We start from the raw sequence: 43,492 nt of genomic DNA, 5'->3' as shown, positions 1-43,492 counted from the left end.
CGTCTTCGACGTGGCGGTGGACCTGCGCAAGTCTTCGCCGACCTTCGGCAAATGGGAAGGGGTCGAGCTGAGCGAAGAGAACCAGCGCCAGCTGTGGATCCCGCCGGGCTTTGCGCACGGCTTCCTGGTGACAAGCGAAAGCGCCGACTTCCTGTACAAGACCACCGACTACTATGCCCCGGAGCATGAGCGCAGCCTGCTGTGGAACGACCCGGCGGTGGGGGTGGAGTGGCCGCTGGCGGGCGAACCGCTGCTGTCGGCCAAGGATGTGGCGGGGAAGAGGCTGGCTGAGTGCGAGAGCTTCGCCTGATCTCGCTTGCCCAGCCGCCGCAGCCTGACAACTATTTCTTTGTTGGTGTCATGAAGCCCGCGCGATAATGCGCGCCTGTCATTCCGCCCGTGGAGTTCTGCATGTCCCGTTCGCTCATTTACCTCGTTGCCGGCGCCCGCCCCAATTTCATGAAGATCGCGCCCATCGTGCGTGCCCTGCAGGCCCGGGCCGACCGCTTCGAGTTCCGGATCATCCACACCGGCCAGCACTACGACCGGGAAATGAGTGACGTGTTCTTCGACGAGCTGGGCATTCCCAAGCCCGATTACCACCTCGAGGCCGGCGGCGGCAGCCACGCCACCCAGACCGCCAAGATCATGGTGGCCTTCGAGGAGATCTGCCAGAAGGCCCGCCCGGACTGCGTGCTGGTGGTGGGGGATGTGAATTCCACCCTGGCCTGCTCCATCGATGCCAAGAAGCTCGACATCCCGGTCGCCCACGTGGAGGCCGGCCTGCGCAGTGGCGACATGCGCATGCCCGAGGAGATCAACCGCCTGGTCACCGACAGCATCTCCGACTGGTTCTTCTGCACCGAGCCGGCGGGCGTGGACAACCTGCTGAAGGAAGGCAAGCGCCAGGACGCCGTATTCCATGTGGGCCACGTGATGGTGGATAACCTGCTCTACCAGCGTGACAAGCTCGATGCGTCCGACAAGGCGGGTATGGAAACCGAGGCCCTGAAAGCGAAGTACCCGAAATACGGCGTGGTCACCCTGCACCGCCCCTCCAACGTGGACGACGAGGCCAACCTGCGTGGCATCGCCGGCGCGCTGAAGCAGATCGCCGTGGACCTGCCGCTGATCTTCCCGGTGCACCCGCGCACCCGCGGCAACCTGGAAAAATTCGGCCTCGACCTGGGGCCCAACGTGGTGCTGACCAAGCCCCAGTCCTACATGGAGTTCCTCAACCTGTGGAAGGATGCGGCCCTGATCATGACCGACAGCGGTGGCCTGCAGGAAGAAACCACCGCTCTTGGCATTCCCTGCCTGACGCTGCGTGAGAACACCGAGCGTCCGGTGACGCTCGACGAAGGCAGCAACGTGCTGGTGGGCACCGACCCGGCCCGCATCCTGGAAGAGGCCGCCAAGGTGCTGGCTGGCCAGGGCAAGCAGGGGCGTCGGCCGGTGCTGTGGGACGGCAAGGCCGCCGAGCGCATCGTGGCCGACCTGGACCGGCTGTTGCCGGCCTGAGTGGCCAGCGGAGCAGCATGACAAAGCCGCCCTCGGGCGGCTTTGTCATGTGTAGCCGGATGCGAGGATCAGGCCTTCATGAGGCCTTCTCTTCGCTGTTGCCTCCCAGCGGGGTGAACAAGGCATCCACGAACTCCTTCGCCCGGAACACCTGGAGATCGTCGATCTGTTCGCCCACGCCGATGAAGCGCAGGGGCTTGGGACACTGGCGGGCGATGGCGGCGACAACGCCTCCCTTGGCGGTGCCGTCCAGCTTGGTGACGACCAGGCCGGTCACGCCGATGGCCGCGTCGAAAGCCTTGACCTGCTGCAGGGCGTTCTGGCCGATGTTGGCGTCCAGCACCAGCAGCACCTCGTGGGGGCCGGAGGGCTCCGCCTTCTGGATCACCCGGCGGACCTTGGCGATTTCTTCCATCAGGTGCAGCTGGGTCGGCAGGCGGCCGGCCGTGTCAGCCAGCACGATGTCGATGTTGCGGGCGCGGGCGGCGCTGATCGCGTCGAACACCACTGCGGCCGGATCACCGGACTCCTGGGCGATCACCGCCACGCCGTTGCGCTCGCCCCAGGTCATCAGCTGTTCGCGGGCGGCGGCACGGAAGGTGTCGCCGGCTGCCAGCAGCACGCTCTTGCCTTCGTTCTGGAAGTGCTTGGCCAGCTTGCCGATGGAGGTTGTCTTGCCGGAGCCGTTGATGCCCGCGATCATGATGATGTAGGGCTTGTGGCTGCTGATCGCCAGCGGCTGCTCAAGGGGCGAGAGGATGTCCAGCAGGCCTTCGGCCAGGGCGCCCTGGAGCTGGTCGGCGGTCTCCAGCTTGTCGCGCTTCCAGCGCAGGCGCAGCTCTTTGAGCAGGTGCTGGGTGGCCTCGACGCCGCAGTCGGCCATCAGCAGGGTGGTCTCCAGCTCTTCAAGGAGTTCCTCGTCGATCTTGCGGCGGGAGAACAGGCTGGTCAGGCCGCCGAGGCCGCCGCCGATCTGTTCGCGGGTGCGGGACAGGCCGGCCCGCAGGCGGTCCATCCAGGAGCGTTTCTTCTCGGGTTCGGGGGCTGCTGCTGCAGCCACCGGGGCACTTGCAGCCGGCGCAGGGGCTGCCGTCACGGCTGCCGCAGCGGGCGGGGGCGCCTCGGCGGCCTTGGCCTCGGGCTCGGGCGTTTCGCCGGGCTTGAGGACTTTCTTCAGGAAACCAAACATGGGGTGGCGAGTCTGAGAGTGGGTCTATCGGGACGGGCCGGGAGCGCAATCGCCCGCCTTGCCCGGTTGGCCGGGTCGCCGGAATGCCGCTATGATGCCGCGCCACATGCCGGCCGGTGGCCACCATCCCTGAATTTTACCAGATGCTTCAACAGCCTATGATGAATCGCAGTGTGCGTATTGCCAGCTCGGTGCTGGCCCTTAGTGCGGCCCTGGTCACCCCGGTCTGGGCCAACCCCTTCGAGACGACGCTTCCCAATGGCATGAAGCTGATCGTCAAGGAGGATCGCCGGGCCCCTTCGGTGGTGCATATGGTCTGGTACAAGGTGGGCGCGATGGACGAGGTGGATGGCACCTCGGGCGTTGCCCATCTGCTGGAACACATGATGTTCAAGGGCACCCGGGCGGTCGGCCCGGGCGAGTTCAACAAGCGGGTGGCGGCTGCGGGCGGGCGGGACAACGCCTTCACCAGCCACGATTACACGGCCTACTTCCAGCAGGTGCCCAAGGAGGCGCTGGGCAAGATGATGGCCCTGGAAGCCGATCGCATGGCCAATCTTCGGGTGACGGAGGAGGGCTTCAAGAAGGAGATCGAGGTAGTCAAGGAGGAGCGCCGCCTGCGTACCGACGACAAGCCCCGTTCCCTGGTGGTCGAGCAATTGATGGCCACGGCCTTCCAGGCGCATCCCTACCGCCGGCCCATCATCGGCTGGATGAGCGACCTGGACAACATGACCGCACAGGATGCCCGTGACTGGTACCAGCGCTGGTATGTGCCCAACAACGCCACTCTGGTGGTGGTGGGTGACGTGGATCACCAGGCGGTGTTCAAGGAAGCCACCGCCACCTACGGCAAGGTCAAGGCCCGTGCGTTGCCGGTGCGCAAGGCTCTCGTCGAGCCGGAGCAGACCGGTCCCCGGCGCAGCGTGGTCAAGGCGCCCGCCGAGCTGCCCTACGTGGCATTGGCTTGGCGCGTGCCGACCCTGCGTGACGTGAAGGCCGATGGCGATTTCTACGCCCTGCAGGTGCTGGCTGCCGTGCTCGACGGCTACGACGGGGCCCGCCTGGCGAAGAACATCGTGCGTGGCAGCCGGGTGGCGGTCACGGCCGGTGCCGGCTACGACGGCACGGCGCGTGGTGAATCCCTGTTCTACCTCGACGGCGCGCCGGCGCCCGGCCAGACCCCGGTCCAGGTCGAGGAAGCGCTCAAGGCGGAGATCACCCGCATCCAGAACGAGGGCGTGTCCGAGGACGAGCTGCGGCGGGTCAAGGCCCAGGCGGTGGCGGGGCAGGTCTATAAGCGTGATTCCCTGATGGGCCAGGCGATGGAGATCGGCATGGACGAGATGGTCGGCCACTCCTGGAAGGACGATGCCTTGATGCTCGACCGCATCCGCGCCGTCACCGCCGCCGAGGTGCAGGCCGTGGCACGCAAGTACTTCCGCGACGAGACCCTCACCGTCGCCCAGCTCGACCCCTTGCCGGTGGATCCCCAGGCTCGCGCCAAGGCTGCTGCGCCCCACCGTCACTGAACGTTCTCCGAATCCGAGGTTGATCGATGAGCTTTGAATACAAGCGTTACGGGGCGGCCCTGCTGCTGACCCTGGCGACCCTGACCGCCCAGGCCGGTCTTTCCATCCAGAACTGGACCACCCCCAATGGCAGCCGGGTGTTCTTTGTCGAGAGCCGGGCCTTGCCGATTGTCGATGTGCAGGTGGACTTCCGCGCCGGTGGTACCGAGGCGCCGGCCGGCAAGGCCGGGCTGGCCGGGCTGACCCGTTCCCTGCTGGATGCGGGGGCGGGCGACCTGGACGAGGACGCCATTGCCAACCGGAGCGCCGACCTGGGCGCGCAGATCGGTGGCGGGGTGGACATGGATCGTGCCTCCGTGTCCCTGCGCACCCTCAGCAGCCAGGCCGAGCGGGACGGGGCGGTGGGCCTGTTGGCCACCCTGATCCTGCAGCCGAAGTTCCCGGCGGCCGCGGTCGAGCGCGAGAAGTCCCGCAGCATCGCCGGCCTGAAGGAGTCCGATACCCAGCCTGATGCGATCCTGTCCCGCCGTTTTGCGGCCGCGGTGTTTCCCGATCAGGCCTATGGCCGCCTGCCCACGGTGGACAGCGTGGGCAGCCTGACCCGTGACGATCTGGTGGATTTCCATCGCCGCACCTACACCGCCAACCGGGCGGTGGTGAGCATCGTCGGGGATGTTTCCCGCGCCGAGGCCGAGGCCATCGCCCTGCGCCTGACCGCCGGCATGCCGGCTGGCGAGCCGATTCCTGCCGTGGTGGCCGGCAAGCAGCCCGAACGCCAGACGATCCGCGTGGCGCACCCCTCGGCCCAGGCCCACGTGGCCATCGGTCAGCCCGGCATCAAGCGCGGTGATCCGGACTTCTTCCCGCTGATGGTCGGCAACTACATCCTTGGCGGTGGTGGCTTCGTCTCGCGCCTGACCTCCGAGGTGCGCGAGAAGCGCGGCTATGCCTACAGCGTGTACAGCTACTTCTCGCCCCAGCGGGAGCCGGGCCCCTTCCAGATCGGTCTGCAGACCAAGGGCAGCCAGGCGGACGATGCCCTCAAGGTGGTGGCCGAGACCCTCGATGCCTTCCTCGCCAAGGGGCCGACCGAGGCAGAGCTGAAGGCCGCCAAGGAGAACCTGATCAATGGCTTTGCCCTGCGCCTCGATTCCAACCGCAAGATGCTCGAGCAGGTTGCCGTGATCGGTGGTTTCGGCCTGCCGCTGGATTATCTGGACACCTATCGTGACAGGGTCAAGGCGGTTACCGCCGAGCAGATCCGCGAGGCCTTCCGTCGCCACGTGTCGCCGGAGCGCATGGTGACGGTGGTCGTCGGCGGCGATGGCGACAAGGGCGCCGCGGCCAAGGGCGGGGCTGCACGTTGAGCCGCATCCGCATCATCGGGGGCGCGTGGCGCTCCCGCCTCATCGACGTGAGCACCGTCAAGGGCTTGCGGCCTACGCCGGACCGGGTGCGCGAAACCCTGTTCAACTGGCTTGGGCAGGATATGGACGGCCTGCGCTGCCTGGATCTCTTTGCCGGCAGTGGCGCGCTGGGTTTCGAGGCGGCCTCGCGAGGGGCGGCTTCGGTGACGATGATCGAGCAGGATCCGGTGGCCTGGGCCGCCTTGCAGGCCAATGCAAAGACCCTTCAGGCGTCGTGTGTACAGCTTGTGAGGGGCGATGCGCTAAAATTCGCGAGTTCCGCTGTTCAGCCTTTCGATGTGGTCTTTCTGGACCCGCCCTACCGGGCTGGCTGGATCGAGCGGATAGTGCCGCTGCTGCCGAAGCTCCTCACCGAAGAGGGGCGGGTCTACGTGGAAGCGGAATACAAAATCGAAAACATCGACCGATTGACGCGAATCAAGCACGGTACGGCCGGGCAGGTGTATTACCACCTCTTTGCCGCCAGCGCCTGAATCCCGCACGGTTGCTCCGAGAGGGAAGGGCTGGAACATGAGGGATGGTGTCGCGGTATACCCGGGGACTTTCGACCCCTTCACCCGTGGTCACGAAGATCTCGTGCGACGGGCCGCCAGGCTTTTCGAGCGGGTGATCGTGGGCGTCGCGGTGAGCGGCGGCAAGGGGCCCATCTTTTCGGTTGAAGAGCGGGTCGAGATTGCGCAGGAGGTGCTGGCGCCTTATCCGAACGTGGAGGTCCAGGGTTTTTCCTGCCTGCTGATGGATTTCCTGCACAAGAACGATGCGCGGGTGATTCTGCGCGGCCTGCGCGCTGTCTCCGACTTCGAGTACGAATTCCAGATGGCGGGCATGAACCGCAAGCTCTATCCTGACGTGGAAACCGTGTTCCTGACCCCCGCCGACGAGTACATGTTCATCTCCGCGACCATGGTGCGCGAGATAGCGCGGCTGGGGGGTGATGTGAGCAAGTTCGTGCAGCCGGGCGTGTATGACCGGCTGTGCCTGAAGATCAACAAACAGCAACAAGTAACGAGGAAGTAAAGCAAATGGCTTTGATGATTACCGACGAGTGCATCAACTGTGACGTCTGCGAGCCGGAATGCCCGAATGGTGCCATTTCCCAGGGCGAAGAGATCTACATCATCGATCCGAACAAGTGCACCGAGTGCGTCGGCCACTTCGATGAGCCCCAGTGCCAGCAGGTCTGTCCGGTGGATTGCATTCCCTTCAATCCGGAGCACCCGGAGAGCAAGGATGACCTGATGGAGAAATTCCTGAAGCTGACCTCCGACAAGTAAGTCGCAGTCGCTCGGCAAACGGGGCCGGATGCACCGCAGGGTGCGTCCGGCCCCGTTTGCATTGGCTGTCTCAGGCGGCGAGGGCGGCCGGGGTGTCGGTGGTAGAGAAGGTGCTGCCCAGGGATTTGTCGATGCGTCCGGCCAGTTGGTTGAGCTGGGACAGTTGCCGGACCAGCAGGTCTTCTGCCTGCTGCAGCTCGCGCACCCGGTCTTCCAGGGTGTCGGTGGCCTGGTGGATGCGCTTGACGCTCTCCAGGCGCCGCTTGAGCTGCAACTGGTATTCCCGCACCTGGGTCTCGAGGGGGGCCATCACCGCGCGCAGCCATTGCTCCGCATCCCGGTTGGCGATCTCGAAAGTGCGGCGCGCCTGCACGGCCACGGTCTCGAAGAACTTCTGGGTCAGGGTGTGCTTCTCGGTGGTGACGATGGTCAGCACCGTGTTGAACTGGTTGTTGAAGGCTTCTTCCAGACGCTCGATCTCCTTCTCGTAGCGGAGCGTAGAAAAGGCCGTGGGAGCCGCCAGCTTGAGGCCGTGCTCGACGGTGAAGCGCTTGTACATCGCGTCGAGCATCCGGGAGATCTCGCTGATCTCGTCGGTGGATTTCTTCAGGTTGCCGCGCAGGTGGGCAAAGAAGCCCTTCATCGCGCCCCGCAGGCCGCGGGAGAAGGCCGCGTCCAGCATGGCCTCGCGGGTGCGCCGGGTTTCGTCGCGCAGGGCGTCGAGGCCCAGGTGGCCGAAGAGGTTGTTGGACAGGCTCGAGAAGACGCTGCGCACCGCGTAGTACTTCTGCAGGCCCTGTTCAAACTCGTCTTTCTCCGAGCGCACCTTGCGCATCATGTATTCGATGACGTTCTGGTTCTTGCCGCGCAGGTCGGTGAGCTCCTGAAGCTGTTCGCGCAGGCCGCTGAGGCGGGCATTGAGCAGCTCGCGGCTGCGTCCGACGATGTCGGCCACGTCACCCTGGGTGTTGTCCCGCACGATGTCGCGCTTGGTGGGCAGCAGCTCGGTGGACAGGGCTTGTTCGAGCTGGACGATGCGGCTGCGTTCGAGCAGCGCGTCATCGTCGTTGACCTTGGCCACCAAGCCTTTCTGCGCGGAGACCGGGTAAACCTGGGAGGGGTCGATGTCGAGGGTGGCGGCCACGCTGGCCACCTGGCCGGAGATCTCCCGCTCGATCTCGGCCTCGCTGCGCAGGCCGTCCCACAGGCCGTCGATCTTGTTCAGCGCGACGATGCGGCCCCGCTGCCGGCGGCCGGCATTGACGTGTTCGCGCCAGACGGCCAGGTCGCTCTGGGTCACGCCGGTGTCGGCGGCCAGGATGAACAGCACCGCGTGGGCGTTGGGCAGCAGGTTGAGGGTCAGTTCGGGTTCTGCACCGATGGCATTTAGACCCGGCGTGTCGAGGATGACCAGGCCCTGTTCGAGCAGCGGGTGCGGGAACTGGATGATCGCGTGGCGCCAGCGGGGGATCTCCAGCCTGCCTTCGGCGTCGGGGCGGATGCCGCGGTCGCCGCTTTCGTCAATGGGAAAGCCCAGCTCTTCGGCCTCCTGCTGGGTGACCAGGCGGGTTTCGCCGACCTGGGCGAGCGCCGCCTGGAGGCTCTCCGCCGAGCGGGTATCGAGGGGGCGGACCTGCCACTCCTCGGGGTAGCGCTTGAGTTCGGTGATGCTCGCGTTGGTCTTGCGGCTTTCGATGGGAAGCAGGCGGATCTCGGGGCTGTCGCCTTCCTTCCACTGCAGCTCGGTCGGGCACATGGTGGTGCGGCCCGCGCTCGAGGGTAGGATGCGGTTGCCGTAGCCGGCAAAGAAGACCGCGTTGATCAGCTCGGACTTGCCCCGCGAGAACTCGGCCACGAAGGCCACCACGAGCTTGTCCTCGCGCAGGCGGTCGAGCAGGTATTGCAGGCGCAGGTCGGATTGGGCGTCACCGATCTCGTTCTGTTGCAGCCATTTGCGAAGGTCGCCGATCCCGGCGGCAACGTCTCCTCGCCACTGGGTGTAGGCAGAGAAGTGATCAGCAAGCATGTGAGCGTCTTTCACGGGCGTGTTTCCTGGACATGGCGCCGCTTCGCCGGCGGCTTGTCGATATTGTTAGCATAAACGGGATTGCGTCTGACCGAAACACTCTCAGCGTTGGCAGCGCGGGCAATAGAAGGTGGCACGCTGCCCCATGATGCGCTTCCGGATCGGGGTCGTGCAGCGGCGGCAGTCCTCGCCGTCCCGGCCATACACGAAGTACTGTTGCTGGAAATAACCCGGTGAGCCGTTGCTGCCGACGAAATCCCGCAGGGAGCTGCCGCCCGCTGCGAGTGCGTCGCGCAGGGTCTCGCGGATGCACTCGACCAGCCTGGCGCAGCGGCGGAGACCCAGTTCGCCCACCGGCGTGACCGGATCGATGCCGGCCCGGAACAGGCTCTCCGACGCATAGATGTTGCCGATGCCCACCACCCGGGTGGCATCCATCAGGAACAGCTTCACCGGCGTCGCACGCCCCCGGCTGGCCTGGTGCAGCCAGGCCCCGTCGAAGGCGTCGTCGAGGGGCTCGATGCCGAGATGGGCGAGGAGGGGATGCTCCCCGTCCCCGGCCTGCCACAGGACCAGGCCGAAGCGCCGGGGGTCGCGCAGGCGCAGGACGCGCGTGCCGAAGGCGAGGTCCACGTGATCGTGCTTGCCGGGGGCTTCGTCTCCGGGAACGATGCGCAGACTGCCCGACATGCCCAGGTGGACCAGCAGGCGGCCGGTGGGGAAGCGCAGCAGCAGGTACTTGGCACGGCGCTCCACGCCGAGCAGGGGCTGGCCCTTCAGCAGCAGGTCGAGATCGGTTGGAATGGGGTGGCGCAGGCGTGGCTGGCGGATGCTGGCGCCATCGCAGCGCTGCCCCTCGAGCTCGGGGGCGATACCCCGGCGGGTTGTTTCAACTTCAGGTAATTCGGGCATCTCGGGGGCCTGGGGGCTGGCTTGCTGGGCTGTGGGAAAGCGCCTAACATCGGCGAACCCTATTGTAGCGGCGCGATCCAACAGCGGGACCGGGCGTCGCATGCCTTTGGGAGTGCGGGGCGACGGGACCTCGTGCGTTTTTGTTGAGAATTTCATGAAGCCCACCATCCGAGCCGCTTTCCCCCCCCGTCTTCTGGCCGTACTGCTGTCCGTCGGCTTGCTGACCGGCACTGCCCGGGCCCAGCAGCCACCCGTTGAAGAGGATGCATCATCCGCCGGACCGGCTGCAGTCTATCCCGACAATGAGCTGACACCGCAGATCATCTATCAGGTGCTGCTGGCGGAAATCGCTTTAGTCCGCTCCGAGCCGACCCTGGCCGCACGCTCCTATCTTGATCTCGCCCAGCGGACCCGGGACGCGCGGATTGCCCGGCGGGCCGCCGAGATCGCGCTCCTCGCCCGCCAGGCTGAGCTGGCCGGCGAGGCGGCGCGGCTGTGGTTGGATCTCGAGCCGGAATCCATCCCGGCGCAGCAACTGGTTTCCGGAAACCTGGTCAATCAGGCCCGTTTCGACGAGCTCGAAACCCGGCTGGCCGCCACCCTTGCCCGCCAGGGCGACAATATCGGCTCCACCTTGCTGAGTCTCAATCAGGGGCTGGCCAGGATTCCGGACAAGGACTTGATCCGGCGTCTTGTCACACAGGTGACCGAACCCTACCTGCAGCACCCCGAGGCGCACTTTGCGCGGGCCAATGCGGCTTTCGTCGCGGGGGATTCCGCCGCCGCTGCCGTGGCCCTTGACGAGGCCCTGCGCCTGCGTCCCGACTGGGAGCAGGCCGTCATCCTGAAGGCCCGGTTTCAGCAGGAGGCCGCGTCGGGCACCGGCATCCAGACCTTGCAGGATTATCTGGCCGCCCATCCCGGCGCCAGGGATGTGCGCTCCGTGCTGGCGCGCCTGCTGGTGGGGGCCCGGCAATTCGGCCCGGCGAGGCAGCATTTCGAGGCGCTCCTCAAGGACGCCCCGGACGACAAGGATCTGCTGCATGCCGCCGGCTTGCTGGCGCTCCAGGCCGGTGACGGGGTGGTCGCGGAAGCCCACTTCCGGCGCCTGCTGGCGCTGGGCTTCCCGGAGGCTGACACGCTGCGCATGTATCTTGGCCAGATCGCCGAGGATGCCCGTCGACCGGATGACGCCATCGGCTGGTACAAGGAGGTTGCCCCGGGGGCCCGCTATCCGGTGGCGCAGAGCAAGGTTGCGCAGATCCTTGCCTCGCGGGGGCGGCTTGCCGAGGCGCGTCAGCTGCTGCAGGAGCGGGCCCGCGATGCCGCGTCCTCCGAGCGGAGCCAGTACGTGCTGGCCGAGGCGCAGCTGCTGCGTGATGCCGGCCGCAATGAAGAAGCGTTCGACGTGCTGGATGCGGCCCTGCTTGCGAACCCGGACAGTCCCGATTACCTGTATGAGTCCGCCCTGATGGCCGAGCGCCTGGGGCGCCCGGAGGTCATGGAGGGGCGCCTGCGCAAGCTGATCGCGCTGAAGCCAGATCATGCCCACGCCTACAACGCGCTGGGTTATTCCCTGGTTGAGCGCAACCAGCGCCTCGATGAGGCAGAGGCGCTGATCCGCAAGGCGCTCGAGTTCGCCCCGAACGACCCCTTCATCGTCGACAGCCTGGGCTGGGTGCTCTACCGCAAGGGTGATCTCGACGGTGCCCTGGAGCGCCTGCGGGCGGCCTATGAGACGCGCCCCGACCCGGAGATCGCGGCCCATCTGGGTGAGGTGTTGTGGATGCTCGGACGGCGCGACGAGGCGGCCCGCACCTGGAAGGATGCCGCCCGGGAACATCCGGACAATGCCGTCCTGGGTGACGTGATCAAGAAGTTCAAGCCTTGAAGGCCTCTCTGCTGGTGTTGGCCGTCGCTCTGACAGGCTGCGCTGTGCAGCCCGCCGGCGGGTTGTCCGTCCCCTTGCGTGCCGCGGCCGAACTGAGCTCCTTCCAGCTGGAGGGGCGCCTGCAGGTCCGTGACGGTGAGCGCCAGGCGGTGGCTGGCCTGAGCTGGCAGCACGGCCCAACAGGCGATGAATGGCTGCTGACGGGCCCTCTCGGCCAGGGATTGGCGCGGATCGACGCGCAGCCGGGCCGGGCCCGCATGACCCTGGCCGACGGCCGCCGCCTGGAGGCGCCGACCGCCGCCGAGCTGGCCGAGAGTGCACTTGGCGTGGCTGCCCCCCTTGCCGAACTGCCCCTGTGGGCCACTGCGCGGGTCCGGTCCGGTGCCGAGCTGCGCGAGGTGGACGCCGTCGGACGTCCCCGCCGCGTGGTGGATGGCGGCTGGACCATTGAATATATCGAGTACGTGGGGGAGGCCGCCGAGGACCTGCCCCGCAAGATCGACGTGCATCGCGGCGATACTCGTCTGCGCCTGATCGTCGACGCCTGGAACCCCTGATCCCATGCATCCCACCGATACCTTCCTGCCGGAGCGGGCCTGCCTGCCTGCGCCTGCCAAGATCAACCTCTTCCTCCACATCGTGGGGCGCCGCCCGGATGGCTACCATCTACTGCAAACTGCGTTCCGCCTGATCGACTGGGGGGATGAGATCACCCTTGAGCGCCGCTCCGACGGCGTCATCCGGCGCATCGGCGACGTACCCGGGGTGCCGCCCGAGTCGGACCTGGTGGTACGTGCCGCGCGGGCCCTGCAGGCGGCCAGCGGCGCCACCTGGGGGGCTGACATCGGTGTCCTGAAGCGCATCCCCATGGGCGGCGGGCTGGGAGGCGGGAGCTCCGATGCGGCCACTGTGCTGATCGGGCTAAACCGCATGTGGGCTTGCGGCCTGTCCCGTTCCCAGCTGCAGGAGATCGGGCTCGGGCTGGGGGCGGACGTACCCTTTTTCATCTTCGGTGAGACCGCTTTTGCCGAGGGGGTGGGGGAAGCCCTGCAGCCTCTGAGCGTGCCGCCGGCCTGGTATGTGATGGTGGCGCCGGATGCCTTTGTGCCGACCGCTGAAATTTTTTCCGATCAGGAGTTGACACGCGATAGTGAAATCCTAATAATGCGGGCCTTCGCGATGCACACAACGCGGAACGACATGCAGGCGGTAGTCTGCAGACGGTTTCCAAAAGTGGCTGAGTCGCTGGTCTGGTTGTCGCAATACGGGGCAGCAAGAATGAGTGGTTCAGGGGCTTGCGTGTTTGCACCCTTCGATTCGAAGGAGCAGGCAGAGCAGGTTGCAGCAGCCGCCCCGCAGGGCATGAAAGTCTGGGTAGCCGAAGGGCTCGACAGACACCCCCTGCAGGAATGGGTTGTGTAAGTTGCGAAACGATTTCTTGGGGAGTCGCCAAGTTGGTCAAGGCACCGGATTTTGATTCCGGCATTCGAAGGTTCGAATCCTTCTTCCCCAGCCAAATTCAGCGGGCAGGCCTAAAACCTGCCCGTTTTGTTTTAAGCTGTACTTCATCGCAGTAACGAGAGGTGATCATGGCTTCGGGCAGCCTGATGGTTTTCACCGGCAACGCCAATCCCAAACTGGCCGCGGATGTTGTTCGCCGCCTTGGGAAATCCCTGGGTTCCGCCACTGTCGGGCGGTTCTCGGACGGCGAAGTCAATGTCGAACTTCTCGAGAACGTACGTGGCAAGGACGTCTTCGTCCTGCAGCCTACCTGCGTTCCCACCAACGATAACATCATGGAATTGCTGATCATGGTGGATGCGCTGAAGCGGGCTTCCGCTGGCCGCATCACCGCAGCGATTCCCTACTTCGGTTACGCCCGTCAGGACCGCCGTCCCCGTTCGGCACGCGTGCCCATCACCGCCAAGGTGGTGGCCAACATGCTGCAGGCCGCCGGTGTCCAGCGTGTCCTCACCGTTGATCTGCACGCTGACCAGATCCAGGGTTTCTTCGACATCCCGGTGGATAACATCTACGCCGCCCCGGTGTTGCTGGCCGATCTGGAAAAGCAGAAGTACGAAGACCTGATGGTCGTCTCCCCCGACGTGGGCGGCGTGGTCCGGGCCCGTGCCTTTGCCAAGCGCCTCGAATGCGATCTGGCCATCATCGACAAGCGTCGCCCCAAGGCCAACGTCTCCGAGGTGATGAACATCATCGGTGAAGTGCAGGGCCGTACCTGCGTGATCATGGACGACATCGTCGATACCGCGGGCACCCTGTGCAAGGCCGCCCAGGCGCTCAAGGAGAACGGGGCCAAGCGTGTGATGGCCTACTGTACCCATGCGGTGCTGTCCGGTCCGGCGATCAGCCGTGTCAATGAGTCCGACCTGGACGAGCTGGTTGTCACCGACACCATCCCGCTGTCCGACGAAGCCAAGGCCTGCAAGCGGATCCGTTCCGTTTCCATCGCCGAGCTGCTGGCCGACACGATCCTGCGGATCAGCAACGAAGAGTCGGTCAGCTCGCTGTTCTGCGAGTAAGCCTTACGATTTTCGAGCCGGAAGCCTCCTGGGTTTCCGGCTTTTTTCAGCCCTTCTGGTCGCGGAGGGGCTTTTTACTGGAGCTGTAGAAATGACCATTCAATTCAACGCCAAGACGCGCGAAAAGCAGGGATCGAGTGCGAGCCGCCGCCTGCGTCGTGCCGGCAACGTTCCCGCCATCGTGTACGGCACCAGCGCCCCCGTGCAGATCGAAGTTGACCACAACGAGATCTTCCACGCCCTGCGCAACGAAGCCTTCCACTCGTCCGTGCTGAGCATGATCCTCGACGGCACCGCCCAGTCCGTGATCCTCAAGGACACCCAGTGGCACCCGTACAAGCAGCAAGTGCTGCACCTGGACTTCCAGCGCGTGGATGCCACTCACAAGATCCACGTGAAGGTGCCCCTGCACTTCGTGAACGCCGACATCGCCCCGGGCGTCAAGCTCGAAGGCGGCATGGTTTCCCACCCGCTGACCGAACTCGACCTGGAATGCCTGCCCGGCGACCTGCCCGAGTTCATCGAAGTGGACCTGAAGGACCTGAAGAGCGGCTCCTCCATCCACGTGTCCGCGCTGACCCTGCCGAAGGGTGTCAAGGCCCTGACCCACGGTGAAGACCCGGTTGTGGCCACCATCCTGGCTGTTCGCGGTAGCGACGACGCCGAAGAAACCCCGGCGGCCTGATCGCCCTCCGGTTTGTTGGAGCGCTGACGCATGAGCCAGCCTGCACCCAAGCTCATCGTCGGCCTCGGCAACCCGGGCGACGAATACTCCGAAACCCGGCACAACGCCGGGTTTTGGTTTTGTGAGCGCCTCGCCCGTGACCTGGGCACCTCCTTCAGCAAGGAAGCCCGCTTCCACGGTCTCGCGGCCAATGCCCGCAACGAAGGTGTCTGGCTGCTGATGCCGCAGACCTTCATGAACCGTTCCGGCCAGTCTGTGGCGGCACTGGCGCGTTTCTATCGCATCACTCCGGCCGAGATCCTCGTTGTTCACGACGAGCTCGACATCCCCCCCGGCCAGCTCCGTCTCAAGTTCGGTGGCGGCATGGGCGGCCATAACGGCCTCAAGGACATCACCGCACACCTCGGTACCCAGGACTACTGGCGCCTGCGCATCGGCATCGGCCATCCGGGCGATCGCAACGAGGTGGTCAATTTCGTGCTCAAGCCACCGCGGCGCGAAGAAGCGGCCCTCATCGACGAATCCATCGACCGCGCCCTGCTGGGTTGGCCCCTGATCGCCAAGGCCGACTGGAACGCAGCCACCCAGCGCCTCAACGCCCGTCCTGCTGCGCCCAAGTCCGGCGCCTGATTTCCTCCCGGGAAACTTAAAGCCCTCCTGCCTGTTGCCGTTGACGATGTACAACGACAAACAGGCCGGATCGCGGGGCGGACGGCCGCCTAAAGGATTGGATAATGCGCAAGCTTGCGGATACGCCCATATGGCTTCGTCTCACCGGCGCCATATGGTTGATGCTCGTCATCGCCTGGGGAGGCATGATCGCCTGGGAGACCCGGGTCAATCGTGATACGGCCATTGCCCAGGCCCAGGATTTTGCCCATAGCGTCCACGAAATGACCATGGCTGGCCTCACCGGCATGATGATCACCGGCACGGTGGGGCAGCGTGAAGTGTTCCTCGACCAGATCAAGCAGTTGTCCATCATTCAGGACCTGGTGGTGATTCGTGGTGAAGGCGTCAGCAAACAGTTCGGACCGGGCAACCGGCCTCAGCCGCCCCTGGATGAAGACGAGAAGGCTGCTCTGGGCAGCGGCAAGGAAGTCATCCGGGTCGAAAGGGATCCGAAGCACGGTGAGTACCTGCGGGTGGTCAAGCCGGCACTGGCCGCCGAGAACTATCTCGGCAAGAACTGCATGGGCTGCCACCAAGTGGCGGCCGGCACTCCGCTGGGGCTGGTCAGCATGAAGGTCTCTCTCGACAAGGTGAATGCAGCCGTTGATTCGTTCATGTGGAAGAGCATCTTTGCCGCCCTGATTGTTTCTTTGCCCCTGATCCTGTTTGTCGTGATGTTCATCCGCCGCTTCGTGGTGTCGCCGCTGGAGGCCATGAACGCCAGCCTGGAGGAGATCGCCAAGGGCGAGGGCGACCTGACCCGCCGCCTGGCTGTGGCAGGCCGCGACGAGATCGGGCGTACCGCCAGCACCTTCAACGAGATGCTTGGCACCATCGCCCAGCTGGTGCGCCATGTCTCCGAGTCGGCAGCGCGGGTCACCGGATCGGCCCACCAGTTGTCGGCCAGCGCCGGGCGGGTGGCCGAGGGCTCCCACAACCAGAACGCCCAGTCGGTCAACGCGGCGGCTTCGGTCGAGCAGATGGCAGCCAACATCGCCAGCGTGGCCACCAGCGCGGAGCGCGTGCATCAGCGCTCGCAGGAGAGCCTGCGGCGTGCTCATGAAGGTAGCAAGACGCTGGAGTCCCTGGTGGCCGAAGTCAGCCATGCCGAAGATGCGGTCCGGCAGATGGCGGATTCGGTGGAGCAGTTCGTTCAATCCACCACCTCGATCACCGCCATGACCCAGGAAGTGCGTGACATCGCCGAGCAGACCAATCTGCTGGCCCTCAATGCCGCGATCGAGGCGGCGCGGGCGGGTGAGCAGGGGCGCGGCTTCGCCGTGGTGGCCGACGAGGTGCGCAAGCTGGCCGAGAAGTCGGCCCGCTCCGCCGGCGAGATCGACGCGGTGACGTCGACCCTCAGCAAGCAGTCGGTGGCGGTTCGCGAGTCCATCCACCGTGGCCTGGATCACCTGGCTTCCAGCCGTAGCGCGGTGGGTGTCGTATCCGGCACCATCGCGGCGGCCAACGAATCTGTGGTGGAGGTCGGGCAGGGGCTCGACGAGATCGCCGAGGCCACCGAGCAGCAGCGTGCGGCGAGCGCGGCCCTGGCCAACAGCATCGAGAACATCGCCGCGATGGCGAGGGAAAACAACGAATCGGTCGAGGCCACCGCCAACGCAGCCCGCGACATGGAAGAGCTGGCGGGCCAGCTGCAGCAGACTGTGTCCCGTTTCAGGGTCTGAGGCGGCAATAGGCGGCTTCAGAGGGGGGTGTAGAACGCTGTGTCTGTGCCTTTGCTGCGAGGCTTTCCGTTGTTTTGAGTTGAATTGGCCGGGATTTCGCCCCGGCGGGCGACTCACTTCTTTGCTTCGCCAAAGAAGTAAGCAAGAAAGGCGACCCGCCTCCCCGGTCGTTCGCGTTGCGAACGACTCCCCTGCGCTGCTCACGCCAGGCGGCCGGCGCGGAACTCGCCCTTCGGGCTCAAACAGCCGCGCCGGACTACCCCGCCTGCCGTTCCGCTGCTCGGCGGGTCGGAACGGGCTTTTCGCAAACACCGCGCGTTTGCTGAAGCAGGGCGCGATGATCAACGCACAAGCAAAACCCCAGCGTCTCGCCTCCACCGGTTTTTCCGTAGAGGCTCGGTGCTTGCTGAAAGCCCGTTCTGACCCGCCGAGCAGCGCAGCAGCGGGCGGGGCCTTCCGGCGCGGCTGTCTGAGGAGGCGCAGCCGACGAGTTCCGCGCCGGCCGCCCGATGCGAGCAGCGCAGGGGAGTCGTCCGTGCAGCGGATGACCGGGGAGGCGGGTCGCCTTCTTTGCCTCCTTTCTTGGCGAAGCAAGAAAGGAGGTCGCCCGCCGGGGCGAAATCCCGGCCAATCCAACGCGGAAAAAAGGAAAGCCGCCGGCTCTCAGCTTCACCCAGATCTCGATGCCGGGGCGCCGGATTTGAGATCTCGTGCCGTGGGATTGAGATCTCGCACCGCAGATTTGAGATCTCGCTCCCCGGAATTGAGATCCTGCCCTCCGGATTTGAGATCCGGCCCACCGGATTTGAGATCTCAGACCCCGGAATTCAAATCTCGCCTCCCGGATTTGAGATCTCGCACCGCAGATTTGAGATCTCGCCCTCCGGAATTGAAATCCGCAGCTCCGGATCTCAATTCTCGTGCCTCAGATTTGAATAAATCGCCACCGGTATTGAGTTAACGCGTCGGCGAACTGAGTTCCGGCCGCGCTGTGCTCGATGCGGCGGCCGTTTTTTGCAGGCCGCCGCCGGGAGGGGAGAGGTTTGGCCTAGCGGATGCCGGCGCGGTGGATCAGGGCCTGGATCTCGCCGACGATGCCACGCCGGAAGGCCAGCACGCAGAGCACGAAGATGGACCCCATGATCACGGTGACCCACGAGCCCACCTTGTCGGCCAGCTCGTTCTGCAGCGTGATGATGGTGGCCGAGCCCACGGCCGGGCCGAGGATCGTGCCGAGCCCGCCGAGCAGGGTCATCAGGACGACTTCGCCGGAAGTGTGCCAATGCACGTCCGACAGGGATGCCAGCTGGAAGATCAGGGTCTTGGTGGCCCCTGCCAGGCCGGCCAGGGAGGCCGAGATGATGAAGGCGGTCAGCTTGAAGCGGCTCACGTCGTAGCCCAGCGAGATCGCCCGCGGCTCGTTCTCGCGGATGGCCTTGAGGATCTGCCCGAAGGGTGAGTGGATGGTCCGGTAGATGATGAAGAAGCCGACGCTGAAGACGGCATACACCAGGTAATACATGGCCATGTTGTCGGACAGGTCCACCACGCCGAAGAGGTGGCCGCGGGGTACGCCCTGCAGGCCGTCCTCGCCGCCGGTGGCCTTCACCTGCAGCACGATGAAATAGACCATCTGGGCCAGTGCCAGCGTGATCATTGCAAAGTAGATGCCGGTGCGGCGGATGGCCAGCACGCCGAAGACCCAGCCGAGCAGCCCGGCCGCCACGGTGCCGGCGAGGATGCCGATTTCGGGAGTGACGCCGACATCCCGCACCATCAGGCCGCAGACGTAGCCGGCCGTGCCCAGGAAGGCCGCGTGGCCGAAGGACAGCAGGCCGGCAAAGCCGAGCAGCAGGTTGAAGGCGCAGGCAAACAGGGCGAAGCAGAACAGCTTCATCAGGAAGGTGGGGTAGATCGCGAAGGGCGCGATCAGGCCGACGATGAAGAGCCCGGTGTAGAGGACTTCGGGCTTGATCAGGGTGGTCGTTTGGCTCGGGGTGCTCATGGTATGCACATGCTCCTTTTGATCAGGCCTTGCCGAACAGGCCGGCGGGCCGGACCAGCAGCACGATGACCATGATGACGAAGACGACGACGGCGGAGGCTTCCGGGTAGAACACCTTGGTGAGACCCTCGACCAGGCCGAGGCCGATGCCGGTGACGATGGAGCCGAGGATGGAGCCCATGCCGCCGATCACCACCACCGCGAAGACCACGATGATCAGGTTGGAGCCCATCAGCGGATTGACCTGGAAGACCGGGGCGGCAAGCACGCCGGCAAAGGCCGCCAGGGCCACCCCGTAGCCGTAGGTGAAGGTGATCAGCAGCGGCACGTTGATGCCCAGGGCCTGCACGATCTGCGGGTTCTCGGTGCCGGCCCGCAGGTAGGCGCCGAGCTTGGTCTTCTCGATCATGAACCAGGTGCCGAAGCACACCGTGAGGGCGGCCACCACGACCCAGGCGCGGTAGATCGGCAGGAACATGAAGCCCAGGTGGATGCCGCCGGAGAGGGCCTCGGGGACTTCGTAGGATTCGCCGGAGATGCCGAACTGGTCGCGGAAGATGCCTTCGATGATCAGCGCCAGGCCGAAGGTCAGCAGCAGCCCGTAGAGGTGGTCGAGCTTGTACAGCTTGCGCAGCATGGTCCGCTCGAGGATCACCCCGAACAGGCCGACCAGCAGCGGGGCGGCGATCAGGGCCACCCAGTAGTTGATCTCGAAGCGGGTGAGGGCCAGCCAGGCGATGAAGGCCCCCATCATGTACTGCGCCCCGTGGGCGAAGTTGATGATGTTGAGCAGGCCGAAGATGATGGCCAGGCCGAGGCTGAGGATTGCGTAGAAGGAGCCGTTGATCAGGCCCACCAGCAACTGGCTGCCCAGCAGGGCGGTTGGAACGCCGAGGATTTCCATGGGTCACTCCATGCCCGGCGCGCCGCAGGGGCACGCCGGGGATCGTGGTTGCGTCAGGCGCTGTTTACTTCTTGACCAGGGGGCAGCGGGACTGGGACAGGGGCTGGAAGGCCTCGGCCGCCGGGATGACCTGGCGGACGTTGTAGTAGTCCCACGGGTATTTGGATTCGGCGGGCTTCTTCACCTGCATCAGGTACATGTCGTGGACCATCCGGCCGTCTTCGCGGATCTGGCCGTTCTTGGCGAAGAAGTCGTTGATCGGCATCTTCTTCATCTGGGTCATGACCTTCTTGGTGTCGTCGCTGCCGGCCGCCTTGACGGCTTTCAGATAGTGATACACCGAGGAGTACTGGCCGGCCTGGACCATGGTGGGCATCTTCTTCTGCACGCCGAAGAAGCGCTTCGACCAGGCCCGGGTTTCCTCATTCAGATCCCAGTAGAAGCCTTCGGTCAGGTACATGCCCTGGGTGGTCTTGAGGCCCAGGGAGTGAATGTCGGTGATGAACATCAGCAGGCCGGCCAGGGCCTGGGTGGGGGTGATGCCGAATTCCGCAGCCTGCTTGATGGCATTGGTGGTGTCGGCGCCAGCGTTGGCCAGGCCGATCACCTGGGCGCCGGAGGCCTGGGCCTTGAGCAGGAAGGACGAGAAGTCCGAGCCGGGGAAGGGGTGGCGCACCGAGCCCAGCACCTTGCCGCCGTTGGCGGTGACGACCGCCGAGGCGTCCTTTTCGAGGGCCTGGCCGAAGGCGTAGTCGGCGGTCAGGAAGAACCAGTTCTTGCCACCCTGCTTGGTCACGGCCTTGGCCGTGCCATTGGCCAGCGCATAGGTGTCGTAGGTGTAGTGAACGGTGACGTCATTGCACTGCTCGTTGGTGATCGGGGTGGAGGCGGGGCCGCTCATCAGGGCGATGCGGTCCTTTTCCTTGGCGATCTTCATCACCGCCAGGGCCACCGAGGTGGTGACCAGCTCGGTGGCGGTGTCCACGCCTTCCCGCTCGAACCACTCGCGGGCCTTGTTGGAGGCGATGTCGGCCTTGTTCTGGTGGTCGGCGCTGACCATCTCGATCTTGAAATCGGGCTTTTCCTTGGCGATGAAGTCGTCGATGGCCATCTTGGTGGCCAGCACCGCCCCGGAGCCGGCCAGGTCCGAATAGGTGCCGGACAGATCGGTGAGCACCCCGATCTTCACCACGCCACCGGAGATCTGGGCGTGGGCGCCGGCGGACAGGGTGGCCAGGGCGGCCGTACACGCGATGGAAACCGCTTTCTTGATTGTCATGTCTCTCTCCTTCTGGTTGTGTGGTGTGCGGGTGTTCAGACGCCGAGTGTCTGGTGTAGCCAGTCCAGGCGGCCGGGCAACTCTTCCTTGCTGATGGTGGCGATGATCTCGCCGTGTTCGAGGACGTAGTGGCGATCGGCCAGGGGGGCGGCAAAGCGGAAGTTCTGTTCCACCAGGATGATCGTGAAGCCGCGCTTCTTGAGCTCCACGATGACCTCCCCGAGCTTCTTGACGATCACTGGAGCGAGCCCTTCGGTGATCTCATCGAGCAGCAGCAGCTTGGCGCCGGTCCGCAGCACCCGGGCCATGGCGAGCATCTGCTGCTCGCCGCCGGACAGCTTGGTGCCGGGGCTTGAGCGGCGTTCCAGCAGGTTGGGGAACATCCGGTAGATCTCGTCCAGCGACATGCCGCCGCTGGCCACCTGGGGCGGCAGCATCAGGTTCTCTTCGGTGCTGAGGGACGCAAAGATGGCGCGCTCCTCGGGTACGTAGCCGATGCCGTGGCGGGCCATGCGGTGGGTGGGTTCGGCGATCACGTCCTTGCCGTTGACCATGATGGAGCCGCTGCGGCGCCCCACCAGGCCGAGGATAGACTTGAGCGTGGTGGACCGGCCGGAGCCGTTGCGGCCCAGCAGGGTGATGCACTCGCCGCGTCCCACGTGCAGGTCGATGCCGTGCAGGATGTGGGATTCACCATAGAAGGCGTGCAGATCACTGATCCGCAGCATTTCGGGCTTGGGGTCGAAGGCGCTGGTCATGGCGGTCAGTGGTGGGCGTCGTTCATGTCGCTCGAGCCCACATAGGCTTCGAGCACCTGGGGATTCTTCGAGACTTCCTCGTAGGGGCCTTCGGCAAGGATGCTGCCGCGTTGCAGTACGGTGATCCGGTCGCACAGGTTGGCCACCACGGAGAGGTTGTGCTCCACCATCAGGATGGTCCGGTTGGCCGATACCTTGCGGATCAGTTCGACGACCCGGCCGATGTCCTCCTGGCCCATGCCCTGGGTGGGTTCGTCGAGGAGCATCATCGTCGGCTCGAGGGCCAGGGTGGTGGCGATCTCCAGGGCCCGCTTGCGGCCGTAAGGCATCTCGGCGGTGACCGTGTCGGCGAACTGGGTCAGGTCCACCGCTTCGAGCAGCTCCATGGCCCGGTCGTTGAGGACGTTGAGGCTCTTCTCCGAGCGCCAGAAGTGGAATTCGGTGCCCAGCTTGCGCTGCAGGCCGATGCGCACGTTCTCCATCACGCTCAGGTGGGGGAAGGTGGCGGAGATCTGGAAGGAGCGCACCAGCCCACGGCGGGCGGTGGCGGCGGGGGCTTCCCGGGTGATGTCCTGCCCGTCGAAGGTGATGCTGCCCCGGGTGGGCGGCAGGAACTTGGTGAGCAGGTTGAAGACGGTGGTCTTGCCCGCGCCGTTGGGTCCGATCAGGGCGTGGATGTGGCCGCGACGGACCTTCAGATCCACATTTGAAACGGCGGCGAAACCCTTGAACTCCTTGGTCAGACCGGCGGTCTCGAGGATGAACTCGCTCATGGTGTGTCCCGGAAGAAAGGTGGGTCAGCGTTTCCGCAGATGAGGCCGCGGGCGGGCCAGTGGGATCAGCGCGGCGCGACGGCGGGCCGCCATGCGCCGGTGATGGAGGGCGCCGAGGACGAGGGCGGCAGAGAGGGCTGCCGCCAGGATGGGCAATGCGCTCATTGCAAGGTCTCCGTTATTTTTTGTAAGTGCCAGCATAGGGAAGGACCTTGTCTACACCTTTGCCCAAATGTAACGAATGGTGCGCTGGTGCCGCCCGGCAGCCTTCCCTTGGCTGCGCTGTTTGTCGCGTCATTAGGGCTTCTCCGGGGAATCGGGCCAATGGGGGAATACCCGAACTGTCGTATGCGGAAGTGCTGGCCTCGAGGGCGTGGTGCATCAGGATGGCGGCAGCGGGGGTTCCAGGCGCTAGAATGGAAGATTGGCAACAACCCATTCGTGAACACGGAGTTCCCAGAGATGCCCCAGTACCGCTCCCGAACCTCCACCGCCGGCCGCAACATGGCCGGCGCCCGCGCCCTGTGGCGCGCCACCGGCATGAAGGATGGCGATTTCGAAAAGCCGATCATCGCCGTGGTCAACAGCTTCACCCAGTTCGTGCCGGGCCACGTGCACCTCAAGGACCTGGGCCAACTGGTCGCACGGGAGATCGAGGCCGCTGGCGGCGTGGCCAAGGAATTCAACACCATCGCCATCGATGACGGCATCGCCATGGGCCACGGCGGCATGCTCTACAGCCTGCCGTCCCGCGACCTGATCGCCGACAGCGTGGAGTACATGGTCAATGCCCACACCGCTGATGCGATGGTGTGCATCTCCAACTGCGACAAGATCACCCCGGGCATGCTGATGGCCGCGATGCGCCTCAACATCCCCGTCATCTTCGTCTCGGGCGGCCCGATGGAGGCCGGCAAGGTCAAGTGGGAGGCCAAGGTGATCTCCCTCGACCTGGTGGATGCGATGGTCAAGGCCGCCGACAGCAGCTGTTCCGACGAGGAAGTGGACGCCATCGAGCGCTCCGCCTGCCCGACCTGCGGTTCCTGTTCCGGCATGTTCACCGCCAACTCCATGAACTGCCTGACCGAGGCCCTGGGCCTGTCCCTGCCGGGCAATGGCACGGTGCTGGCCACCCACGCCGATCGGGAGCGCCTGTTCAAGGACGCCGGCCGCCGCATCGTCGAGCTGGCCCGCCGCTACTACGAAAAGGACGACGAGTCGGCCCTGCCGCGCTCCATCGCCAGCTTCAAGGCCTTCGAGAACGCCATCAGCCTCGACGTGGCCATGGGCGGCTCCACCAACACCGTGCTGCACCTGCTGGCCGCCGCCAAGGAAGCCGGTGTCGACTTCACCATGAAGGACATCGATCGCATCTCGCGCAAGGTGCCCTGCCTGTCCAAGGTGGCACCGGCCGTCGCCGACGTGCACATCGAGGACGTGCACCGTGCCGGCGGGATCATGGCCATCCTCGGCGAACTCAGCCGGGCCGGCCTGCTGCACACCGACCTGCCCACCGTGCACAGCAAGACCATGGCGGAAGCCCTGGCCACCTGGGACGTGATGCAGGCTCACGACGCGGGCGTGTTCAACTTCTACAAGGCTGCGCCGGGCGGTGTGCCGACCCAGGTGGCCTTCAGCCAGGATCGCCGCTGGAACGAGCTGGACATGGACCGCAGCAAGGGCGTGATCCGCGACAAGGCTCACGCCTTCAGCCAGGACGGTGGTCTGGCCGTGCTCTACGGCAACATCGCCGAGAAGGGCTGCATCGTGAAGACCGCCGGCGTGGATGAGTCCATCTGGACCTTCACCGGCCGGGCCCGCGTGTTCGAGAGCCAGGAAGCCGCGGTGGAAGGTATTCTCGCCGACCAGATCGTGGCCGGCGACGTGGTGGTGATCCGCTACGAAGGCCCGAAGGGCGGCCCCGGCATGCAGGAGATGCTCTATCCGACCAGCTACCTGAAGTCCAAGGGCCTGGGCAAGAGCTGCGCCCTGCTGACCGACGGTCGCTTCTCCGGCGGCACTTCGGGCCTGTCGATCGGCCATGCCTCGCCGGAAGCGGCCTGTGGCGGCGCCATCGGCCTGGTGGAGGAGGGTGACACCATCGAGATCGACATCCCCAACCGTCGCATTCACCTCGCCGTGGCAGATGCAGAGCTGGCCCGTCGCCGTGCCGCTCAGGATGCCCGCGGCTGGAAGCCCGCCAACCGGGTCCGTTATGTGTCTGCTGCCCTGCAGGCCTATGCGGCGTTGACCACCAGTGCCGATACCGGTGCGGTGCGTGACGTGACCCAGATCCAGCGCTGAGGCTTCCCGCTCTGCGCCATCGCCTGCCATCGGCTTGCGCCGGGCAGGCGATTTTCTTTTTACGGCGCCATCGTGTGATCGGCGTGACGGCGTGACGGCGTGCCGCGACAGCGTGGTGCCCTGCCCTTAGCATCGCAGCCTGTCTGTTTTCCAGGCCTTGCCGATGCATCACGCTGCCTTTGTCGCGCCTCGTGGCGCGCACACCGCCTGCACCGTCCGCCATGCGGCGGACCGTGGGGAATGGGATGACTTCCAGGCGATCCTGCCGGCGCCGCACCTGACCCAGTCCTGGGGCTATGGTGAGGCCAAGCGGGCGGAGGGGTGGGACGTGGACCGCCTGGTCTTCGAGTTGGATGGGCAGGCCCTCGCGCTCTGCCAGGTACTGATCAAGCGTGTCCTCGGCTTGCCGGTGGCTGCCCGGATCAATCGTGGTCCACAATTCCTGGTGCCCCACGCCGCGGCTGACGTGATGTGCGAGGTCTACAAGGCCCTGCGCCGGCGCTGGAGCCTCGGCCGGCGCGGTCTGCTGTTGCTGGCGCCGGGGTTGGAGGACGGGGATGTGCAGCGCAGCCTCATGCGGCGGGCCGGCTTCAGGCCCCGCGGTGTGGCGGGCTGGTGTTCTGCCGTACTCGATCTGCGGCTCGGCGAGGCCGCCCTGCGGGCAGGCCTGGCCGCCAACTGGCGCAATCACCTGAAGGTGTCGGAGCGCGGCGGCCTGGTCTTCGACATGAGCACCAGCGAGGAAGCCCGGGAGTGGATGCTGGCCCGCCACGCCGGGCACATGGAAGAGAAGGGCTTCTCCGGCACCTCGGTGGGCTTCCTGCGTGCCTTGCAGCGTCATGTGCCGGACGACTTCTTCGTCTGTCGCGCGCTGCTGGACGATCAGCCCGTGGCCGGGATGATCGTAGTGCGTTTTGCGCGCAGTGCCGAGTACTTCGTGGGCTGGTATGGCCCGGAGGCCCGGCGCAGCAAGGCCGGCAACTTCCTGCTGTGGAATGCTGCCCAGGCGATGCGGGGGCAGGGCTGCGAGCGTTTCGACCTGGGGGGCTATTCGTCCTCGGACGGTTACGGACGTTTCAAGCAGGACATGCGTGGCAGCGAGTACCGCCTGCTGGAGGAGTGGCAGTGCTTTTGAGCGCCGCCTGGCTCAGGCCAGCTTCTTTTCCATGAACAAGGCCTGGCCCATGGCCGGGTCGAGCTGGTAACCCTGGAAGCCGAAGTCCAGGTAGGCCTGGCGGGCGCCCTTGTTGCCTTCGAGGACTTCCAGCGTCAATTTGCAGCAGTCGCGCTCGATCGCTACCTGCTCGGCATGGGCCAGCAGGGCGCGGGCGATGCCCTGGCGGCGACAGTCTTCCCGCACGATGATGTCGTGGATGTTGAGCAGCGGCCTGCCGGCGAAGGTGGAGAAGCCCTCGACACAGTTGATGAGACCGACGGCCCGTCCATCCAGATAAGCCATGAAACTCAGCACCGTGGGGCGCTGGCGGAGCTGCTCCGGAAGACGCTGGCGCAGCTCGGCGGACATCGGCGTGCCGCTGCCGGTCGGGCTGCGCATGTAGTGATCGAGGAGCTCAAGAAAATCGCCGGTGCTGCGGGCATCGGCGAAGTCGGTGGTCTGGATGGCGAGACGGCTCATGATGGCGGGTCGGGTGAGGCAGAGCCATGGTGCGGCGGCGGGGCATCGCCCGCCGGCGGCATCAATGGACCAGGGACAACATGTAGATGAAGCCCGAGGTGATGAAGGTCAGGATCAGCACCACGCCACCACCGGCGGCCAGGATCGGGGTGTAGCTGACGATCGCGAAATGGCGGCCGCACTGCTTGCAGCGGAAGTACTCGGTGAAGTTGATGCCCGCGAAACGATGGGGATGCATGCGGGACTGGCGTACATTCAGGCTCTTGCAATGGACGCAATGGGGGTTCGAGCTGCGCAGCAGGGCAAAGCGCCGGGCGGGCCGGTGCTTGCCTGCCGGGGCAGTCGTGTCGGCCTGCTCTACGGAGGGCGGCAGTTCGCTTTCTGGCGCATCCGCGGCGATGTCGGCCTTCAGGTGCCGATTGAGGTCCCGCCGCCGCAACAGGAAGAAGGCCAGGCCGCCCGCAATGAAGGCGATGAAGACTGTCAGGCCGAACTTGACGTAGGAGCCCACCACGTTCCAGATGGACTGGAGGCTGGGCAGTCCGCCAGTACTCGTTTCGGCTGTGGCGCCAGGCTTGGTGGCCGAAGCGGGCTCGGCCGCAGCAGCGGGTCCTCCCCGGAGCGTCTTGAGTTTTTCGTGCCCGTTCCAGGCAGCTTCGGCGGGAGACATGCCGGCTCGGGTGAGCAGCACCGCATCCTCGAAGGCGAAGCCGGCTTCCCACCAGGCCACCCGGTCGGCTGGCGTGAAGCCTTCCCGCTTCCACTGGCCGGGGTCCGACTGGTCGAGGTCGGCCATCAGGCTGCGGTTATTCTTGCTGGAGTTGAGCCATTCCCTGGCCTCGTCGGCATCGAAACCCTTGTCGGACCAGGTCCGGGCCACCAGGGGGGCAAAGCCGGCGCGCTTCCAGTTGGCTGCGTCGTTCGGAGAAAAGTTGTAGCTCTGCCACTCCCGCGCCTCGATGGGCGTCATCCCCGCGTTTTCCCAGCGTGTGATCTTTGGCGGGCTGGGCAAGGGGGCGTCGACTTCCGGGCTGGTGGACGGCTTGGCTGCAGGCTCCGGGGGAGCGTTCTGTGCCAGGGCCGGAGCGCTGGAAAGGAGGGCGGCGAGGAGGAGGGGCAGGAGGCTCTTCATGGGATCAGCACGATAAAGCACCGGGCATTCAAAGTTGTAGGGGAAACTGAAAACCGCTGCGACAAAAGTCATAAAGGTTTGCTGTTGGCTCAGCGGACAGCAGCCTAGCACCATTCTTCATATTTGGTCTGCATGTGGGGGCTTGGGGGCGAGCACCCCGAACTTCCGCCATTTGCCATCCGGCCATTTCATCCACCGAAAGGCGTATCTTTACAACTCGTTCAGGCGCCGGGCGCGTAGGCTCTGCGGAGACCCAGATGCATGAAATGTCGCTTGCGGAATCGATCCGCGGGATCGTCGATGAGGCCCGGGAGCGGAATCCTTTCGAGCGGGTCAGGACCGTTGTGCTGGCCCTTGGCGAGCTGGCTGCCGTCGAGCCCGAGAGCTTGCGCTTTTGTTTTGACGCAGTGATGAAGGGTGGCCCGGCGGAAGGGGCTGAATTGCGTATCGAACAGGTGCCCGGGCAGGGATGGTGCCGGGCCTGCGCCAGTAGCATGGTGCTGCATGCCCTGTACGAGCCCTGTCCGGCCTGCGGTGCCTACGGGGTGGAAGTGACCGGCGGCAACCGGATGCAGGTCCTTGAACTGGAAGTTGAATGAGGGTGGTGGCAAGCATGTGTGGTGTGTGTGGATGTGGAGCCGGTGAAGTCCGGATCGAAGGGGGCGGGCAGGAAGCTCTGCTGCCGGGGCGTTATCGCCCGCTGCGGGGGCCGGTGGCGTTCGGGTTCTTCCCTGGCCGGAGCTCCGGCCAGGGTGGGGAACGGACCCGCCGCCTGCGCGTGGAGCGTGACATCCTGGCGCTCAATGATACCGAGGCCGGCGCCAACCGGCGCTGGCTGATGGCGCGGCGTATCCTGGCCCTCAACCTGGTGTCCAGCCCTGGCGCAGGCAAGACCAGCCTGCTGGTGCGTACCGTCGAGGCGTTGCAGGGACGCTGGCCGGTCGCCGTGATCGAGGGAGACCAGCAGACCTGCTTCGACGCAGAGCGGATCCGCGCCACCGGAGTGGCGGCGCTGCAGATCAACACCGGCAAGGGCTGCCACCTGGACGCCCGGATGGTGGGCCGGGCGCTGCCGGGGCTGAAGCCGGTCGAGGGGAGCCTGCTGTTCATCGAGAACGTCGGCAACCTGGTCTGCCCGGCGGCCTTTGATCTGGGTGAGGCGGCCAAGGTGGTGGTGCTGTCGGTCACCGAGGGCGATGACAAGCCGCTCAAGTACCCGGACATGTTCGCCGCCGCGCGCCTGATGCTGCTCAACAAGACCGATCTGCTGCCCTACGTGGATTTCAGCGTCGAGCGTGCGCTGGAGTTCGCCAGGAGGATCAATCCGCAGCTGGAGGTGCTGCTGCTGTCGGCGCGGACTGGCGAGGGCATGGATGCCTGGCTGGCCTGGTTGGAGGCGCGGGCTGTGGATGCCGGAGGGGCAGGGGCGCGGGACCAGGGGCGTCCGGAGCAGGCCGGGCAGGAGGCACAGCGCTCATGCTGCTGATTGTTGATCCTACCCGCGTGGCCCGCCGGCTGAAGGTGCGGGGCGTCGTCCAGGGGGTCGGCTTCCGGCCCTTCGTCTATCGCTTTGCCAACCAGCTGGGCCTGGTTGGTTGGGTCCGCAACGACGGCGAAGGCGTCGAGATCGAGATCCAGGGCAGCGAGGCCGTCCTCGATGCCTTCACCCAGTGCCTGGTGACCGAGGCACCGCCGTTGGCGCGGGTGGATGCGATCGAGCCCGAGGTGATCCCACCGGATCTCACCCACAAGGACTTCGTGATCCTGCCCAGCGTGGAAGGCGGCGTGGCCACCTCGATCGGGCCGGATATCGCAGTCTGCCCCTCCTGCCTGTCGGAGCTCTTCGATGCCGACGACAGGCGCTGGCGTTACCCCTTCATCAACTGTACCTACTGCGGCCCCCGCTACACCATCACCCGCAGCCTGCCCTACGACCGGGCCAGGACGAGCATGGCGGATTTCGTGCAATGCCCGGCCTGCGAGGCGGAATACCTCCATCCCGGGGACCGGCGTTTTCATGCGGAGCCCAACGCCTGTCCGGTCTGCGGGCCGAAGCTGGAACTGTATGAATCCCATGGCGTGCGGGCGCTGGCGCGCGATCCGGTCGCCGAGACCCTGCGTCGGCTGAGGCTGGGCGAGATCGTCGCCATCAAGGGTGTGGGGGGCTACCACCTGGCCTGCGATGCACGAAACGGCGATGCGGTGGCCCGTCTGCGGGCGCGCAAGGGGCGGCCCCACGAGCCCCTGGCCATCATGGTGCTGAATGCCGCCAGTGCAGGGCGCTGGGTGCGTCTCTCACCCGCGGAGGAAACCGCGCTGGAGAGTCCTGAGCGGCCCATCGTGCTGCTGGAAAAGCGGGACGGTTTTGACGCCGCCCTGCCGGGGCTGGCGCCCGGACTGGACGAGGCGGGCGTGATGCTGCCCTACACGCCCTTGCACACCCTGTTGTTCCACGAGGCGGCCGAACGTCCGGAAGGCATGGCCTGGCTGGCCGAGCCTCATCCCCTGACCCTGGTGATGACCAGTGCCAACCCGCATGGCGAGCCGCTGGTGAAGGGCAACGGGGAAGCCTTCGAGCGCCTGGCCGAGATCGCCGACGTCTTGCTGATGCACGATCGGGACATCGTGGTCCGCTGCGACGATTCGGTGCTGCGCCTGCGGCCGGATCTCCCCGCCGGGCGGGTCGAGGGGGCCGTCGGCGGCAGCGTGCAGTTCCTGCGCCGGGCCCGGGGCTTCACGCCCCTGTCGCTGCCGCTGGGCGAGGCGGGCCCGCCGGTGCTGGCGCTGGGCGCGCTGTTCAAGGCCAGCCTGTGCGTGATCCGGGGCCGTGAAGCCTTCCTGTCCCAGCACATCGGATCCCTCGACAACCCGGCATCCTGCCAGGCGCTCGACGAGGCTGCCGAGCACCTGCTAGGCATCCTGGCCCAGCGGCCGGAGGCGATCGCCCACGACGCCCATCCCGATTACTACTCGACCCGCCTGGCCCATGCCCTCGCGGAGCGCTTCGATGTCGCCACTGTTCCGGTGCAGCATCACCACGCTCACGTTGCGGCGGTGTGTGCCGAGCATCAGCTCGATGAGCCCGTGCTCGGCCTGGCTGTGGACGGGGTCGGGCTGGGCACTGACGGCATGCCGTGGGGCGGCGAGCTACTGTGGGTGGATGGCGCAGGCTTCCGGCGCCTCGGCCACCTCAGCCCGCTGCCGATGCCCGGGGGCGACCGCGCCGCGCGTGAGCCCTGGCGCATGGCCGTCGGCGTGCTGCATGCCCTGGGCCGGAGCGACGAGGCGATCGAACGCTTTGGCGCCCGGGACAACGTGGAGCAGATCCTCGGCATGCTCATGCGTGGGAGCCGCTGCCCGCCGACCACCAGCCTCGGGCGCTGGTTCGATGCCGCGGCGGGCCTCCTCGGGGTGTGCGAAAGCATGACCTACGAAGGGCAGGCGCCGATGCAGCTGGAGTCCCTGGCCAGGCGGTTCGGCACCATCCTGCCGCTGCCGGGGGGGCATCACATCGATGTCCGGCCGGATAGCGGCCTGTCTGTGCTCAACCTCTATCCGCTGCTCAACCAGTTGATCGGAGAGAACGATGCGGCCAGGGGGGCCGCCCATTTCCACGCCAACCTGCTGGAGGCCCTGGTGGAGTGGCTGGCGGATGCCGCCCACGCCACCGGCGTGCGGACGCTGGTGCTCTCCGGTGGCTGCATGCACAACTGCCTGCTGGCTGTGGGGATGCGTCAGCGCCTGACGGGGCGCGGTTTCAGGGTGTTCGAGGCGCAGCACGTGCCGGCCGGGGATGGCGGCCTGTCCCTGGGCCAGGCCTGGGTGGCCCGGGCGCAACTGATGGGGGGAGGCCTGTAGCCATGTGCCTGGCCATTCCGGCGCGAGTCATCGAGTGCCTGCCCGGCGACACCGGGCTGGTGGAGCTCGGCGGTGTGCGCAAGATCGTCTCGCTGGCCCTGCTGGACAGCGTGGCACCGGGCGACTACGTGATCGTGCACGTGGGCTTTGCGCTGACCCGGCTGGATCCAGCGGAGGCCGAGGAGACCCTGGCCCTGATGCGCGAGGCCGGGCTGGCTGGAGAGGTCGATCCGTGAAATACCTGGAGGCCTTCCGTGACGGCGGAATCGCCCGGACCCTGGCGGAGGCGCTCCGGCGTGAGGTGCAACCTGGGCGGGCCTATGCCTTCATGGAGTTCTGCGGCGGCCATACCCATGCCATCTCCCGCTATGGGGTGGAAGACCTGCTGCCGCCGGAGCTGCGCCTGATCCACGGGCCGGGATGCCCTGTCTGCGTGCTGCCCACCGGCCGGATCGAGCAGGTGCTGCGCCTGGCCCTCGACCGCCCGGTGACGCTCTGCGTGTATGGCGACACCTTGCGGGTGCCCGCCGCGGGGGGCATGTCCCTGCTCAAGGCGCGGGCCATGGGCGCCGATGTGCGCATGATCTATTCAGCCATGGACGCGCTGGCCCTGGCGCAGCGGGAGCCCGTGCGGCAGGTGGTGTTTTTTGCGATCGGCTTCGAGACCACCACCCCGCCCACCGCCCTGGTAGTGCGCGAGGCGGCCCGGCTGGGGCTGAGCAACTTCAGCGTGCTGTGCTGCCATGTCCTCACGCCGCCGGCCATCCGCGCCATCGCCGAGGGCGGGGAGGGAGGCGGCGCGGCGCTGATCGACGGTTTCATCGGCCCGGCCCATGTAAGCACGGTGATCGGGACCCGGCCCTACGCGCCCTTTGCCGCCGGATTCCGCAAGCCGGTGGTGATCGCCGGCTTTGAGCCCCTCGATGTGATGCAGGCGATCCGCATGCTGGTGCGCCAGGTGAACGAGGGCCGGGCCGAGGTCGAGAACGAGTTCACCCGGGCCGTGACGGCTGACGGCAATCTCAAGGCGCAGGCCTTGATGGCCGAGGTCTTCACGCTGCGGGAGGATTTCGAATGGCGGGGGCTCGGCATCCTGCCGCGCTCTGCCCTGCGCCTGGCCGATGCGTTTTCCGGTTTCGATGCGGAGCGCCGCTTCGGGCTGGAGTACTCCCCGATCCCCGATCACAAGGGCTGCGAGTGTGCGGCGGTGTTGAGAGGCGTCACGCGAGCTCGGGATTGCCGCCTTTTTGGCACCGTCTGCACGCCGGAAACACCGGTGGGCGCCTGCATGGTGTCGTCCGAGGGGGCGTGTGCGGCCTACTACGCATACGGGCGTAGCCGTGATCCTGGAGCAGCTGCTGCATGATGGAGCGCTTGCATGCAAGTGCTTGTATCAAAAGGAAACGATCTGGATTTTCCTGAAAAAATTCTTGTTCTCCAGGGTTAATGTCCGGCGTTCGGGGCCGATATGCCGCAATAAGGTCCGCACCGAGACCGGCAAGGAGATAAGAATGAACCTGTTCAAGAAGCTGGGACGCCTTCCCTCCCCGGGCGTCCTGACCCTGCAGTGCCGTGCTGCCGAAGTGTCGGCGCAGCTGGCGGCTGCGCGCATTGTTCCGACCTTCGTCAGCGGCTATGTGTCGCCCCATGTGGACATCGAGCCGGTGGCGCGTGCCGTGACCGCGCGCTTCCCCGGGGTGCCGGTGATGCTCTGCTCCACGGCTGGCGAATTGTGCAGCAGCGGCGATGCCCTCTACTGCCGGACTGGCGAGAGCTGGGACAGGGTGGTGATCCAGTGTTTCGATGCTTCCCTGATCGCCCGTGCCCAGGTGCTGGCCATTCCCCTGGGCTGCGAGGATCTGCGCCGGGGCAAGCCGGAGATCGGGGTCAAGGAACGGGTGGAGCGGATTGCCCGGCAGATCGGTTCGGCCCGGGTCGATTTCGAGATCGACCATCGTGACACCATCGCCCAGGTGCTCTTCGACGGCCTGTCCGCCTCCGAGTCCTTCTTCATGGAGGCCTTGTATGAATCCGGGCGCTTCCCTTGCCTGTTTGTCGGGGGCTCAGCCGGCGGCAAGTTCGATTTCCGCAACACCTGGCTGCACGATGGCAGCCGGAAGCTCGAGAACCATGCGCTGGTGGCCTTCCTGAAGGTGGCCAAGGGCACCCGCTTCGGCGTGCTCAAGAGCCAGAACTTCGAGCCGGAGGGGGTGCGCTTCCCGGTCATCGGGGCATCTCTCGAGAAGCGTTACGTGAGCGACGTGATTGCCGCGGATGGCCGCATCGTGCCCTTCGTGGAGGCCTTGTGCACACACTTCCGGTGCCGGCCGGCAGAGCTGGAGAGCAAGCTGGCCGATCATTCCTTCGCGATCCAGGTGGGCAAGGAGATCTATGTCCGTTCGGTGGTGAATGTGGATGTGGAGGCTGGTCGGGTCAATTTCTACTGCGACATCTCGCCGGGCGAGGACCTCGTGCTGGTGCGGCGGACCGGCCTGGTCCAGAGCACCGCGCGGGACTTCCAGTCCTTCATGGCGGGCAAGCCTGGTGCCCCAGTGGCCGGCATCCTCAACGACTGCATCCTGCGCCGTCTCTACAACGACCGGGAACTGGCCGAGATCGGCAGGGCCCTGCCGGGGACCCAGCTGGCGGGCTTCTCGACCTTTGGTGAGATCCTGGGGCTCAACCTCAACCAGACCCTGACGGCCGTGTTCTTCTTCAGGGTGCCGGAGGGGGCTTCCTTCCGCGACGATTACGTCGATAACTTCGTGGCGCACTACGGCGAGTTCAAGGCCTTCTTCCTGCGCCGTCAGAGCGCCAAGTTGTCGGGCTTGTCACGGGTCATCGTCAAGCAGATCGCCGATTACCAGGCCCAGGCCTTCGACAGCCGGCTGGACCCTGCCAGCTTCGACGGCAGCATCGCGCAGGTGGTGACTGGCCTCAACAGTCTGGGGCAGACGCTCAGGGCCTCCCACGCCCTGCGCGACGATACGGCGCATCAGCTCGAGTCCTGTGCGGGTGACCTGTATGCCTCGGTCGGGCAACTGACCGGCCATATCCAGGAGCAGGGCCAGGTGGTGCATTCGGCCAGTGAAACGGTGGGTGACCTCACCCGCCAGGCGGCCGATGCGGCCGGCAGCGCCCGCAAGCTGGCGGATGCCAGCGGGCGCATCCAGGGCGTGGTGGAGGTGATCCAGCAGATCGCCGACCAGACCAATCTACTGGCCCTCAACGCGGCCATCGAGGCGGCGCGGGCGGGAGAGGCCGGGCGTGGTTTTGCGGTGGTGGCCGACGAGGTGCGCAAGCTGGCCGAGAAGTCCCGCGCCAGTGCCGGCGAGATCGGCGTCGACATCTCCACCCTGGCCAGCGAGATCGCCCGGGTGGCTGGCGAGATCGAGCGCCAGGCCGGTGGCGTGTCCAACCTGTCGGGCCTGCTCGCTAACATTGAATCCTTCAGCGGCAAGACGGCGGGCACGGCAGACCACGCCCGCGGAGTGGCCGACATCCTCAAGCAGCTCACGGAGAGCCAGCTGACTCACTCCTGATGCTCTCCCGGGGAGGCCTCCACTGGGCAGGGCGAAGGCTTCCTTGGCATCATGGGGGTCTCCTCTACTTTGCGGTTTCCCCCATGAAGAGCGTTTATGTTCGTCCCCTGGATCTGCGCAGCGGCCATGTGGATCTGGCCCACGGCGGTGGCGGGCGGGCCATGCAACAGCTCATTGGCGAAGTCTTCCGGCGTGCCTTCGACAATCCCTGGCTGGTGCGGGGCGACGATGGCGCGGTGCTGCCGGCCCTGGCGCCGGGGGAGCGGCTGGTGGTGTCCACCGATTCCCACGTGGTGTCGCCGCTGTTCTTCCCGGGTGGCGACATCGGCAGCCTCAGCGTCCATGGCACGTTGAACGATGTGGCGGTGATGGGGGCCCGTCCCCTCTACCTGAGCGTCGGCTTCATCCTTGAGGAGGGCTTTCCCCTGGCTGATCTGCTGCGCATTGCAGAGAGCATGGGGCGTGCGGCGGCCGATGCCGGTGTGGCCATCGTCACCGGCGATACCAAGGTGGTCGAGCGGGGCAAGGGCGATGGCGTCTTCATCACCACCACCGGGATGGGGGCCTTGCCTGCCGATCGGGAACTATCGGGGGCATTTGCACGGCCGGGGGATGCGGTGCTGGTGTCCGGCACCCTGGGCGAGCACGGGATGGCCATCATGGCGCAGCGCGAGGGCTTGACCTTCGAGGGTGATCTTCGCTCGGATTCGGCGGCCCTGCACGGGCTGGCGGCAGCAGTGCTGGAGGCGTCGCCGGGTTTGCGCCTGATGCGGGATCCGACCCGGGGCGGGCTGGCGGCGACGCTCAACGAGATTGCCCGGCAATCGACGGTGGGGATCGTGCTGGAGGAGTCTGCCCTGCCGGTGTCTCAGGCGGTCGCCGCAGCCTGCGAGTTCCTAGGGCTGGACCCCCTGAACCTGGCCAGCGAGGGGCGGCTGCTGGCGGTATGCCCGGGCGCCGAGGCGGCGCCCCTGCTGGCAGCGCTGCGCGCCCATCCGCTGGGGCGTCAGGCTGCCCTGATCGGTGAGGTGGTGGCCGATGAGCGCTGCTTCGTGCAGATGCAGACCATGCTGGGCGGACGCCGCATGGTCGATTGGCTGGCTGGCGAGCCCCTGCCGCGGATCTGCTGAGAGCGGCGCTCAGCGGTCGCCGCGTCCTCCCCTGTCGCCACGCTCTCCCCGGTCTCCCTCCATGCGGCCGCCGAAGCGGTTCTGGTTTTCGGGGGCGTGCATGCGGGGCGCCTCCTGGCCCGGGGGCGGGCGGAAGCGGGAGGCGTTGTCTTCCGGCGGGCGGCGTTGCTCGACCGGCGGGGTATCCCGGCGTGAAGGTGGGGGCTGGAAGCCGCCGCCAGGGGGGGCAGGGGCTGTGGGGGCGACCGGGGCCACAGCCGGGGGCGGATTGGGCCGTGCAGGAGGGGCTCCGTCGTTGTTCCCATGGCGGTCACGCTCCCGCTCGTTGCGGGGCGGCGGAGGTCGCCGGTCATCGCGCCGGTCATCATGGCGCTCGTCCCGGCGCCAGTCGTCCCTGCGCTCATCCCTGCGTCCGTCCCAGCGATCATCCCGACGTCCTTCCCAGCGGTCGTCCCGACGCCAGTCGTCCGGCGCGCGGTGTGGTGGTGGGGCCACGTACACCGGAGGGGGCGAGGGGCGCCAGTGGCGGTGCGTGTCGTACCACGGACGATCCCGGTAATAGCGGCCCCAGTAATCTCCGATCACAAAGCTGATCAGGGGAATGCCGAAGGACGGGCCGTACTCGATGACTGGCAGGGGCGGGCCATTCCATGAAAAGCTCAGCGCTCCGCTCCATGCCCAGCCGCGCAGGCCGTCCGGCGCGATGACGTCACACCACTGGTAGCTCCGGAGGCAGCCGGCAACTTCGAGTCCGATGCCTGGGGGGACAACGACAATCAGGGGGTAGTCCGGGCCGGGGCCGGCATGGATGCGCATCGGCTCAATGGTATAGGCGGGCCGTGCTGTGGCGACCGCAGGCAGCAGCAGTGCTGCGCCCGCGAGGCAGGTAAACAGGGTCTTGATGGTCATGGCGGCGCCCCCTTTCTTTGATCTCTCTCCGGACAATACGCCCGGTGTCGGGTAATGCAACGCATCGTGTGGCAGAAAGGGGCAGGCCCGACTGTAAGCCGAGGTTTCCGGCCCTGCGGGTAAGCCTGTGAGCGCCCCCTGAGCCGGTAAAGTTGCCGGGTGGGTCGCCGTAGATCATCCCAGTCCCCGGGATACAAGGAGCCTGTGATGAAGATCGATTCTGCCAGTGTCACCCTCGTTGCGAGCCATCAGGCCTCGACCCGGGTCGAGGTCAGCGAGCGCCTGAATGCCTGGGTGGGGCGTCGCCCCCAGGCCAGCGACGGGCAGGCCCCTTCCCGTTCGGTGATCGTTTCCGACGCAGCCCGCCAGGCGCTCGACCTGGACAAGGTGCTGGCGGCGACGCCGGCCAATGATGACGAGAACAAACTGGATCCCAAGCTCGAGTTCCTCAAGGCGCTTGTCGAGGCACTGACCGGGCAGCAGATCAACCTGGTGTCCTCCTCCGATCTGGCGACGGTGGTCGTGCCCGATGGTGCCGCGGCCGCCGGCGCGGGTGGTGGGGTTGCGCCGGATGCGGGCTTCGGTGTCGAGTATGAGCGCAGCGAGACGCGTACCGAGACCGAGGCGATGCAGTTCGAGGCCGGTGGCACGATCCGCACGGCGGACGGGCGCGAGATCGGGTTCCGGCTGTCCCTCTCCATGTCGCGCGTGGAGACCGAAACCAGCAGTTTCAGCCTGCGGGCCGGTAATGCGGTGAGCAAGGATCCGCTGGTCATCAACTTCAACGGTGAAGGGGCCAGCCTGAGCAGCCAGCGCTTCCGCTTCGATCTGATGGGAGATGGCCGGCAGGTGGATATGCCGACCCTGGGGCAGGGCAGCGGCTTTCTGGTGCTGGATGCGCTGGAGTCAGGCCAGGTGACGTCCGGCCGCCAGCTGTTCGGCCCGAACAGTGGCGACGGCTTTGCCGATCTGGCCCGCTATGACAGCGACGCGAATGGCTGGATCGATGAAGCCGACCCCGTGTTCGGCCGGCTCGGCGTGTGGACGCCGGATGCCCAGGGCGGCGGGGCGGTGAGCAGCCTCGCTGATACGGGGGTCGGCGCGCTCTATCTGGGCCGCGCTGCCACAGCCTTTTCCCTCAAGGAGGGGGGCGCCACGCTGGGCGACATCCGCAGCACCGGCTTCTATGTTCGCGAGGACGGTGCCACGGGAACCCTGCAGCAGGTCGATGTGGCGGTCTGAGCGGGGTCTCAGGCGAGGTTGCCCAGCCTGGCCATGAAGGCGCCAGGTATCAGGGCCGGCTTGCGGGCGGCGTAGTCGAAGAAGATCAGCCCGATCTTGCCACGCGCAACTTCGCGGCCGGTGGTCTTCTCGGTGGCCTGCCACATCAGGTCGCAGCCGTACTTGTTGAAATCGTCCGGCGTGATGGCGAAGACCAGGGTTTCGCCGTGGAAGGCCTCGGACTTGTATTGCAGGGCCGCGTCGGTGACCACGATGCCGACTCCTTCCACATCCAGCTCCTGGTAGCCGAGGCTCTGGAAATAGCGGGCGCGGGCTTCCGACAGCAGGCCGATAAGGGCCGAGTTGTCGAGGTGCCGGGCCATGTTGATGTGGGTCAGGTAGATCTGGATTTCCGTGTAGAAGGAGAACTTTTCCGGAAGTTCGATTTGGATGCGTGCCATGGATGAGTCCTGGATAAACGGTTTCAGGCCTTGATTATCGCAGTGCAGCGAAAAGCGTGGGGGCCGATCGCCGGCCTGCGTGAGAGCTTGCGTGGCGTGCCTGGTACGCTTTCTGTATGGACTAAGATAGTTCTCTCATACCCTCGAGCCGGGCCGATCCCATGCATGCGCTGCCTTCAGACACCCTCTCTCTCGCCCTGCTGGTCTTCATGCTGGGCATCAAGCACGGATTCGATGCGGACCACCTCGCCACGATCGACGGGCTGACCCGCTGCAATCTCGTGGCGCGGCCCCGCCTGGCCCGGTTTTGCGGAAGCCTGTTCTCGCTGGGGCACGGGTCGGTGGTGGTGACTGTCGCGGTGGGGGTCAGCCTGCTGTCCAGCGACTGGGCCGTGCCCGAATGGCTGGAGACGTCGGGGGCCTGGATCTCCATCGGCTTCCTGGCGCTTCTCGGTGTGCTCAATCTTGGTGCGGTCTTTGCCGCGGATCCACACGAGTTGGTGCATCCGGTCGGGCTCAAGGGGCGCTGGCTGGGGAGCTTGCGGGTCGGTCACCCGGTGGGGGTGGCGCTGGTGGGGGCCTTGTTTGCCCTGTCCTTTGATACGGTGAGTCAGGCCGCGCTGTTTGCCATGGCCGGGGTGCAAGCCGGTGGCTGGGGGCCGGCTGCCTTGCTGGGGCTGGTCTTCATGGCAGGGATGCTGATCGCCGATGGGGTCAATGGCTTCTGGATCGCCCGCCTGATTGCGCGTGCGGACGAGGTGGCCCGCCTGGCATCGAGGATCATGGCGCTGGCTGTGGGGGGGGTGAGCCTGCTGGTCGCAGCTTACGGGCTGCTCCGGATGTCCTGGCCGGCACTTGAGGCCTGGGGCGAGGGCAAGGAGTTGCTACTGGGCTTGGGGGTGATTGCAGGCGTCCTGGCCAGCTTCCTGGCGGCTCTGGCGGTGGCGCGGCTGCGGGGCGCTGCGCGGATGGCGGCCTGAACCTTCGATCTCTGCCCACCGCCGGGGAACAATTCGGTAGGATCCGCATCCGCAGGCTTGATGCATCGCAAGGTGAATGGGTGCCCCGCGAGGCAGAGTGCCGTACCGGGGGGCGCAGAGCCCTGCGTTCGTCTGGTGAGCGCCTTGTTGCTATTCCGAGTCCGAGTTTGAATAACGAAGCCCCTTCTGTTTGCCCACTTCCATCGGCCCCTTGCCTGCGGCCTCAGGCTGGGTGCGCCTGGCTGTGACGGTCGATCGCGGTATTGCCACTGCGTTCGGCATGTCCTTGCTGGCTCACGGGCTGGCCTTCGGCCTGTGGAATGACAGGAGTCCTGCCCTGGTCGAGCCGCCGCAGCTGCTTGAAGCGCGGCTCGTGGTTCCGGAACCGGAGCCTCCTGCTGCCGCGCATCCACCGCCGGTCCGGCCGCCGGTCGAGCCTCATGCGGCCCCGCGGCCCCACCCCCCTGTGCCTGCAACACCTCATGTCCGTGCTCCCGAGCAGATTGCAACGGCGCGCCCCGTCGAGCGTGAGGCTCCGCCCCGGCTGACCGGCGAGAGTTCCCGGGAGGCGCCCGCTCGGGCCGTCGCCAGCGGGGCCGGGACTGCGGCGGCTCCGCTGGCGGCGGCATCGGCCCCGCCGGCTGCCATGGCGGGAGGGGGCGGGCCGGCGGCAGCCTATGCGCCGCCCAGCTTCGGTGCCAGCTACCTGCACAATCCCAAGCCCGCCTATCCCCTGATGGCTCGCCGACGCGGATTGCAGGGGCTGGTCCGGCTGGATGTGAAAGTGAATGCGGAGGGGATTCCCACGGCGGTCCGGGTCAAGGACAGTTCCGGGCACGAGGCTCTCGACGAGGCCGCGCTGACGGCAGTCTGGCATTGGCGCTTCGCTCCGGCGCGGCGCGGTGGCGAGGCGGTGGAGGGGAGTGTCGTGGTTCCCGTGCGCTTCAATCTCGACGGCGAGGCCGCGAGCTGAACGGAGGCGTCGCCTCCTGATGATCCTGGAGAGTCAAATGTCCGTGCATCTGTGGCTGGGTTTCCTGGCCGTCACTTGTGTAGTTGCCTTGTCGCCCGGTCCCGGGGCCGTGCTGAGCATGAGCATCGGCCTGCGCCACGGCTACTGGCATGCGCTGCGTGGAATCCTCGGTCTGCAGACGGCCCTGGTGCTGCAGATGGCGCTGGTTTTTGCCGGGCTGGGGGCCGTGCTCGCAGCGTCAGAGCATGCTTTTGTTCTCCTCAAGCTCGCCGGCGCCATGTATCTGGTGTGGCTCGGCGTCCAGAAATGGCGCGCATCGATAGGGGAAGAGGGGCAGGAGCCGGCTGATGCTCCCGTGCCTGGAGGCTTCTACCGGCAGGGGGTCCTGGTGAACCTCGGTAATCCCAAGGCCATCGTGTTCATTGCCGCCCTGGTGCCCCAGTTCATCGATGCCTCTGCGCCCCGCCCGCTGCAATTCCTGGTGATGGTTGCGACCATGTGCAGCATCGACATCCTGGTCATGTCGGGCTATGCCGTGCTGGCCAGCCGCTTCCGCCGGGTGGCGGGCAGTGATCGTGCCGTGCGCCTGCAGAACCGGGTCTTCGGCGGGCTGTTCATCAGCGCGGGCCTGCTGCTGGCGGGAACCTCCCGGGGCTGACCCGGTGGCGTGGAGTCACGCCTCCTCGAGTTCGGCAAGGCTTGCTTCGTCGAGACCGAGTTCGGATTCGGCCAGCTCCGTCCAGTCGATCCAGTCTGGCGAGACCCCGTCGCGCAGGCGGCGTCCGGTTGCCAGGAGGATGGCCAGAAAACGGGGCGTCTCGGAAAGCCGGGCCGCCTGGCGGGGATCATGGTGGGCGCGGATCGCCTCGGCCACGTCCTGGGGCAGCTTCCAGTTGCGAGCTACCAGGGCTCCCGCCGCGGCATGGTCGGCGCCGCTCAGGGCATCCAGGGCGCGAATCCCTGCCTCCAGCGTGTGGCCCTGCCCCTTGAGGGCGGCTGCCAGCTCGGGGCTGCGCCGCAGCAGGACAGCGATGCCTGCGTCCTGCATGAGTGCGGCCAGATAGGCGAGATCGGCCAGTGCCTTGGCGGACGTCTGGCGGCAGGCCGCGTAGGTCAATTCTGCGGCGCGGGCGCTGGCCGACCAGACTGCTTCGATCACATCCGCATCCAGGCCCGAGCAATGGCTGCGCAGTGCGGTGCTGGCTGCGGTCGCCAGGGTCCGTGTGCGGCCCAGCATGGTAATGGCCTCCAGCGCCGAGCGAGGTGCGGCCCGGGGGCGGAAGACCGGCGAGTTGGCCACCCGCAGCAAGGCGCCGGTGATGGCCGGGTCCTGGCTCACCGCAGCGGCCAGCTCGCGGGGGCCCGCGTCTTCACTTGCTGCAGCCGCCTGGAGCCGCAGGAAGCCCGGCCCCGGCGCCGGCAGCACCACCCCGCTGGCGAGCACGGCTTCTATGAGTTGATCCTTGTCCACTGGGCTTCCTCCCCGACGATATTCATGGGCGTGCCTGTCATTACAGCACAGGCCGCAAGGAGTTTTTCAAATAGTGTTTGACAGAGGTTTGGGGTGTGCCTATAATGCGCGCTTCTCGCTTGGAGGGGTTCCCGAGCGGTCAAAGGGATCAGACTGTAAATCTGACGGCACTGCCTTCGAAGGTTCGAATCCTTCCCCCTCCACCAAAGTTTTTTGCTGTTGCTCCATGTTTGTGTTTGGCATGAAGTGGTGATTGTGAGTCGTGCGTTGTAATGCGGGTGTAGCTCAATGGTAGAGCAGAAGCCTTCCAAGCTTATGACGAGGGTTCGATTCCCTTCACCCGCTCCAGGTTGAGTGTGTGGAAGCTCATGTAGCTCAGTGGCAGAGCACTCCCTTGGTAAGGGAGAGGTCGGCAGTTCAATCCTGCCCATGAGCACCATCCTTCCCGGTGCTGCAGCCTTAATTGGTTTCCGATTTCCTGATTTTTTTGCGGGGTTGATGATATGGCTAAGGAAAAGTTCGAGCGGAAAAAGCCGCACGTAAACGTTGGCACGATTGGTCACGTTGACCACGGCAAGACCACCCTGACGGCTGCGATCACCACCGTGCTGTCGCGCAAGTTTGGCGGCGAGGCGAAGGCCTACGACCAGATCGACGCGGCGCCGGAAGAGAAGGCTCGTGGTATCACCATCAACACCGCTCACGTCGAGTACGAAACCGAAGGTCGTCACTACGCTCACGTGGACTGTCCGGGTCACGCCGACTACGTGAAGAACATGATTACCGGTGCTGCGCAGATGGA

42 protein-coding genes, 4 tRNA genes and 1 pseudogene are annotated in these 43,492 nt (G+C 66.1%); 33 read left to right on the top strand and 14 right to left on the bottom strand.

The window, feature by feature from the left end:
* Both HHL15_RS23520 and wecB read left to right on the top strand, forming a co-directional pair.
* On the top strand, positions 1 to 310 hold a 310-nt coding region (locus HHL15_RS23520), incomplete at its 5' end, for a dTDP-4-dehydrorhamnose 3,5-epimerase family protein (RefSeq protein ID WP_169148244.1).
* A gap of 101 nt (positions 311 to 411) precedes the next feature.
* Positions 412 to 1,521, top strand: coding sequence for a non-hydrolyzing UDP-N-acetylglucosamine 2-epimerase (wecB, locus tag HHL15_RS23515; protein ID WP_169148243.1), 1,110 nt, complete (start codon positions 412 to 414; stop codon positions 1,519 to 1,521).
* 76 nt (positions 1,522 to 1,597) lie between these two features.
* Here the strand turns inward: wecB and ftsY are convergent, their stop codons facing one another.
* The gene (ftsY, locus tag HHL15_RS23510; protein WP_169148242.1) at positions 1,598 to 2,710 is read right to left on the bottom strand and encodes a signal recognition particle-docking protein FtsY; all 1,113 of its coding nucleotides are present in this window, start codon (positions 2,708 to 2,710) and stop codon (positions 1,598 to 1,600) included.
* 161 nt (positions 2,711 to 2,871) lie between these two features.
* On the opposite strand from ftsY, the gene HHL15_RS23505 reads away from it, so the two are divergent.
* From HHL15_RS23505 to HHL15_RS23485, 5 genes are read left to right on the top strand one after another with little or no spacing between them, the layout of a single operon-like run.
* Positions 2,872 to 4,242: a M16 family metallopeptidase gene (locus HHL15_RS23505; RefSeq protein ID WP_169148249.1), complete on the top strand. Its 1,371-nt coding sequence runs from the start codon at positions 2,872 to 2,874 to the stop codon at positions 4,240 to 4,242.
* 26 nt (positions 4,243 to 4,268) lie between these two features.
* On the top strand, positions 4,269 to 5,609 hold the full coding sequence (locus HHL15_RS23500; protein ID WP_169148241.1) for a M16 family metallopeptidase: 1,341 nt from the start codon (positions 4,269 to 4,271) through the stop codon (positions 5,607 to 5,609).
* A complete protein-coding gene (gene rsmD / locus HHL15_RS23495) occupies positions 5,606 to 6,142 on the top strand; it encodes a 16S rRNA (guanine(966)-N(2))-methyltransferase RsmD (protein ID WP_169148240.1) in 537 nt (178 codons plus the stop codon). The genes HHL15_RS23500 and rsmD overlap by 4 nt, the downstream gene beginning before the upstream one ends.
* 37 nt (positions 6,143 to 6,179) lie before the next feature.
* Positions 6,180 to 6,686, top strand: coding sequence for a pantetheine-phosphate adenylyltransferase (coaD, locus tag HHL15_RS23490; protein WP_169148239.1), 507 nt, complete (start codon positions 6,180 to 6,182; stop codon positions 6,684 to 6,686).
* A gap of 5 nt (positions 6,687 to 6,691) precedes the next feature.
* On the top strand, positions 6,692 to 6,943 hold the full coding sequence (locus tag HHL15_RS23485) for a YfhL family 4Fe-4S dicluster ferredoxin (protein WP_169148238.1): 252 nt from the start codon (positions 6,692 to 6,694) through the stop codon (positions 6,941 to 6,943).
* A gap of 70 nt (positions 6,944 to 7,013) precedes the next feature.
* On the opposite strand, the gene HHL15_RS23480 is transcribed toward HHL15_RS23485, so the two are convergent.
* Together HHL15_RS23480 and mutM are read right to left on the bottom strand one after the other, a co-directional pair.
* Positions 7,014 to 8,969, bottom strand: a complete 1,956-nt coding sequence (locus HHL15_RS23480; protein ID WP_169148248.1) for a dynamin family protein — start codon at positions 8,967 to 8,969, stop codon at positions 7,014 to 7,016.
* 102 nt (positions 8,970 to 9,071) lie between these two features.
* A complete protein-coding gene (gene mutM, locus HHL15_RS23475; protein ID WP_169148237.1) occupies positions 9,072 to 9,881 on the bottom strand; it encodes a bifunctional DNA-formamidopyrimidine glycosylase/DNA-(apurinic or apyrimidinic site) lyase in 810 nt (269 codons plus the stop codon).
* Positions 9,882 to 10,035: 154 nt separating this feature from the next.
* Between mutM and HHL15_RS23470 the strand changes: the two genes are divergently transcribed.
* The 8 genes from HHL15_RS23470 to HHL15_RS23435 all read left to right on the top strand — a co-directional run bounded on the left by HHL15_RS23470 (position 10,036) and on the right by HHL15_RS23435 (position 17,354).
* Entirely contained in the window at positions 10,036 to 11,772 is a 1,737-nt protein-coding gene (locus tag HHL15_RS23470; protein WP_206198945.1) for a tetratricopeptide repeat protein, read from the top strand.
* Positions 11,769 to 12,329, top strand: a complete 561-nt coding sequence (lolB, locus tag HHL15_RS23465) for a lipoprotein insertase outer membrane protein LolB (RefSeq protein ID WP_169148236.1) — start codon at positions 11,769 to 11,771, stop codon at positions 12,327 to 12,329. The genes HHL15_RS23470 and lolB overlap by 4 nt, the downstream gene beginning before the upstream one ends.
* A gap of 4 nt (positions 12,330 to 12,333) precedes the next feature.
* The gene (gene ispE / locus HHL15_RS23460; protein ID WP_169148235.1) at positions 12,334 to 13,194 is read left to right on the top strand and encodes a 4-(cytidine 5'-diphospho)-2-C-methyl-D-erythritol kinase; all 861 of its coding nucleotides are present in this window, start codon (positions 12,334 to 12,336) and stop codon (positions 13,192 to 13,194) included.
* A 17-nt stretch (positions 13,195 to 13,211) separates the two neighbouring features.
* Positions 13,212 to 13,288, top strand: a tRNA-Gln gene (locus tag HHL15_RS23455).
* A gap of 73 nt (positions 13,289 to 13,361) precedes the next feature.
* A complete protein-coding gene (locus tag HHL15_RS23450) occupies positions 13,362 to 14,312 on the top strand; it encodes a ribose-phosphate pyrophosphokinase (protein ID WP_169148234.1) in 951 nt (316 codons plus the stop codon).
* Between the two features lie 91 nt (positions 14,313 to 14,403).
* Positions 14,404 to 14,997: a 50S ribosomal protein L25/general stress protein Ctc gene (locus HHL15_RS23445; protein WP_169148233.1), complete on the top strand. Its 594-nt coding sequence runs from the start codon at positions 14,404 to 14,406 to the stop codon at positions 14,995 to 14,997.
* Between the two features lie 30 nt (positions 14,998 to 15,027).
* Positions 15,028 to 15,627, top strand: coding sequence for an aminoacyl-tRNA hydrolase (gene pth / locus HHL15_RS23440; protein WP_169148232.1), 600 nt, complete (start codon positions 15,028 to 15,030; stop codon positions 15,625 to 15,627).
* A gap of 104 nt (positions 15,628 to 15,731) precedes the next feature.
* Positions 15,732 to 17,354, top strand: coding sequence for a methyl-accepting chemotaxis protein (locus HHL15_RS23435; RefSeq protein WP_169148231.1), 1,623 nt, complete (start codon positions 15,732 to 15,734; stop codon positions 17,352 to 17,354).
* A gap of 1,048 nt (positions 17,355 to 18,402) precedes the next feature.
* Here HHL15_RS23435 and HHL15_RS23430 read toward each other — a convergent pair.
* From HHL15_RS23430 to HHL15_RS23405, 6 genes are all read right to left on the bottom strand, one after another.
* On the bottom strand, positions 18,403 to 19,359 hold the full coding sequence (locus tag HHL15_RS23430) for a branched-chain amino acid ABC transporter permease (RefSeq protein WP_169148230.1): 957 nt from the start codon (positions 19,357 to 19,359) through the stop codon (positions 18,403 to 18,405).
* Positions 19,360 to 19,381: 22 nt separating this feature from the next.
* On the bottom strand, positions 19,382 to 20,263 hold the full coding sequence (locus HHL15_RS23425; RefSeq protein ID WP_169148229.1) for a branched-chain amino acid ABC transporter permease: 882 nt from the start codon (positions 20,261 to 20,263) through the stop codon (positions 19,382 to 19,384).
* Between the two features lie 64 nt (positions 20,264 to 20,327).
* On the bottom strand, positions 20,328 to 21,542 hold the full coding sequence (locus tag HHL15_RS23420; protein WP_169148228.1) for an ABC transporter substrate-binding protein: 1,215 nt from the start codon (positions 21,540 to 21,542) through the stop codon (positions 20,328 to 20,330).
* A gap of 35 nt (positions 21,543 to 21,577) precedes the next feature.
* A complete protein-coding gene (locus tag HHL15_RS23415) occupies positions 21,578 to 22,300 on the bottom strand; it encodes an ABC transporter ATP-binding protein (RefSeq protein ID WP_169148227.1) in 723 nt (240 codons plus the stop codon).
* A gap of 5 nt (positions 22,301 to 22,305) precedes the next feature.
* The gene (locus HHL15_RS23410; protein WP_169148226.1) at positions 22,306 to 23,073 is read right to left on the bottom strand and encodes an ABC transporter ATP-binding protein; all 768 of its coding nucleotides are present in this window, start codon (positions 23,071 to 23,073) and stop codon (positions 22,306 to 22,308) included.
* Between the two features lie 24 nt (positions 23,074 to 23,097).
* Positions 23,098 to 23,238: a hypothetical protein gene (locus HHL15_RS23405; RefSeq protein ID WP_169148225.1), complete on the bottom strand. Its 141-nt coding sequence runs from the start codon at positions 23,236 to 23,238 to the stop codon at positions 23,098 to 23,100.
* 297 nt (positions 23,239 to 23,535) lie between these two features.
* On the opposite strand from HHL15_RS23405, the gene ilvD reads away from it, so the two are divergent.
* Together ilvD and HHL15_RS23395 are read left to right on the top strand one after the other, a co-directional pair.
* Entirely contained in the window at positions 23,536 to 25,377 is a 1,842-nt protein-coding gene (ilvD, locus tag HHL15_RS23400) for a dihydroxy-acid dehydratase (RefSeq protein ID WP_169148224.1), read from the top strand.
* A gap of 163 nt (positions 25,378 to 25,540) precedes the next feature.
* Positions 25,541 to 26,512: a lipid II:glycine glycyltransferase FemX gene (locus HHL15_RS23395; protein ID WP_169148223.1), complete on the top strand. Its 972-nt coding sequence runs from the start codon at positions 25,541 to 25,543 to the stop codon at positions 26,510 to 26,512.
* Positions 26,513 to 26,524: 12 nt separating this feature from the next.
* Here HHL15_RS23395 and HHL15_RS23390 read toward each other — a convergent pair whose 3' ends face one another.
* Together HHL15_RS23390 and HHL15_RS23385 are read right to left on the bottom strand one after the other, a co-directional pair.
* Complete coding sequence (locus tag HHL15_RS23390; RefSeq protein ID WP_169148222.1) at positions 26,525 to 27,013, bottom strand: GNAT family N-acetyltransferase; 489 nt, start codon at positions 27,011 to 27,013, stop codon at positions 26,525 to 26,527.
* 61 nt (positions 27,014 to 27,074) lie between these two features.
* Complete coding sequence (locus tag HHL15_RS23385; RefSeq protein WP_169148221.1) at positions 27,075 to 28,145, bottom strand: hypothetical protein; 1,071 nt, start codon at positions 28,143 to 28,145, stop codon at positions 27,075 to 27,077.
* A gap of 257 nt (positions 28,146 to 28,402) precedes the next feature.
* Here HHL15_RS23385 and hypA point away from each other — a divergent pair, with 257 nt between their 5' ends.
* The 8 genes and pseudogenes from hypA (at position 28,403) to hypE (ending at position 36,675) form a co-directional block, all read left to right on the top strand.
* Positions 28,403 to 28,744, top strand: a complete 342-nt coding sequence (hypA, locus tag HHL15_RS23380; protein ID WP_169148220.1) for a hydrogenase maturation nickel metallochaperone HypA — start codon at positions 28,403 to 28,405, stop codon at positions 28,742 to 28,744.
* Entirely contained in the window at positions 28,741 to 29,631 is an 891-nt protein-coding gene (gene hypB, locus HHL15_RS23375; RefSeq protein WP_408065737.1) for a hydrogenase nickel incorporation protein HypB, read from the top strand. Before hypA ends, hypB begins: the two co-directional genes overlap by 4 nt.
* A complete protein-coding gene (gene hypF, locus HHL15_RS23370) occupies positions 29,622 to 32,003 on the top strand; it encodes a carbamoyltransferase HypF (protein WP_169148219.1) in 2,382 nt (793 codons plus the stop codon). Before hypB ends, hypF begins: the two co-directional genes overlap by 10 nt.
* A gap of 2 nt (positions 32,004 to 32,005) precedes the next feature.
* Entirely contained in the window at positions 32,006 to 32,239 is a 234-nt protein-coding gene (locus HHL15_RS23365; RefSeq protein ID WP_169148218.1) for a HypC/HybG/HupF family hydrogenase formation chaperone, read from the top strand.
* Positions 32,236 to 33,369 carry a hydrogenase formation protein HypD gene (gene hypD / locus HHL15_RS23360; RefSeq protein ID WP_169148217.1) on the top strand — a complete coding sequence of 378 codons (1,134 nt, stop codon included), beginning with the start codon at positions 32,236 to 32,238 and terminating at the stop codon, positions 33,367 to 33,369. Before HHL15_RS23365 ends, hypD begins: the two co-directional genes overlap by 4 nt.
* A gap of 145 nt (positions 33,370 to 33,514) precedes the next feature.
* Positions 33,515 to 34,663, top strand: a pseudogene (locus HHL15_RS27055) (FIST signal transduction protein); the annotation flags it as partial.
* 45 nt (positions 34,664 to 34,708) lie between these two features.
* On the top strand, positions 34,709 to 35,545 hold the full coding sequence (locus HHL15_RS27050; RefSeq protein WP_408065738.1) for a methyl-accepting chemotaxis protein: 837 nt from the start codon (positions 34,709 to 34,711) through the stop codon (positions 35,543 to 35,545).
* A gap of 83 nt (positions 35,546 to 35,628) precedes the next feature.
* Positions 35,629 to 36,675 carry a hydrogenase expression/formation protein HypE gene (hypE, locus tag HHL15_RS23350; RefSeq protein WP_169148215.1) on the top strand — a complete coding sequence of 349 codons (1,047 nt, stop codon included), beginning with the start codon at positions 35,629 to 35,631 and terminating at the stop codon, positions 36,673 to 36,675.
* Between the two features lie 9 nt (positions 36,676 to 36,684).
* Here the strand turns inward: hypE and HHL15_RS23345 are convergent, their stop codons facing one another.
* Entirely contained in the window at positions 36,685 to 37,584 is a 900-nt protein-coding gene (locus HHL15_RS23345) for an SH3 domain-containing protein (RefSeq protein ID WP_169148214.1), read from the bottom strand.
* A gap of 207 nt (positions 37,585 to 37,791) precedes the next feature.
* Here HHL15_RS23345 and HHL15_RS23340 point away from each other — a divergent pair, with 207 nt between their 5' ends.
* Positions 37,792 to 38,826, top strand: coding sequence for a hypothetical protein (locus HHL15_RS23340; protein WP_169148213.1), 1,035 nt, complete (start codon positions 37,792 to 37,794; stop codon positions 38,824 to 38,826).
* Between the two features lie 8 nt (positions 38,827 to 38,834).
* Here HHL15_RS23340 and HHL15_RS23335 read toward each other — a convergent pair whose 3' ends face one another.
* Positions 38,835 to 39,266, bottom strand: a complete 432-nt coding sequence (locus HHL15_RS23335) for an acyl-CoA thioesterase (protein ID WP_169148212.1) — start codon at positions 39,264 to 39,266, stop codon at positions 38,835 to 38,837.
* Positions 39,267 to 39,427: 161 nt separating this feature from the next.
* Here HHL15_RS23335 and HHL15_RS23330 point away from each other — a divergent pair, with 161 nt between their 5' ends.
* From HHL15_RS23330 to HHL15_RS23320, 3 genes are all read left to right on the top strand, one after another.
* The gene (locus tag HHL15_RS23330) at positions 39,428 to 40,246 is read left to right on the top strand and encodes a HoxN/HupN/NixA family nickel/cobalt transporter (RefSeq protein ID WP_169148211.1); all 819 of its coding nucleotides are present in this window, start codon (positions 39,428 to 39,430) and stop codon (positions 40,244 to 40,246) included.
* Positions 40,247 to 40,436: 190 nt separating this feature from the next.
* Positions 40,437 to 41,219 carry an energy transducer TonB gene (locus HHL15_RS23325; protein ID WP_206198944.1) on the top strand — a complete coding sequence of 261 codons (783 nt, stop codon included), beginning with the start codon at positions 40,437 to 40,439 and terminating at the stop codon, positions 41,217 to 41,219.
* 37 nt (positions 41,220 to 41,256) lie between these two features.
* A complete protein-coding gene (locus HHL15_RS23320) occupies positions 41,257 to 41,877 on the top strand; it encodes a LysE family transporter (RefSeq protein ID WP_169148210.1) in 621 nt (206 codons plus the stop codon).
* Between the two features lie 15 nt (positions 41,878 to 41,892).
* Here the strand turns inward: HHL15_RS23320 and HHL15_RS23315 are convergent, their stop codons facing one another.
* Positions 41,893 to 42,690 (bottom strand): HDOD domain-containing protein, encoded by a 798-nt coding sequence (locus tag HHL15_RS23315; protein ID WP_169148209.1) that lies wholly within the window; start codon positions 42,688 to 42,690, stop codon positions 41,893 to 41,895.
* A 121-nt stretch (positions 42,691 to 42,811) separates the two neighbouring features.
* Here HHL15_RS23315 and HHL15_RS23310 point away from each other — a divergent pair.
* The 4 genes from HHL15_RS23310 to HHL15_RS23295 form a co-directional block, all read left to right on the top strand.
* Positions 42,812 to 42,896, top strand: a tRNA-Tyr gene (locus tag HHL15_RS23310).
* Between the two features lie 68 nt (positions 42,897 to 42,964).
* Positions 42,965 to 43,038: transfer RNA gene (locus HHL15_RS23305), tRNA-Gly, on the top strand.
* A 16-nt stretch (positions 43,039 to 43,054) separates the two neighbouring features.
* Positions 43,055 to 43,129, top strand: a tRNA-Thr gene (locus tag HHL15_RS23300).
* 64 nt (positions 43,130 to 43,193) lie between these two features.
* Positions 43,194 to 43,492: GTP-binding protein (locus tag HHL15_RS23295; RefSeq protein ID WP_206198943.1), on the top strand; the 299-nt coding region annotated here is incomplete at its 3' end.

This window comes from Zoogloea dura (assembly GCF_012927165.1).
GTDB classification, from domain to species: domain Bacteria; phylum Pseudomonadota; class Gammaproteobacteria; order Burkholderiales; family Rhodocyclaceae; genus Zoogloea; species Zoogloea dura.
Note: the sequence above shows the minus strand (reverse complement) of the source record. Positions and strands in the feature narration are given on the sequence as shown.

What these genes read in the sequence shown, in the direction of transcription:
- wecB (WP_169148243.1), top strand. Translation starts at nt 412, where the DNA reads ATGTCCCGTTCGCTCATTTACCTCGTTGCCGGCGCCCGCCCCAATTTC.
- ftsY (WP_169148242.1), bottom strand. Translation starts at nt 2,710, where the DNA reads ATGTTTGGTTTCCTGAAGAAAGTCCTCAAGCCCGGCGAAACGCCCGAG.
- HHL15_RS23505 (WP_169148249.1), top strand. Translation starts at nt 2,872, where the DNA reads ATGAATCGCAGTGTGCGTATTGCCAGCTCGGTGCTGGCCCTTAGTGCG.
- HHL15_RS23500 (WP_169148241.1), top strand. Translation starts at nt 4,269, where the DNA reads ATGAGCTTTGAATACAAGCGTTACGGGGCGGCCCTGCTGCTGACCCTG.
- coaD (WP_169148239.1), top strand. Translation starts at nt 6,180, where the DNA reads ATGAGGGATGGTGTCGCGGTATACCCGGGGACTTTCGACCCCTTCACC.
- HHL15_RS23485 (WP_169148238.1), top strand. Translation starts at nt 6,692, where the DNA reads ATGGCTTTGATGATTACCGACGAGTGCATCAACTGTGACGTCTGCGAG.
- HHL15_RS23480 (WP_169148248.1), bottom strand. Translation starts at nt 8,969, where the DNA reads ATGCTTGCTGATCACTTCTCTGCCTACACCCAGTGGCGAGGAGACGTT.
- mutM (WP_169148237.1), bottom strand. Translation starts at nt 9,881, where the DNA reads ATGCCCGAATTACCTGAAGTTGAAACAACCCGCCGGGGTATCGCCCCC.
- HHL15_RS23470 (WP_206198945.1), top strand. Translation starts at nt 10,036, where the DNA reads ATGAAGCCCACCATCCGAGCCGCTTTCCCCCCCCGTCTTCTGGCCGTA.
- ispE (WP_169148235.1), top strand. Translation starts at nt 12,334, where the DNA reads ATGCATCCCACCGATACCTTCCTGCCGGAGCGGGCCTGCCTGCCTGCG.
- HHL15_RS23450 (WP_169148234.1), top strand. Translation starts at nt 13,362, where the DNA reads ATGGCTTCGGGCAGCCTGATGGTTTTCACCGGCAACGCCAATCCCAAA.
- HHL15_RS23445 (WP_169148233.1), top strand. Translation starts at nt 14,404, where the DNA reads ATGACCATTCAATTCAACGCCAAGACGCGCGAAAAGCAGGGATCGAGT.
- pth (WP_169148232.1), top strand. Translation starts at nt 15,028, where the DNA reads ATGAGCCAGCCTGCACCCAAGCTCATCGTCGGCCTCGGCAACCCGGGC.
- HHL15_RS23435 (WP_169148231.1), top strand. Translation starts at nt 15,732, where the DNA reads ATGCGCAAGCTTGCGGATACGCCCATATGGCTTCGTCTCACCGGCGCC.
- HHL15_RS23430 (WP_169148230.1), bottom strand. Translation starts at nt 19,359, where the DNA reads ATGAGCACCCCGAGCCAAACGACCACCCTGATCAAGCCCGAAGTCCTC.
- HHL15_RS23425 (WP_169148229.1), bottom strand. Translation starts at nt 20,263, where the DNA reads ATGGAAATCCTCGGCGTTCCAACCGCCCTGCTGGGCAGCCAGTTGCTG.
- HHL15_RS23420 (WP_169148228.1), bottom strand. Translation starts at nt 21,542, where the DNA reads ATGACAATCAAGAAAGCGGTTTCCATCGCGTGTACGGCCGCCCTGGCC.
- HHL15_RS23415 (WP_169148227.1), bottom strand. Translation starts at nt 22,300, where the DNA reads ATGACCAGCGCCTTCGACCCCAAGCCCGAAATGCTGCGGATCAGTGAT.
- HHL15_RS23410 (WP_169148226.1), bottom strand. Translation starts at nt 23,073, where the DNA reads ATGAGCGAGTTCATCCTCGAGACCGCCGGTCTGACCAAGGAGTTCAAG.
- HHL15_RS23405 (WP_169148225.1), bottom strand. Translation starts at nt 23,238, where the DNA reads ATGAGCGCATTGCCCATCCTGGCGGCAGCCCTCTCTGCCGCCCTCGTC.
- ilvD (WP_169148224.1), top strand. Translation starts at nt 23,536, where the DNA reads ATGCCCCAGTACCGCTCCCGAACCTCCACCGCCGGCCGCAACATGGCC.
- HHL15_RS23395 (WP_169148223.1), top strand. Translation starts at nt 25,541, where the DNA reads ATGCATCACGCTGCCTTTGTCGCGCCTCGTGGCGCGCACACCGCCTGC.
- HHL15_RS23390 (WP_169148222.1), bottom strand. Translation starts at nt 27,013, where the DNA reads ATGAGCCGTCTCGCCATCCAGACCACCGACTTCGCCGATGCCCGCAGC.
- HHL15_RS23385 (WP_169148221.1), bottom strand. Translation starts at nt 28,145, where the DNA reads ATGAAGAGCCTCCTGCCCCTCCTCCTCGCCGCCCTCCTTTCCAGCGCT.
- hypA (WP_169148220.1), top strand. Translation starts at nt 28,403, where the DNA reads ATGCATGAAATGTCGCTTGCGGAATCGATCCGCGGGATCGTCGATGAG.
- hypB (WP_408065737.1), top strand. Translation starts at nt 28,741, where the DNA reads ATGAGGGTGGTGGCAAGCATGTGTGGTGTGTGTGGATGTGGAGCCGGT.
- hypF (WP_169148219.1), top strand. Translation starts at nt 29,622, where the DNA reads ATGCTGCTGATTGTTGATCCTACCCGCGTGGCCCGCCGGCTGAAGGTG.
- HHL15_RS23365 (WP_169148218.1), top strand. Translation starts at nt 32,006, where the DNA reads ATGTGCCTGGCCATTCCGGCGCGAGTCATCGAGTGCCTGCCCGGCGAC.
- hypE (WP_169148215.1), top strand. Translation starts at nt 35,629, where the DNA reads ATGAAGAGCGTTTATGTTCGTCCCCTGGATCTGCGCAGCGGCCATGTG.
- HHL15_RS23345 (WP_169148214.1), bottom strand. Translation starts at nt 37,584, where the DNA reads ATGACCATCAAGACCCTGTTTACCTGCCTCGCGGGCGCAGCACTGCTG.
- HHL15_RS23340 (WP_169148213.1), top strand. Translation starts at nt 37,792, where the DNA reads ATGAAGATCGATTCTGCCAGTGTCACCCTCGTTGCGAGCCATCAGGCC.
- HHL15_RS23335 (WP_169148212.1), bottom strand. Translation starts at nt 39,266, where the DNA reads ATGGCACGCATCCAAATCGAACTTCCGGAAAAGTTCTCCTTCTACACG.
- HHL15_RS23330 (WP_169148211.1), top strand. Translation starts at nt 39,428, where the DNA reads ATGCATGCGCTGCCTTCAGACACCCTCTCTCTCGCCCTGCTGGTCTTC.
- HHL15_RS23320 (WP_169148210.1), top strand. Translation starts at nt 41,257, where the DNA reads ATGTCCGTGCATCTGTGGCTGGGTTTCCTGGCCGTCACTTGTGTAGTT.